This window comes from Citrobacter sp. FP75, assembly GCF_018342065.1.
GTDB lineage: Bacteria > Pseudomonadota > Gammaproteobacteria > Enterobacterales > Enterobacteriaceae > Citrobacter.
The window spans coordinates 115,343-173,013 of the sequence record NZ_JAFDOE010000005.1 but is presented as its reverse complement, the minus strand read 5'-3'; the positions used below and the strand labels follow the sequence as shown (position 1 = coordinate 173,013).

48 protein-coding genes, 1 pseudogene and 1 riboswitch (2 of these 50 running past the window's edge) are annotated in these 57,671 nt (G+C 53.5%); of the genes and pseudogenes, 29 read left to right on the top strand and 20 right to left on the bottom strand.

The genetic code is table 11. The annotated features are described in order from the left end of the window. The 3 genes in view from pdxA to lptD are tightly spaced (at most 54 nt apart) and all read right to left on the bottom strand, a layout consistent with a single transcriptional unit that may run on beyond the window. A protein-coding gene (pdxA, locus tag JQ822_RS17620; protein ID WP_213134541.1) for a 4-hydroxythreonine-4-phosphate dehydrogenase PdxA crosses the window boundary here: on the bottom strand, positions 1 to 209 show its 5' end (the start). The gene continues 784 nt to the left of window position 1, outside the view; the window shows 209 of its 993 coding nt (coding positions 1-209); its start codon is at positions 207 to 209; the stop codon falls past the left edge of the window. Next, on the bottom strand, positions 209 to 1,495 hold the full coding sequence (gene surA / locus JQ822_RS17615) for a peptidylprolyl isomerase SurA (RefSeq protein ID WP_213134540.1): 1,287 nt from the start codon (positions 1,493 to 1,495) through the stop codon (positions 209 to 211). The genes pdxA and surA overlap by 1 nt, the downstream gene beginning before the upstream one ends. Before the next feature lie 54 nt (positions 1,496 to 1,549). Then, positions 1,550 to 3,907 carry an LPS assembly protein LptD gene (lptD, locus tag JQ822_RS17610; protein ID WP_213134539.1) on the bottom strand — a complete coding sequence of 786 codons (2,358 nt, stop codon included), beginning with the start codon at positions 3,905 to 3,907 and terminating at the stop codon, positions 1,550 to 1,552. A 254-nt stretch (positions 3,908 to 4,161) separates the two neighbouring features. On the opposite strand from lptD, the gene djlA reads away from it, so the two are divergent. After that, positions 4,162 to 4,974, top strand: coding sequence for a co-chaperone DjlA (djlA, locus tag JQ822_RS17605; protein WP_096758333.1), 813 nt, complete (start codon positions 4,162 to 4,164; stop codon positions 4,972 to 4,974). 172 nt (positions 4,975 to 5,146) lie between these two features. Here djlA and rluA read toward each other — a convergent pair whose 3' ends face one another. The 4 genes and pseudogenes from rluA to JQ822_RS24420 all read right to left on the bottom strand — a co-directional run. After that, positions 5,147 to 5,806 carry a bifunctional tRNA pseudouridine(32) synthase/23S rRNA pseudouridine(746) synthase RluA gene (rluA, locus tag JQ822_RS17600; RefSeq protein ID WP_213134538.1) on the bottom strand — a complete coding sequence of 220 codons (660 nt, stop codon included), beginning with the start codon at positions 5,804 to 5,806 and terminating at the stop codon, positions 5,147 to 5,149. An 11-nt stretch (positions 5,807 to 5,817) separates the two neighbouring features. Then, on the bottom strand, positions 5,818 to 8,724 hold the full coding sequence (rapA, locus tag JQ822_RS17595) for an RNA polymerase-associated protein RapA (protein WP_213134537.1): 2,907 nt from the start codon (positions 8,722 to 8,724) through the stop codon (positions 5,818 to 5,820). A 175-nt stretch (positions 8,725 to 8,899) separates the two neighbouring features. Beyond that, positions 8,900 to 11,251, bottom strand: a complete 2,352-nt coding sequence (gene polB, locus JQ822_RS17590) for a DNA polymerase II (RefSeq protein WP_213134536.1) — start codon at positions 11,249 to 11,251, stop codon at positions 8,900 to 8,902. A 42-nt stretch (positions 11,252 to 11,293) separates the two neighbouring features. After that, positions 11,294 to 11,389: pseudogene (locus JQ822_RS24420) on the bottom strand (YdcF family protein); the annotation flags it as partial. Between the two features lie 459 nt (positions 11,390 to 11,848). Between JQ822_RS24420 and JQ822_RS17585 the strand changes: the two are divergent. Next, complete coding sequence (locus JQ822_RS17585; protein ID WP_213134535.1) at positions 11,849 to 12,232, top strand: DUF4751 family protein; 384 nt, start codon at positions 11,849 to 11,851, stop codon at positions 12,230 to 12,232. Between the two features lie 43 nt (positions 12,233 to 12,275). On the opposite strand, the gene araD is transcribed toward JQ822_RS17585, so the two are convergent. The 3 genes from araD to araB all read right to left on the bottom strand — a co-directional run bounded on the left by araD (position 12,276) and on the right by araB (position 16,288). Next, on the bottom strand, positions 12,276 to 12,971 hold the full coding sequence (araD, locus tag JQ822_RS17580; protein WP_213134534.1) for an L-ribulose-5-phosphate 4-epimerase: 696 nt from the start codon (positions 12,969 to 12,971) through the stop codon (positions 12,276 to 12,278). A gap of 94 nt (positions 12,972 to 13,065) precedes the next feature. Next, complete coding sequence (gene araA, locus JQ822_RS17575) at positions 13,066 to 14,568, bottom strand: L-arabinose isomerase (RefSeq protein WP_213134533.1); 1,503 nt, start codon at positions 14,566 to 14,568, stop codon at positions 13,066 to 13,068. A 10-nt stretch (positions 14,569 to 14,578) separates the two neighbouring features. Further along, positions 14,579 to 16,288 carry a ribulokinase gene (araB, locus tag JQ822_RS17570; protein ID WP_213134532.1) on the bottom strand — a complete coding sequence of 570 codons (1,710 nt, stop codon included), beginning with the start codon at positions 16,286 to 16,288 and terminating at the stop codon, positions 14,579 to 14,581. Positions 16,289 to 16,627: 339 nt separating this feature from the next. Here araB and araC point away from each other — a divergent pair, with 339 nt between their 5' ends. Both araC and JQ822_RS17560 read left to right on the top strand, forming a co-directional pair. Further along, positions 16,628 to 17,473: an arabinose operon transcriptional regulator AraC gene (gene araC, locus JQ822_RS17565; protein WP_213134531.1), complete on the top strand. Its 846-nt coding sequence runs from the start codon at positions 16,628 to 16,630 to the stop codon at positions 17,471 to 17,473. Positions 17,474 to 17,592: 119 nt separating this feature from the next. Next, entirely contained in the window at positions 17,593 to 18,360 is a 768-nt protein-coding gene (locus JQ822_RS17560) for a DedA family protein (RefSeq protein ID WP_213134530.1), read from the top strand. Between the two features lie 46 nt (positions 18,361 to 18,406). Here the strand turns inward: JQ822_RS17560 and thiQ are convergent, their stop codons facing one another. The 4 genes from thiQ to sgrR form a co-directional block, all read right to left on the bottom strand. Further along, positions 18,407 to 19,108, bottom strand: a complete 702-nt coding sequence (gene thiQ / locus JQ822_RS17555; protein ID WP_213134529.1) for a thiamine ABC transporter ATP-binding protein ThiQ — start codon at positions 19,106 to 19,108, stop codon at positions 18,407 to 18,409. After that, complete coding sequence (gene thiP / locus JQ822_RS17550) at positions 19,092 to 20,702, bottom strand: thiamine/thiamine pyrophosphate ABC transporter permease ThiP (RefSeq protein ID WP_213134528.1); 1,611 nt, start codon at positions 20,700 to 20,702, stop codon at positions 19,092 to 19,094. Before thiP ends, thiQ begins: the two co-directional genes overlap by 17 nt. After that, entirely contained in the window at positions 20,678 to 21,661 is a 984-nt protein-coding gene (thiB, locus tag JQ822_RS17545) for a thiamine ABC transporter substrate binding subunit (RefSeq protein ID WP_213134527.1), read from the bottom strand. The genes thiP and thiB overlap by 25 nt, the downstream gene beginning before the upstream one ends. Before the next feature lie 32 nt (positions 21,662 to 21,693). Beyond that, positions 21,694 to 21,814: riboswitch (TPP riboswitch) on the bottom strand. A gap of 47 nt (positions 21,815 to 21,861) precedes the next feature. Next, on the bottom strand, positions 21,862 to 23,517 hold the full coding sequence (sgrR, locus tag JQ822_RS17540) for an HTH-type transcriptional regulator SgrR (protein WP_213134526.1): 1,656 nt from the start codon (positions 23,515 to 23,517) through the stop codon (positions 21,862 to 21,864). A gap of 99 nt (positions 23,518 to 23,616) precedes the next feature. Between sgrR and sgrT the strand changes: the two genes are divergently transcribed. Continuing rightward, the gene (gene sgrT, locus JQ822_RS17535) at positions 23,617 to 23,739 is read left to right on the top strand and encodes a glucose uptake inhibitor SgrT (RefSeq protein ID WP_213134525.1); all 123 of its coding nucleotides are present in this window, start codon (positions 23,617 to 23,619) and stop codon (positions 23,737 to 23,739) included. A gap of 115 nt (positions 23,740 to 23,854) precedes the next feature. Continuing rightward, the gene (locus tag JQ822_RS17530) at positions 23,855 to 25,033 is read left to right on the top strand and encodes a sugar efflux transporter (protein ID WP_213134524.1); all 1,179 of its coding nucleotides are present in this window, start codon (positions 23,855 to 23,857) and stop codon (positions 25,031 to 25,033) included. A gap of 42 nt (positions 25,034 to 25,075) precedes the next feature. Here the strand turns inward: JQ822_RS17530 and leuD are convergent, their stop codons facing one another. The 5 genes from leuD to leuL form a co-directional block, all read right to left on the bottom strand. After that, on the bottom strand, positions 25,076 to 25,681 hold the full coding sequence (leuD, locus tag JQ822_RS17525) for a 3-isopropylmalate dehydratase small subunit (RefSeq protein WP_213134523.1): 606 nt from the start codon (positions 25,679 to 25,681) through the stop codon (positions 25,076 to 25,078). 10 nt (positions 25,682 to 25,691) lie between these two features. After that, entirely contained in the window at positions 25,692 to 27,092 is a 1,401-nt protein-coding gene (gene leuC / locus JQ822_RS17520; protein WP_213134522.1) for a 3-isopropylmalate dehydratase large subunit, read from the bottom strand. Positions 27,093 to 27,094: 2 nt separating this feature from the next. Beyond that, positions 27,095 to 28,186, bottom strand: coding sequence for a 3-isopropylmalate dehydrogenase (gene leuB, locus JQ822_RS17515; protein ID WP_213134521.1), 1,092 nt, complete (start codon positions 28,184 to 28,186; stop codon positions 27,095 to 27,097). Next, positions 28,186 to 29,757 carry a 2-isopropylmalate synthase gene (gene leuA / locus JQ822_RS17510; RefSeq protein WP_213134520.1) on the bottom strand — a complete coding sequence of 524 codons (1,572 nt, stop codon included), beginning with the start codon at positions 29,755 to 29,757 and terminating at the stop codon, positions 28,186 to 28,188. Before leuA ends, leuB begins: the two co-directional genes overlap by 1 nt. Before the next feature lie 98 nt (positions 29,758 to 29,855). Beyond that, positions 29,856 to 29,936, bottom strand: coding sequence for a leu operon leader peptide (gene leuL / locus JQ822_RS17505; RefSeq protein WP_135324939.1), 81 nt, complete (start codon positions 29,934 to 29,936; stop codon positions 29,856 to 29,858). 654 nt (positions 29,937 to 30,590) lie between these two features. Here leuL and leuO point away from each other — a divergent pair. Further along, positions 30,591 to 31,538, top strand: coding sequence for a transcriptional regulator LeuO (leuO, locus tag JQ822_RS17500; protein WP_213134519.1), 948 nt, complete (start codon positions 30,591 to 30,593; stop codon positions 31,536 to 31,538). 34 nt (positions 31,539 to 31,572) lie between these two features. On the opposite strand, the gene JQ822_RS17495 is transcribed toward leuO, so the two are convergent. Further along, a complete protein-coding gene (locus JQ822_RS17495; protein ID WP_213134518.1) occupies positions 31,573 to 31,737 on the bottom strand; it encodes a hypothetical protein in 165 nt (54 codons plus the stop codon). A 120-nt stretch (positions 31,738 to 31,857) separates the two neighbouring features. On the opposite strand from JQ822_RS17495, the gene ilvI reads away from it, so the two are divergent. The 22 genes from ilvI to mutT form a co-directional block, all read left to right on the top strand. Continuing rightward, positions 31,858 to 33,582: an acetolactate synthase 3 large subunit gene (gene ilvI, locus JQ822_RS17490; RefSeq protein WP_213134517.1), complete on the top strand. Its 1,725-nt coding sequence runs from the start codon at positions 31,858 to 31,860 to the stop codon at positions 33,580 to 33,582. A gap of 2 nt (positions 33,583 to 33,584) precedes the next feature. Then, positions 33,585 to 34,076, top strand: coding sequence for an acetolactate synthase small subunit (gene ilvN / locus JQ822_RS17485; protein ID WP_096758312.1), 492 nt, complete (start codon positions 33,585 to 33,587; stop codon positions 34,074 to 34,076). A gap of 180 nt (positions 34,077 to 34,256) precedes the next feature. After that, positions 34,257 to 35,261 carry a catabolite repressor/activator gene (cra, locus tag JQ822_RS17480; protein ID WP_135323166.1) on the top strand — a complete coding sequence of 335 codons (1,005 nt, stop codon included), beginning with the start codon at positions 34,257 to 34,259 and terminating at the stop codon, positions 35,259 to 35,261. A 614-nt stretch (positions 35,262 to 35,875) separates the two neighbouring features. Next, positions 35,876 to 36,334: a division/cell wall cluster transcriptional repressor MraZ gene (gene mraZ / locus JQ822_RS17475; RefSeq protein WP_135323165.1), complete on the top strand. Its 459-nt coding sequence runs from the start codon at positions 35,876 to 35,878 to the stop codon at positions 36,332 to 36,334. A 1-nt stretch (position 36,335) separates the two neighbouring features. Continuing rightward, entirely contained in the window at positions 36,336 to 37,277 is a 942-nt protein-coding gene (rsmH, locus tag JQ822_RS17470) for a 16S rRNA (cytosine(1402)-N(4))-methyltransferase RsmH (RefSeq protein ID WP_213134516.1), read from the top strand. Beyond that, complete coding sequence (ftsL, locus tag JQ822_RS17465) at positions 37,274 to 37,639, top strand: cell division protein FtsL (protein ID WP_213134515.1); 366 nt, start codon at positions 37,274 to 37,276, stop codon at positions 37,637 to 37,639. The genes rsmH and ftsL overlap by 4 nt, the downstream gene beginning before the upstream one ends. A 15-nt stretch (positions 37,640 to 37,654) precedes the next feature. Continuing rightward, positions 37,655 to 39,421 (top strand): peptidoglycan glycosyltransferase FtsI, encoded by a 1,767-nt coding sequence (gene ftsI / locus JQ822_RS17460; protein WP_135323163.1) that lies wholly within the window; start codon positions 37,655 to 37,657, stop codon positions 39,419 to 39,421. Next, a complete protein-coding gene (gene murE / locus JQ822_RS17455) occupies positions 39,408 to 40,895 on the top strand; it encodes a UDP-N-acetylmuramoyl-L-alanyl-D-glutamate--2,6-diaminopimelate ligase (protein ID WP_213134514.1) in 1,488 nt (495 codons plus the stop codon). The genes ftsI and murE overlap by 14 nt, the downstream gene beginning before the upstream one ends. After that, on the top strand, positions 40,892 to 42,250 hold the full coding sequence (gene murF, locus JQ822_RS17450) for a UDP-N-acetylmuramoyl-tripeptide--D-alanyl-D-alanine ligase (protein WP_213134513.1): 1,359 nt from the start codon (positions 40,892 to 40,894) through the stop codon (positions 42,248 to 42,250). Before murE ends, murF begins: the two co-directional genes overlap by 4 nt. Beyond that, positions 42,244 to 43,326, top strand: coding sequence for a phospho-N-acetylmuramoyl-pentapeptide-transferase (mraY, locus tag JQ822_RS17445; RefSeq protein ID WP_213134512.1), 1,083 nt, complete (start codon positions 42,244 to 42,246; stop codon positions 43,324 to 43,326). Before murF ends, mraY begins: the two co-directional genes overlap by 7 nt. Positions 43,327 to 43,328: 2 nt before the next feature. Continuing rightward, the gene (gene murD / locus JQ822_RS17440; protein ID WP_213134511.1) at positions 43,329 to 44,645 is read left to right on the top strand and encodes a UDP-N-acetylmuramoyl-L-alanine--D-glutamate ligase; all 1,317 of its coding nucleotides are present in this window, start codon (positions 43,329 to 43,331) and stop codon (positions 44,643 to 44,645) included. Beyond that, complete coding sequence (gene ftsW, locus JQ822_RS17435) at positions 44,645 to 45,889, top strand: cell division protein FtsW (RefSeq protein WP_135323158.1); 1,245 nt, start codon at positions 44,645 to 44,647, stop codon at positions 45,887 to 45,889. The genes murD and ftsW overlap by 1 nt, the downstream gene beginning before the upstream one ends. Then, positions 45,886 to 46,953, top strand: coding sequence for an undecaprenyldiphospho-muramoylpentapeptide beta-N-acetylglucosaminyltransferase (murG, locus tag JQ822_RS17430; RefSeq protein WP_213134510.1), 1,068 nt, complete (start codon positions 45,886 to 45,888; stop codon positions 46,951 to 46,953). Before ftsW ends, murG begins: the two co-directional genes overlap by 4 nt. A gap of 51 nt (positions 46,954 to 47,004) precedes the next feature. After that, positions 47,005 to 48,480 (top strand): UDP-N-acetylmuramate--L-alanine ligase, encoded by a 1,476-nt coding sequence (murC, locus tag JQ822_RS17425; protein WP_213134509.1) that lies wholly within the window; start codon positions 47,005 to 47,007, stop codon positions 48,478 to 48,480. After that, positions 48,473 to 49,393: a D-alanine--D-alanine ligase gene (locus tag JQ822_RS17420; RefSeq protein WP_213134508.1), complete on the top strand. Its 921-nt coding sequence runs from the start codon at positions 48,473 to 48,475 to the stop codon at positions 49,391 to 49,393. The genes murC and JQ822_RS17420 overlap by 8 nt, the downstream gene beginning before the upstream one ends. Position 49,394: 1 nt before the next feature. Next, the gene (ftsQ, locus tag JQ822_RS17415; RefSeq protein WP_213134507.1) at positions 49,395 to 50,231 is read left to right on the top strand and encodes a cell division protein FtsQ; all 837 of its coding nucleotides are present in this window, start codon (positions 49,395 to 49,397) and stop codon (positions 50,229 to 50,231) included. Beyond that, a complete protein-coding gene (gene ftsA, locus JQ822_RS17410; protein ID WP_003018755.1) occupies positions 50,228 to 51,490 on the top strand; it encodes a cell division protein FtsA in 1,263 nt (420 codons plus the stop codon). The genes ftsQ and ftsA overlap by 4 nt, the downstream gene beginning before the upstream one ends. A 60-nt stretch (positions 51,491 to 51,550) precedes the next feature. Further along, positions 51,551 to 52,702, top strand: a complete 1,152-nt coding sequence (ftsZ, locus tag JQ822_RS17405) for a cell division protein FtsZ (protein WP_003018753.1) — start codon at positions 51,551 to 51,553, stop codon at positions 52,700 to 52,702. A 100-nt stretch (positions 52,703 to 52,802) separates the two neighbouring features. Next, a complete protein-coding gene (lpxC, locus tag JQ822_RS17400; protein WP_135323153.1) occupies positions 52,803 to 53,720 on the top strand; it encodes a UDP-3-O-acyl-N-acetylglucosamine deacetylase in 918 nt (305 codons plus the stop codon). Positions 53,721 to 54,003: 283 nt separating this feature from the next. Beyond that, on the top strand, positions 54,004 to 54,510 hold the full coding sequence (secM, locus tag JQ822_RS17395; RefSeq protein ID WP_213134506.1) for a secA translation cis-regulator SecM: 507 nt from the start codon (positions 54,004 to 54,006) through the stop codon (positions 54,508 to 54,510). A 60-nt stretch (positions 54,511 to 54,570) separates the two neighbouring features. Further along, positions 54,571 to 57,276 carry a preprotein translocase subunit SecA gene (secA, locus tag JQ822_RS17390; protein WP_213134505.1) on the top strand — a complete coding sequence of 902 codons (2,706 nt, stop codon included), beginning with the start codon at positions 54,571 to 54,573 and terminating at the stop codon, positions 57,274 to 57,276. Between the two features lie 55 nt (positions 57,277 to 57,331). Next, positions 57,332 to 57,671, top strand: the 5' portion of a protein-coding gene (gene mutT / locus JQ822_RS17385; RefSeq protein WP_213134504.1) for an 8-oxo-dGTP diphosphatase MutT. The gene runs 50 nt beyond the window's last position; 340 of the gene's 390 nt are visible here — the first part of the coding sequence; the start codon lies at positions 57,332 to 57,334; the stop codon falls past the right edge of the window.

Below are 57,671 nucleotides of genomic sequence, written 5' to 3'. Positions count from 1 at the left end.
GCTGATTGCGGTCGGGCTGGGGTATCTGGAGTGTAAGGGAGAAGTGAAAGCGGTAAACCGAGCATCGCTGCCCGGTCACTGAGGAGTGCGGCATCTGCACAGACGACGAGTTCTACAGGCCACTCACGCTGCGCAAGCTGGACTACAAGATCCGGACCAATCCCGGCGGGTTCGCCGGGAGTGATGACGACGCGTTGAGTACGGGCCATTAGTTGCTCAGAACTTTAACGTATGCGCTGGCGCGCTGTTCCTGCATCCAGGTCGCTGCTTCTTCCGAGAACTTACGGTTCATCAGCATACGGTAAGCCCTGTCTTTCTGCGCAGCGTCAGTTTTATCAACGTTACGCGTGTCCAGCAGTTCAATCAGGTGCCAGCCAAAAGAGGAATGCACCGGGGTGCTCATCTGTCCTTTGTTGAGTTTGGTCAGCGCATCGCGGAAGGCCGGATCGAAAATATCCGCTGCCGCCCAGCCCAGATCGCCGCCCTGGTTTGCTGAACCAGGATCCTGAGAGAACTCTTTAGCCGCTGCGGCGAAGGTCGTTTTACCGCTCTTAATATCAGCCGCGATTTGTTCGAGCTTCAGACGCGCCTGCTGATCGGTCATGATCGGCGACGGTTTCAGCAGGATATGACGGGCGTGAACTTCAGTCACGGAGATGCTCTGGCTTTGACCACGCATATCGTTGACTTTCAGGATGTGGAAGCCGACGCCTGAACGAATCGGGCCGATGATATCGCCTTTTTTCGCGGTGCTTAACGCCTGAGCAAAGATGCCCGGCAGCTCCTGAATACGTCCCCAGCCCATCTGGCCGCCTTTCAGCGCCTGCTGGTCTGCGGAATAGGTGATAGCCAGTTTACCAAAATCACTACCATTACGCGCTTCATCGACAACAGAACGCGCCTGGCTTTCAGCTTCGTTTACCTGGTCTGAAGATGGGTTTTCCGGTAACGGAATCAGAATGTGGCTCAGGTTCAGTTCAGTGCTGGCATCATTTTGGTTGCCAACCTGCTGTGCCAGAGCATCCACTTCCTGAGGCAGAATGGTGACGCGACGGCGAACTTCGTTGTTGCGCACTTCAGAGATAGTCATCTCTTTGCGGATCTGGTTACGATAGGTCGAATAGCTTAGGCCATCGTGTGCCAGGCGACTGCGCATCTGGTCCAGCGTCATATTGTTCTGCTTAGCGATGTTGGCGATGGCCTGATCCAACTGCTCATCAGAGATTTTCACCCCCATCTTCTGACCCATCTGCAGGATGATTTGATCCATGATCAAACGTTCCAGAATCTGATGGCGCAGCGTGGCGTCGTCCGGTAACTGTTGACCCGCCTGACCCGCATTAAGTTTTACTGACTGCATTAAGCCATCAACGTCGCTTTCCAGAACGACGCCGTTATTGACGACGGCTGCGACTTTATCGACTACCTGTGGGGCAGCGAAACTGGTATTCGCGATCATGGCGATACCGAGAAGCAGCGTTTTCCAGTTCTTCATACTTTTTCCATTATTAATTAACCGCAATGCGGATTACGTTTTAAATCAATCAGATCATAAAGAGCTTTGATACGGCAAAATGTTCGAACGCAGCATTTGGTTGGTGCCGAGACCATAGTTAGAGCTCAGGCCGCGTAGTTCGATATTAAAGCCAATCGTGTTGTCATAAATCGCGTGCTGCTGAGTATTATCCCAACCGTTCAGCTTACGTTCGTAGCCAAAGCGAATGGCGTAACAGCAGGAGTTGTACTGCAGCCCCAGCATAGAATCCGCTTCCTTGTTCACGTTGGTATCGAAGTAGTAAGCACCAACAATCGACCAGCGTTCGGCGATTGGGAAGCTTGCCACCGCGCCTACCTGCGAAATCCCGTTTTTATACTGATCTGCCGTAGAGTAGTATGAAGGCAGGGTTGCCTGGATATACTCCGAGCTGGCATAACGGTAGTTCAACTGCAGCATGCGGTTTTCATCGCGACGGTATTCGATGCTGCTGCTGCTGGTTGCGACGCTGTCCAGACGCGTGTCGTACTGGATCCCGCTGCGTAAACCCCAGCGATCGGAGATACGCCAGTAGGTATCGCCTGCCCATACCAGCGAGCCGGTTTTGTCGTCATTCTCCCATTTAATGTTGTCATCGCCGGTGCGAGACTCGGTGAAATAGTAGATTTGACCCACAGAAATATTAAAACGTTCAACCGCCGCATCATCATATACGCGAGATGTGACCCCGGTCGTTACCTGGTTGGCGGAAGCAATACGGTCCAGACCGCCGTAGGTACGGTCACGGAACAGGCCGTTGTAGTCAGACTGCAGCAGGGAAGAGTCATAGTTATAGATATGGCTTTGGTCACGATACGGGACGTACAGATACTGCGCGCGCGGCTCCAGCGTCTGGGTATAACCCGGCGCCAGCATTTGCATGTCACGCTCGAATACCATCTTGCCGTCAACTTTAAACTGCGGCATCACGCGGTTGGCGGAATCATCCAGCTTGGTGTTCTGCGGATTACTGTTATACCAGTCCAGATTGGTCTGCTGATAATGGGTCGCCAGCAGTTTCGCTTCGGTATTGATACTCCCCCAATCATTCGACAGCGGTAGATTGATCGTCGGCTCAAGGTGAACACGCGTCGCTTCCGGCATGTTGTCATTGGTATTAACGAAATGTACCGCCTGACCATAAATACGGGTATCGAACGGACCGACATCATTCTGGTAGTAGTTGACGTCTAATTGCGGCTGCGCTGAGTAACTGTTGCTGTTGGCAGCATCGAAGACCTGGAACTGTTTGGTCGATACCGTGGCGTCAAAGTTCTGTACCGCGTAGCCGACGCTAAATTTCTGCGTGGCGTAGCCGTCGGTACTGGAACCGTACTTGTTATCAAAATCATTAAAGTAGCTGGTGTCGCTGACCTTGGTGTAGTCGACGTTGAAGCGCCACACCTGATCCATCACGCCAGAGTGTTGCCAGTAGAAAAGCCAGCGGCGTGAGTTGTCATCCTTCGGATGTTCGTCGTCGTAAACTTTATCGGAGTTCAGGTAGTCGAACTCCATCAAACCGGTGCCTGCCTGGCTGAGATAGCGGAATTCGTTCTCCCACATAACGCCACCACGACGGTGCATATAGTGCGGCGTGATGGTGGCGTCCATATTGGGCGCGATGTTCCAGTAATACGGCAGGTAGAACTCAAAATAGTTATTGGTGGAGTATTTTGCGTTCGGGATCAAGAAACCGGAGCGGCGTTTGTCGCCGACCGGCAGCTGCATATACGGGCTGTAAAAGACCGGAACCGGACCCAGTTTAAAGCGGGCGTTCCAGATTTCCGCGACCTGTTCTTCACGGTCGTGGATCACTTCGCTACCGACGACGCTCCAGGTATCGGAACCTGGCAGGCAGGAGGTAAAGGTCCCGTTTTCCAGGATGGTATAGCGGTTTTCCCCACGCTGTTTCATCAGGTCCGCTTTCCCGCGCCCCTGACGACCCACCATCTGGTAGTCACCCTCCCAGATGTTGGTATCTTTGGTATTCAGATTCGACCAACCCTTCGGCCCCTTCAGAATGACCTGGTTGTCATCATAATGGACGTTGCCCAGCGCATCGACGGTACGAACCGGCTCCGGTTGACCCTCGGCCTGTTTCTGGTGCAGTTGCACTTCGTCGGCTTGCAGGCGGCTATTACCCTGTGCGATATCCACGTTGCCAGTAAACACGGCGTCATCCGGGTAATTCCCTTTTGCGTGATCGGCATTGATGGTGACGGGTAACTCATTGGTCTCGCCCTGCACCAGAGGACGGTTATAGCTTGGCACGCCCAACATGCACTGTGAGGCGAGATCGGCTGCCAGACCCTGTTGACTATAAAGGGCGGCGGCAATCATGGTGGCCAGAAGAGTGGGAATACGTTTTTTCATACGTTGTATTTATTGTTCCATCATCAGTAGCGTCGCGCGTGACAAACGGTCACAGCCTAACTTATCTCATCTTCACTGCGCTAGTGTTAATCCTGCCGATTAAGGCTCCGTGGTGTTAGGCACGGCATTGAATGACAGGTATGATAATGCAAATTATAGGCGATGTCCCACAATTGACCGCTGCCGTAAAACGGTAAAAGCACCTTATATTGTGGGACATAGCCCGGCTGGCAGCGTAAAGATTTGGGGAGTCTATGCAGTATTGGGGAAAGATTATTGGTGTAGCCGTGGCATTAATGATGGGCGGCGGCTTCTGGGGCGTGGTTTTAGGCCTGCTCGTGGGTCATATGTTCGACAAAGCCCGCATGCGCAAAATGGCGTGGTTTGCGAACCAACGTGAACGTCAGGCGCTGTTTTTTGCCACCACTTTTGAAGTGATGGGACATCTGACCAAATCAAAAGGACGCGTCACGGAAGCCGATATTCATATCGCCAGCCAACTGATGGACCGGATGAATTTACACGGTGACTCACGTACCGCAGCGCAGCATGCCTTTCGGGTGGGAAAATCAGACAATTACCCATTACGTGAAAAGATGCGCCAGTTCCGCAGCGTCTGTTTTGGTCGCTTCGATCTGATCCGTATGTTTCTGGAGATCCAGATCCAGGCGGCGTTTGCGGATGGTTCACTGCATCCTAACGAACGCGAAGTGCTGTACGTGATTGCTGAAGAGCTGGGGATCTCGCGCGCGCAATTTGATCAGTACCTGCGCATGATGCAGGGCGGGGCGCAGTTCGGCGGTGGATATCAGCAACAGTCTGGCGGCGGCTGGCAGCAGGCACAACGCGGCCCGACGCTGGAAGATGCGTGTAACGTGCTGGGCGTTAAAGCCACCGACGATGCAACCACCATTAAGCGCGCTTATCGCAAACTGATGAGCGAGCACCATCCCGACAAACTGGTCGCGAAGGGGTTGCCGCCAGAAATGATGGAAATGGCGAAGCAGAAAGCGCAGGAAATTCAAAAAGCATACGAGCTAATTAAAGAACAGAAAGGCTTCAAGTAAATATACACGGCATCCTTCAGGCTGCCTCTTTGTTGGCTGCACTGTGAAACCCCAGTCACATAGTTATCTATGCTCCTGGGGATTTCTTCGTTTGCCGCCTCGATGCATCTCGTATGATTTGTGTCTATAACCCGAGACACAAAGTAAAAACGAAATGTGTCCCAGCAACGTTTTAAAAATCCGCCGGGACTTTAAAGGTCATACTGTTGCCGTATTCAGGATGAGTAATGGTTAACATCTCTGCGTGCAGCAACAGACGCGGCGACATCGCCAGTGCTTCCGGTGGGGCATAGAAGCGATCGCCCAGAATCGGATGCCCTAATGCCAGCATATGCACACGCAGCTGATGAGAGCGTCCGGTAATGGGTTTTAGCACCACCCGGGCGGTGTTATCCGCCGCGAACTCCACGACTTCATACTCGGTCTGCGCGGCTTTGCCCGTCTCATAACACACTTTCTGTTTTGGTCGGTTTGGCCAGTCGCAAATCAGCGGTAAATCCACCAGTCCTTCAGTGGGGGACGGATGTCCCCACACGCGTGCGACATACTGCTTCTTCGGTTCACGTTCGCGAAACTGACGTTTTAGCTCACGCTCTGCCGCTTTAGTCAGCGCTACTACAATCACGCCGCTGGTGGCCATGTCCAGACGATGCACGGATTCAGCCTGTGGGTAGTCGCGTTGAATACGCGCCATCACACTGTCTTTGTGCTCATCCAGACGACCCGGTACGGACAACAAGCCGCTCGGTTTGTTGACCACCATAATGTGTTCATCCTGATACAGGATAACCAGCCAGGGCTCCTGCGGCGGATTGTAGTTTTCCATCCCCATGTATGGCTCCGTTACTGATGCGTCACGACGATCAGGCGTAAGGCATCCAGACGCCAGCCAGCCTGATCCAGGCTTTCCATCACTTGTTGACGGTTGCTTTCAATCGCGGCAAGTTCGTCATCACGGATGTTCGGGTTAACGGCGCGCAGTGCTTCCAGACGCGACAGCTCCGCAGACAGCTTCTCGTCCGCCTCTTTACGCGCGGCGTCGATCAGCGCTCGGGCAGATTGCTCGACCTGCGCTTCACCCAGTTGCAGAATCGCATGGACATCTTGCTGTACGGCGTTGACCAGCTTGCTACCGGTATGGCGGTTAACGGCGCTGAGTTGGCGGTTAAAGGTTTCAAACTCCACCTGGGCGGCGAGGTTATTACCGTTTTTATCCAGCAGCATGCGCACCGGCGTCGGCGGCAGGAAACGGTTTAACTGCAGCTGTTTCGGTGCCTGGGCTTCAACCACATACACCAGTTCAACCAGCAGGGTTCCAACCGGTAATGCTTTGTTTTTCAACAGAGAAATCGTGCTGCTGCCGGTATCACCAGAGAGGATAAGATCCAGACCATTACGGATCAGCGGATGCTCCCAGGTGATAAACTGCGCATCTTCACGCGACAGTGCAATATCACGCTCAAAGGTGATCGTGCAGCCATCTTCCGGCAGCCCCGGGAAATCAGGAACCAGCATATGATCGGACGGTGTCAGCACGATGAGATTGTCACCGCGATCGTCCTGATTAATACCGACGATATCAAACAGGTTCATAGCAAAGGCGATCAGGCTGGTATCGTCATCCTGCTCTTCAATGCTCTCAGCCAACGCCAGCGCTTTTTCGCCACCGTTGGAATGAATTTCCAGCAGACGATCACGCCCTTGTTCAAGCTGTACTTTCAGGGCGTCATGCTGTTCGCGGCAGGTTTTGATCAGGTCATCAAATCCTTCGGTGTTTTCCGGCTCTGCCAGATAGCCAATCAGATTGTTATAGACGGTGTCATAAATAGTACGCCCGGTCGGGCAGGTGTGCTCAAACGCATCCAGACCTTCGTGGTACCAGCGCACCAGCACGGACTGTGCGGTTTTTTCCAGATACGGGACGTGGATCTGAATATCATGCGCCTGACCAATACGGTCCAGGCGACCAATACGCTGTTCCAGCAGGTCAGGGTTGAACGGCAGGTCAAACATCACCAGGTTGCTGGCGAACTGGAAGTTACGGCCTTCAGAACCGATTTCCGAGCACAGCATGACCTGCGCGCCGCTATCTTCTTCGCTAAACCAGGCGGCGGCACGGTCACGTTCAATGATCGACATACCCTCATGGAATACGGCGGCACGAATGCCTTCACGCTCGCGCAGAACCTGCTCCAGCTGCAACGCGGTGGTCGCTTTTGCACAGATAACCAGGACCTTTTGTGAACGATGGCTGGTCAGGTAGCCCATCAACCATTCCACGCGAGGATCAAAGTTCCACCAGGTGCCGGTATCGCCTTCGAATTCCTGATAAATCTGCTCCGGGTAGAGCATGTCGCGTGCGCGCTCTTCTGCGCTCTTACGTGCGCCCATAATGCCGGAGACTTTGATCGCCGTCTGATATTGGGTCGGCAGCGGCAGCTTGATGGTATGCAGTTCGCGTTTCGGGAAGCCTTTCACGCCATTACGGGTGTTGCGGAACAGTACGCGGCTGGTGCCATGACGGTCCATCAGCATGGAAACCAGTTCCTGACGTGCGCTCTGAGCATCTTCGCGATCGCTGTTCGCGGCCTGTAGCAGCGGCTCAATGTCCTGCTCGCCAATCAGATCGCCGAGCATATTCAGCTCATTGTTACTCAACTTATTGCCTGCCAGCAGCATGGCGACGGCATCGGCAACCGGACGGTAATTTTTTTGCTCTTCAACAAACTGCTCGAAATCGTGGAAACGGCTTGGGTCCAGCAACCGCAAACGCGCAAAGTGGCTTTCCATGCCCAACTGTTCCGGCGTTGCGGTCAGCAGCAGGATGCCCGGTACGCGCTCGGCCAGTTGTTCAATCGCCATATACTCGCGGCTTGGCGCATCCTCGCTCCACACCAGGTGATGAGCTTCATCGACAACCAGCAGATCCCATTCTGCGTCACACAAATGTTCCAGGCGCTGTTTGCTACGGCGGGCAAAATCCAGCGAGCAGATGATCAACTGCTCGGTTTCAAACGGGTTGTAGGCGTCATGCTGCGCTTCGGCATAGCGTTCATCATCAAACAGCGCAAAGCGCAGGTTGAAACGGCGCAGCATTTCGACCAGCCATTGGTGTTGTAACGTCTCGGGGACGATGATCAGCACGCGTTCGGCGGCGCCGGACAGTAGTTGCTGATGCAGGATCATCCCGGCTTCAATGGTTTTCCCTAAGCCGACTTCATCTGCCAGCAGAACGCGCGGGGCATGGCGACGACCAACATCATGGGCAATGTTGAGCTGGTGGGGGATCAGGCTGGTACGTTGACCACGCAGACCACTCCACGGCATACGATACTGCTCGCTCTGAAATTTACGCGCACGGTAGCGCAGCGCAAAGCGGTCCATACGATCGATTTGGCCAGCAAACAGACGGTCCTGTGGTTTGCTGAACACCAGTTTGCTGTCGAGGAGTACTTCACGCAGCACTATACCGGTTTCTTCGGTATCAAGGCGGGTTCCGATATAGGCAAGCAGTCCATTTTCTTCTTTTACTTCATCGACATGCAATTGCCAGCCTTCATGGCTTGTTATCGTATCGCCAGGATTGAACATCACGCGGGTCACGGGGCAGTCACTGCGCGCATACAGACGGTTTTCACCCGTCGAGGAGAAAAGTAGGGTGACGGTTCGCGCATCCATGGCGACAACGGTACCAAGTCCCAATTCGCTTTCTGTATCGCTGATCCAGCGTTGACCAAGTGTAAAAGGCATATATGTTCGGCTCTATATCTTTAATTGCAGGCAATACTCGTCATTTCTCGGGTAGTCCGAGTTTTCAGAGCATACGACCCCGCTACCAGGCTAATGAATCAGTGGTAGTGGTGTAAAATGGGTCCAGGAATGGAAAGGGCGCTATGGTACTGGATGGCGACGGTTTCGTCACGCGTCAAAATAACCCCAGTTGCCCTGTGAGTAGTGTAGCAAAGTTATCATCAACAAAGGGAAGAATTCCCTCGGCGACCGGTTGTATCTGGCGCGTGAGATAATGCTCATAATCCAGCGCAGAGAGCTGATAATCCACAGGTTCCGGACCATTTACCGTCCAGACATATTTAATGGTGCCACGATTTTGATACTGTGGCTGACGGCCCAGTTTTACGTTCTGTTCATCGGCAAGCCGCGCGGCGCGAACGTGTGGCGGAACATTACGTTGGTATTCGCTTAACGGGCGGCGCAGGCGTTTGCGGTAAACCAGCTGATCGTCGAGTTTACCGGCCATCAGGCTGTCGATGGTTTCCCTGACAAAATCCTGATACGGCTCCTGACGAAAGACCCGCCAATAGAGTTCCTGCTGGAATCGTTGCGCCAGCGGCGTCCAGTCGGTGCGCACCGTTTCCAGCCCTTTGAAGACCATGCGCTGCTGGTCCCCGTCCTGAATGAGTCCGGCGTAGCGTTTCTTGCTACCCGTATCCGCGCCGCGGATGGTCGGCATCAAAAAGCGGCTGAAATGGGTTTCAAACTCCAGCTCCAGTGCGCTGGTCAGATTTTGTTGTTGCAGCGACTGCGCCCACCAGGTGTTGACATGGTGTACCAGTTCCCGACCAATCCTGGTTGCATCTTCTTGTGAATGCGCGCCTTTGAGCCAGACAAAAGTGGAGTCGGTATCGCCATAGATAACGTCGTAGCCCTGCGCCTCAATCAGTGCTTTGGTCTGGCGCATGATGGCATGACCGCGCATGGTGATTGACGAGGCCAGTCTGGGGTCGAAAAATCGACAGGCCGTGGTGCCGAGTACGCCGTAAAACGCGTTCATGATGATTTTTAGCGCCTGCGAGAGTGGCTTATTCCCGTTGCGTTTTGCCTCGTCGCGCCCCTGCCAGATCCGGGTCACGATTTCCGGCAGGCAGTGTTTTTCGCGTGAGAACCAGGCATCGAGAAACCCTTCGGTGCTGTGTTCAGGGTCCGGCTGCGCCATGCCTTCAATGAGCCCCACCGGGTCGATCAAAAAAGTGCGGATGATCGACGGGTACAGACTTTTGTAATCCAGCACTAACACCGAGTCGTACAAACCCGGACGCGAGTCCATCACATAGCCGCCGGGGCTGGCGTGCGGCGGGACTTCACCCAGATTCGGTGCAACGTAACCGGCACGGTGCATGCGTGGAAGATAGAGATGACCAAAGGCGGCAACCGAGCCACCGTGCCTGTCGACCGGCAGGCCGTTGACCGTTGAGCGCTCCAGCAGAAACGGCATGATCTCGGTTTTATGAAAGATTCGCGTGACCAGTTCACAGTCTTTGAGATTATAGGTGGCAAGCGCGGGCTTATCCTGAGCGAACCGACGATCAATTTCGTCCATGCGATCCCATGGGTTATCAATCGACTTCCCTTCACCCAGCAGTTCTTGCGACACCGCTTCCAGCGAAAACGAGGAAAAGTTCCAGAATGCGGATTTGAGCGCCTCAATGCCGTCAATAATCAGACGACCTTTGGCTTGGGCGAAAAAAACACCGTTTTTGAAGCCGTGTTCGCGCCACTCCAGTTCACTGTTGTCACGGCCAAAACGCAGGGGAATACGGTAACGTTCAGCATGATTTTGCAGGACGCGTAAATCGAACTGCACCACGTTCCAGCCGATGATGACATCAGGATCGTGGCGGGCGATCCACGCGTTGAGTTTTTCCAGCAGTTGTGGGCGGCTCGCTACATATTCAAGTTCAAAATCAAGCTGCGAGGCATCGCCATTGGCCGGGCCGAGCATATAGACAATACGCTGTCCGCAGCCTTCGAGACCGATGCAATAAAGCTCGCCGTGTCGCGTGGTTTCGATATCCAGCGATAGCCATTTTAATGGCGGGCGATAGTCTGGATTTGGCTTCAGCCGCGCATTAATTAGCGTGTTGTCATGTCTGTCGCCTTCAACCCAGACAGGAGAAGTGATAAAACGCTCCATCAGATAGCGTTCCGGTGGGCGCACGTCGGCCTCATACACCGTGACGCCGTTTTCGCGCAGTAGCTTCTCAAGGCGCATCAATTGGCGGTGCGAGCGGCAGTAGAGGCCAGAAACGGGCTGGCGATGGAAATCTTGCAGGTTAAGCGACGCCAGGCGACAGCCGTTTTCTGTGCGTAATAATGTGGTGACGCGGGGAGTCTGGCTGGTGGGGATAAAGGCGACCGACTCCTGCGGCGCAAGCGTGACCTGCAATGGCCCGTTGTCCGTTGCCAGCCAGAATGAAACCTCTGTCCCCTGCGGGGTATCCCGCCAGTGCCGGGTTAAAATAAAACCTGCCTGCGCCACGCTGCGTATCCATCAAAAAGCCAGACATTATTATAGCCTGGTTTACTCGGGTGTACTGTTTTTTTGTACAGGCATTAGGCGTAAGACGCGGTATCCGCTGTAGTAAAAAGCTTCTCTGAGTAAAAACCGTGCTTGCGCCAGCCTGGTTATCTTCGCATTTAAAATATGAATACGGAGACCAAGACGAGTTGCAGAAAAGTATTTTATTTGTGTGACTGCTCTCTTAAATCTCTACTACCTGTCTGATTTATGTATTGAATTAGTATTTTCAAGTGCATTATCGGATGTTTTCTGCTTTTTCAGATTTGTGATCATTTAATTTTGCTACATCTTTCTCGGATCCAAGAAAAGTTTGTTTTTTTTAATTGTGCTTGTTAATGGTTGATGTAAAAATTTCATTCGAAGCATCCTGATATGAGTCTGAAATATAATATGTTTTAACGGTGTTTATTGCCGAATAGAAACGGATTTTCAGTTCGAATTCGTCGGGAATCTCTCTGTAAAATTTTGTTTTTATCTCGGATATAATTTTATTATCAACTTATTGTTCGGATGCTTCTTAATAAATACCCGGAAAGTGCATGGAATGGAGTTTTTATGAATATCTATACTCAGGCGATCTTGCCAGGATACCAAAATTATCTTTTTGTTAATACTCAACTTTCAAACCCATCAATCAAAGCCGTGAGCAAATATATTGAGTATAAAACATGGACCGGACAAATTTGGCGGGCTGAAATCATTGAAGGTGGAAACGCTTTTTTTCACTGGCAGGGGCATGACAGAAGAAATGGTCATCGGGACACAGTGATTAACTATTTATTGCGTGGGCAGAAATGGCAGTCCACAATCACAGACTATATTTTCTTTCATTCGCTGGAAGGGGAGGAAACACATGGAAATTACGATAATGTGATTGAGTATGTTTGTTCTAATAACTGTGTTTATCAAAGTGCTTTTGCTGAATACATAGCAGAATAAAAATAAAGCGCGCTACTACCAAAACGCGCTTATAAAAAGAGGGTTACTGTCCGTAGTAGGCTTTAGCACCGTGCTTACGCAGGTAATGTTTGTCTAGTAGCGTTTGCTGCATATCGGGCAATTGTGGCGCGAGCTGGCGGCAGAAGATCCCCATATAGGCCACTTCCTCCAGCACGATGGCGTTATGCACCGCATCTTCGGCATTTTTTCCCCACGCAAACGGGCCGTGAGAGTGCACTAACACGCCAGGCATCTGCGCTGCGTCAATACCTTGTTTCTCAAAGGTTTCAACGATCACACTGCCGGTTTCCCATTCATATTCGCCGTTAATCTCGCTATCGGTCATTTTACGCGTGCAGGGAATTGAACCGTAGAAATAGTCTGCGTGGGTGGTTCCCGTGGCTGGAATCGACTGACCTGCCTGCGCCCAGATGGTTGCGTGACGCGAATGGGTATGAACAATGCCGCCAATGCTCGGGAATGCCTGATACAGCAGACGATGCGTTGGTGTGTCGGAGGATGGTTTTTTTTGCCCCTCCACCACGTCACCCGTGGCGATACTGACCACCACCATGTCGTCAGCGGTCATTACACTGTAATCAACCCCGGAAGGTTTAATCACCAACACGCCGCGTTCGCGGTCGACGGCGCTGACGTTCCCCCAGGTGAGCGTTACCAGGTTGTGCTTTGGCAGCGCCAGGTTTGCTTCCAGTACCTGACGTTTGAGATCTTCTAGCATTAGCTGTCTCCATGCCGGATGGCGCTTTGCTTATCCGGCCTACAGGACCGTAGGCCCGGTAAACGCAGTGCCACCGGGCATTCAGATTTCACTCTTAACGTTTAAAACCGTAATACACGTCGTTCCAGCGCAGCGCGTCCTTAAAGGCCGGCAGGCGGGTATCGTTGTCGATCACGGCGATCTCGATGTCGTGCATTTCAGCGAACTGACGCATGTCATTCAGATCCAGCGCGTGGCTGAATACGGTGTGGTGCGCGCCACCGGCAAGGATCCATGCTTCAGAAGCGGTTGGCAGATCCGGCTGGGCTTTCCACAATGCGTTCGCTACCGGCAGTTTCGGCAGGTCGTGTGGTGTTTTAACTGTGTCGATGCAGTTAACCAACAGGCGATAGCGATCGCCGAGATCGATCAGGCTGGCAACCACAGCCGGACCGGTTTTGGTGTTGAAGATCAGGCGAGCGGGATCGTCTTTACCGCCAATACCGAGGTGCTGTACGTCGAGGATCGGTTTCTCTTCCACTGCGATAGACGGACACACTTCCAGCATGTGTGAGCCGAGCACCAGATCGTTGCCCTTCTCGAAGTGGTAGGTGTAATCCTCCATAAATGAGGTGCCGCCCTGCAGACCGGTTGACATCACCTTCATGATGCGAAGCAGAGCGGCGGTTTTCCAGTCGCCTTCGCCCGCAAAGCCGTAGCCCTGCTGCATCAGACGCTGTACGGCCAGACCCGGGAGTTGTTTCAGGCCGTGTAAATCTTCAAATGTAGTGGTGAAAGCGTGGAATCCACCCTGCTCGAGGAAACGCTTCATCCCCAGTTCAATACGGGCCGCCTCCAGGACGTTCTGACGTTTTTCACCGTGGATTTGCGTGGCCGCCGTCATGGTGTAAGTGCTTTCGTACTCGTCGATCAGCGCGTTGATTTCACCGTCGCTAATGGCGTTCACCACCTGTACCAGATCGCCCACGGCCCAGGTGTTCACCGAGAAGCCGAATTTGATCTGCGCGGCCACTTTATCGCCGTCAGTGACTGCTACTTCACGCATGTTGTCGCCAAAACGGCACACCTTCAGATGGCGGGTATCCTGTTTGGACACGGCCTGACGCATCCAGGAGCCGATACGTTCGTGTGCTTGTTTATCCTGCCAGTGACCGGTGACTACGGCGTGCTGCTGGCGCATACGTGCGCCGATGAAGCCGAACTCACGGCCGCCGTGTGCGGTCTGGTTCAGGTTCATAAAGTCCATATCAATGCTGTCCCACGGCAGGGCGGCGTTGAACTGGGTATGGAACTGCATCAGCGGTTTGTTGAGAATAGTCAGGCCGTTGATCCACATTTTGGCCGGGGAGAAAGTGTGCAGCCAGACCACCAGACCTGCACAGCGATCGTCGTAGTTAGCGTCACGACAAATAGCGGTAATTTCGTCAGGTGAAGTACCCAGCGGTTTTAACACCAGTTTGCAAGGCAGTTTTGCTTCAGTATTCAGTGCGTTAACGACGTGCTCGGCATGTTGGGTTACCTGACGCAGGGTTTCAGGGCCATACAGATGCTGGCTACCAATCACAAACCACACTTCATAGTTATCAAAAATCGTCATTGTCGTGTCCTTAATGTGTCAGGGTTGCCTGGTCTACCGGAGCTTTGTGCGCCGGTGCGGCAGTCGGAAGGTATTGTTGTTCGGCGCTTACCGCCCACTGCTGGTAGCGGCGATACAGCTGTTCAAAGCGTTGAGCTTGTTCAGGACGAGGTTGCAGCGTGTTTTCCACGGCACTCGCCATTTTGTGCTGAGCGGCGGGGATATCGGCGTGTACTTTCGCGGCAACGGCAGCGAAGATAGCGGCACCGAGCGCGCAGCACTGGTCTGACGCGACAATCTGTAGCGGACGGTTTAGCACGTCGCAGCAGGCCTGCATGATGACCGGGTTTTTACGCGCGATGCCGCCGAGCGCCATCACGTTGTTAACCGCAATACCTTGTTCGGTGAAGCATTCCATGATGGCGCGCGCGCCAAACGCTGTTGCAGCAATCAGGCCGCCAAACAGCGCCGGTGCGTCAGTTGCCAGATTCAGATCGGTAATCACCCCTTTCAGGCGCTGGTTGGCATTTGGCGTGCGGCGACCGTTGAACCAGTCAAGTACCACCGGCAGATGATCCAGTGATGGATTTTTTGCCCATGCTTCGGTTAGCGCAGGTAGCAGCTGCTTTTGGCTGGCTTTAATCTCGGTTTTCAGTTCCGGGTGCTGCACGGCAAGCTGCTCCAGCGGCCAGCTCAGCACGCGGCTAAACCAGGCATAGATATCGCCGAAGGCAGACTGACCTGCTTCCAGACCAATAAAGTGCGGCACCACGCTGCCGTCGACCTGACCGCATATGCCTTTCACGGCGCGCTCGCCCACGCTTTGCTTGTCGGCAATCAGGATGTCGCAGGTGGAAGTGCCAATGACTTTCACTAATGTATTTGGCTGCGCGCCTGCGCCGACCGCACCCATATGGCAGTCAAAAGCGCCGCCAGCAATCACTACGCTTTCCGGTAGATCCAGACGCTGCGCCCATTCTGCGCTCAGCGTACCCACCGGCAGATCGGCGGTGAAGGTGTCGGTAAACATCGGGTATTGCAGATGTTGGTTGATGAGCGGATCGAGTTCGTCAAAGAAGCTTGCCGGAGGCAGGCCGCCCCAGTTTTCATGCCACAGAGATTTATGCCCGGCGCTGCAGCGCCCGCGACGAATATCCTGCGGACGCGTGGTGTCAGAGAGCAGGGCAGGGATCCAGTCACACAGCTCAATCCAGGACACGGCAGCCTGCGCGACCGCGTTGTCCTGGCGGGTTACGTGCAGGATTTTTGCCCAGAACCATTCGCTGGAATAAATGCCGCCGATATAGCGGGAATAGTCGGCCTTGCCCGGCGTATGGCACAGGCGGGTAATTTCTTCGGCTTCTTCGACGGAAGTGTGATCTTTCCACAGGACGAACATCGCGTTCGGGTTTTCGGCGAATTCAGGGCGCAGCGCCAGGACGTTGCCGTCGGCATCGATAGGTGCCGGGGTTGAGCCGGTGCTGTCCACACCAATCCCGACCACTGCCGCACGTTGTTCAGCGCTTAGCTCGGCGAGGACGGTTTTCAGCGCTGATTCCATGGATTCAATGTAGTCACGCGGGTGATGGCGAAACTGGTTGTTTGGGCCATCGCAATATTGCCCTTCCTGCCAACGCGGGTACCACTCTACGCTGGTGGCGATCTCCTCGCCGGTGGCACATTCCACCGCCAGAGCGCGAACTGAATCACTACCAAAATCGAGGCCAATTGCAATCGCCATCGTCTTACTCCATCCAAAAATACGGGTATGGATAAACAGTAGATAATGGGGGTAAAAACCGTCAGGCAGGATCCGCTAATCTTATGGACTAAAACGCTGTCACATCACAAAGTGTGACGCCGTGCAAATATTCAATGTGGACATTTCTGCCGTAGTTATAGACACTTTTGTTAGCCATTTTTATCGTTGGCACAGGACATGTTTTTTGCAAAGTGCTTTTCGCAAGCGGGGTTGATGGTCCATCACTGAAACCACAGTGGTCTACAGGGGCGACGGTGACGATGTCTTGCATAATATGGACGATTTGTTTCTTATCAGAACACCGGGAGTATTGAAATTATGGCTGAACCGCAAAACGATCCCCTGTTGCCGGGCTACTCATTTAACGCACATTTAGTGGCGGGATTAACCCCTATCGAGGCGAACGGATACCTGGATTTTTTTATCGACAGACCACTGGGGATGAAGGGTTACATCCTGAATCTGACTATTCGTGGGGAAGGGGTCATCAACAATCAGGGTAAGCAGTTTGTCTGCCGGCCGGGTGATATTTTGCTGTTTCCACCGGGTGAAGTTCACCATTACGGCCGCCATCCCGAAGCCAGCGAGTGGTATCACCAGTGGGTCTACTTCCGTCCGCGCGCCTACTGGCAGGAGTGGCTGGCCTGGCCGGCAATCTTTGCCCAGACCGGCTTCTTTCGCCCGGATGAAGTGCATCAGCCGCACTTCAACGAACTGTTCGGTCAGATAATCAGTGCCGGGCAACGGGAGGGGCGTTACTCCGAACTGCTGGCGATTAATTTACTTGAGCAACTGCTGCTCAGACGCATGGAAGCGATTAACGAATCGCTGCATCCGCCAATGGATAACCGCGTGCGCGATGCCTGCCAGTACATCAGCGATCACCTGGCGGACAGCAATTTTGATATTGCCAGCGTCGCGCAGCATGTTTGCCTGTCGCCTTCTCGTTTGTCGCACCTGTTCCGCCAGCAGCTAGGAATTAGCGTACTCAGCTGGCGTGAGGATCAGCGCATCAGCCAGGCAAAGCTCCTGTTAAGCACCACACGCATGCCCATTGCCACCGTCGGGCGCAACGTCGGGTTTGACGATCAGCTCTATTTCTCCCGCGTTTTTAAAAAATGTACCGGTGCCAGCCCGAGCGAGTTTCGCGCTGGATGTGAATAAAAAGTGAATGATGTGTCCTGAAAGTTGTCATAACTGGCAATCTATTCAGACAATTGATGGCTTGACGAAGTTGAGAAGGGTTATCAAAATCCCTGCTTCGTAAATCTGACGGACACATTATGCAAGCATTGCTGGAACATTTTATTCTCCAGTCCGCCGTATACTCTTTGATAGCCGTACTGCTGGTGGCTTTTCTGGAGTCGCTGGCGCTGGTTGGCTTAATTTTACCTGGTACCGTGTTGATGGCCGGACTGGGGGCGCTGATTGGCAGCGGTGAACTGAACTTCTGGCATGCCTGGCTTGCGGGTATCGTCGGTTGCCTGATGGGTGACTGGATCTCCTTCTGGTTAGGTTGGCGTTTTAAAAAGCCGCTGCACCGCTGGTCTTTTATGAAAAAGAACAAGGCGCTACTGGATAAAACCGAGCATGCGCTCCATCAGCACAGCATGTTTACCATTCTGGTTGGACGTTTTGTTGGCCCGACGCGGCCGCTGGTGCCGATGGTGGCGGGGATGCTGGATCTGCCTGTCGCGAAATTTATTGTGCCCAATATCATCGGCTGCGTATTGTGGCCGCCGTTCTATTTTCTGCCGGGTATCCTGGCGGGTGCGGCAATTGATATTCCCTCCGATGTGCAAAGTGGCGATTTCAAATGGCTGCTGTTGGCGACCGCGCTGCTGCTGTGGGTCGGGGGCTGGCTGTGCTGGCGACTGTGGCGTAGCGGTAAAGCGGCGGTCGATCGCTTAACCGCCTGGTTGCCGCGAGGCCGACTGCTGTATCTGGCGCCGCTTATTCTCGGTATCGGTGTTGTGGCGCTGATCGCGCTGATTCGCCACCCGCTGATGCCGGTGTATATCGATATTCTGCGTAAAGTCGTGGGTTATTGACGAATCATTTGCCGGACAGGACGCTTATGCGTCGCCATCCGGCATTTCACTGATGCTTGATGCCCAGCAGCGCCGAAGCGCTGGCATGACCGCTTAATAACTCATCCGTTTTACCTTGCCACGCAATGCGTCCGTCGGCGACAACGATTGAGCGTGGCGCAATACGCGCGGCGTCTTCTACGCTGTGTGACACCATCAGCAGAGTCAGTTGCTTCTCACGACAAACGTCGGCCACCAACGTGAGCATCTCCTGACGCAGGGCGGGATCGAGTGCCGAGAACGGTTCATCGAGCAGCAAAACGGGTTGTTCCCGCACCAGGCAGCGCGCCAGTGCCGCTCGCTGGCGTTGTCCGCCGGAAAGCTCACCGGGAAGCCTTTCCAGCAGCGTGTCGAGCCCCATCTGCCGGGCAATGTGGTGCATTTTATCCCGCTGTTGCGCGTTCAGTTTCAACCCCGGATTGAGACCGAGAGCGATGTTCTGTTGCACGCTCAGGTGGCTGAACAGATTGTTTTCCTGAAAAAGCATCGAGACAGGCCGACGAGCAGGCGGCGTGATCGTGTGATCTTCACCCTCAATCAACATTGTGCCGCTGGCTGGAGCCAGAAAACCGGCAATCAGGTTCAAAAGCGTGCTTTTTCCGGCACCGCTGGGTCCGAGCACGGCTACCTGTTCACCGCGCGCAACCGACAGCGAAAAGCGCATGGGCAAATGGTGATACAGCCATGTGATATCAATCAGTTTTAACATTTCGACCCGGTAATTTCTCAATAATGGTAAACAGCGTAAAGCACAGGATCAGCAGCAATAACGCAGTGACCGCACCATCCTGGCTGCGATAGGAGCCAATCTGCTGATACAGATAAAACGGTAGCGTGCGGAAATCCTCGTTGCCAAACAGTGCTACCACGCCAAAATCACCAATCGACAGTACGCAGGCAAAAGCCATCGCCTGCGCCAGCGGGCGTTTCAACGCACGTAACTCAACCACTTTCAGGCGTGACCATCCTTCAATTCCCAATGACTGGCACAACATACTGTAGCGTGCCGTCACGTCGCGCATCGGGTTTTCCAATACCTTCAGCGCGTAAGGGATGGCCATCAGCGCATTGGTAAAAATGACAATGCCGTCGGCAGATTCGGGGAGTCCAATGCTGTTGTTGAGCAACAGGAAGAATCCGGTAGCCAGCACAATACCCGGCATGGCGAGGATCAGCATGCCGCTAAGTTCCAGCGCCTGGCCTGCCAGTACCTGCTGCCGGGCACGCAATTCGCGACTGCTCCATAGCAGCATCATGGTGAGTATCACGCACAACACGCCTGCCGCCAGCGCGATACGCAGCGAGGTCCACAGGGCTTGCCACAATATGGGCTGCGCAAGCACATCCAGTATATGGCGGTTGAAACCATCGATAATCACTGCCAGCAGTGGCGGCAGTAACAGCAACAGCGCCAGAATAATCAGCAGTGAGTCGGTCAGGCGACTGTGCAGGCGGTCGTCGGGATCGCGCCAGCCTTGTACCAGCGTCGTGCCGGGGGCGATCGCACGACTCATGCGTTGGCTGAGCAGCACCAGCGCTAAGCAGCAAATCATTTGGATCAGCGCCAGCATAGCGGCGCGCGCGGGATCGTAGTCGAAGCTCAGCGCCTGATAGATAGCCAGCTCAATGGTGGTCGCCTGCGGTCCGCCACCGAGCGACAGCACGGTAGCAAAACTGGCGAAGCACAGCATAAAGATGAGCGCTGCCACGGGGGGGATCTGGCGGCGCAGCCACGGCCATTCGACAAAGCGGAAGAAATGCCAGCCGCGCATGCCCAATTGTGCGGCGAGCTGCCGCTGTTCGCCGGGAATATTCTCCAGCGACTGCAGCAGTAAACGGCTGGCCATCGGCAGGTTGAAAAAGACGTGCGCCAGCAGAATGCCCTGCAGACCGTACGGTGAAAACGTCCATTCCAGGCCGAGTGCCTGCCAGAGTGAGGCCAGCCAACCCTGGCGACCGTAGACGCTAAGGATGCCAAAGACAGCGACCAGCACTGGCAGGATCAGCGTCATGGCGCACAGGCGCAGCAGCGCCATACGCCCGGGGAAACGGCGACGATAGAGCGCCCTGGCGAGGAAGATCGCCGGGATCACGGACAGCGCGGCGGATAAAAATGCCTGCCAGAAGGAAAAACGCACCACGTGCCACAGGTAGCTGTCCTGCCACAGCGTAAGCCAGTCCCCCTGGGGAGCGTTAAGCCACAGCGCCAGAAATGCCGCCAGGGCGACAGCCACTATCAGCGTAGCGGCCGAAAGCCCAGGGATCAGCCAGCCGGGAATTAACGGCTGACAGCGCGTTGCCATTCGCTAATCCATGCCTGGCGTTGAGCCGCAACCTGCTGCGGGGTGAATTCCAGCGCGGTAGACGGTTTTTCCAGTTGCTCAATTCCTGGAGGGAGAGTGACCTGGGTTACCGGATACATCCAGTTGCCGGTCGGAATCGCATTCTGGAACGCCGGAGAAACCATAAACGTCAGGAATTTTTCCGCCAGTTCCGGCTGCTTGCTGGCTGCGGTGCGCGCGGCGACCTCAACCTGCAAATAGTGTCCTTCGCTAAAATTGGCGGCGGCATAGTTGTCTTTCTTCTCTTCGATGATGTGATACGCCGGAGAGGTGGTATAGCTCAGTACCAGATCGCTTTCACCTTTCAGGAACAGGCCGTAAGCTTCACTCCAGCCCTTCGTGACGGTAACGGTTTTCGCCGCCAGTTTATGCCAGGCCTCAGGAGCTTTATCGCCGTACACTTTCTGCATCCACAGCAGCAGGCCCAGACCCGGCGTGCTGGTGCGAGGGTCCTGATAAATCACGCGCCATTTCTGGTCGCTCTCGACCAGTTCTTTCAGGCTCTTCGGCGGATTTTTCAGTTTGTTTTTGTCGTAAATGAAGGCGAAGTAGCCGTAATCAAACGGAACGAAGGTATCGTTCTTCCAGCCGCCGGGCACGTTAACGGCGTCACTTGCTACACCACTTTTGGCGAACAGTTTGGTTTGTGTGGCGGCTTCCAGGAGGTTGTTATCCAGACCGAGCACCACGTCGGCTTTACTGTTTTTTCCTTCCATGCGTAGGCGGTTAAGCAGCGAGACGCCATCTTCCAGCGCCACCAACTTCAGTTCACAGTTGCAGTCAGCTTCAAAGGCTTTTTTGATGGTCGGGCCAGGGCCCCAGTCAGCGGCGAACGAGTCGTAGGTATAGACAGTTAGTACAGGTTTGGCGAAGGCAGGCGCTGCGCACAGCAGTAAAAGCGGAAGACATTTTTTTAACACTTTGCACCTCAAAAAGTAGGGTGGCAAAGGACTTGAGAAAATACCTCAAATCCCTTCGCCGGCATTATCCGGATCAGGTTCGACGGGTATCTCTCAGCTCATACACAGATCGAAGGATTTTGCGTATGTTTTTTAGCACCCCGTTGAGTTCGCCGTTAGTGTAGTGATTTTGTTGCCGGGCAGCAATTAAGAGCAAGGCTCTATGGATCCGGTGGTGCAAACCACGCCGATTTAAAATCAAACCAGCCGAGGGTATTCATACGTAGCCCGCGCATACTGCGCTGCCCCTGAATGATCAGCCAGTGATGGATCAGCGGTACAATAGCTTTACTGGCAAGCAGTTGCTGGCACCACGTTGCGAGGCTCATCTCGCCGGTGCGCCAGCGGGCGGCGTCGCTTTCCCAGTCCAGAGAAATACAGTTTTGCAGCAACGGGACTTCGCATAAATGGGCGAACAGTGAGAAGTCCAGCGGCAAGGTAAAGTTGGCGCTGTTGAGCCAGATATCGCTGACGGTCTCGCCTGCGTGCCATTGAGCGTAGTCGATCTCCTGAATATTCAGCTGTACCTGATGCTCCGCCAGCAACGTTTTCATGATCTGCGCGATAATCCGGTGTTCGATGTGATCGCGATAGTAAGTGATCGTCAGCGTTTCCAGCCCGGCTGGTTTTTCACCATGACCGGGTTTGGCATGATGCCAGCGAGGCAGCAATCCATAGGCGGGAAACCACAGTCGCTGGTACTGTTCGTCGGCGTGGCAGATTAAATTCGTCGGTGAGAGAATGCGGCTTACCCATTCGCGCACCTCCTGATTTGCCCCGCGATGGGATCGGGAATCAAACAGCATGTAATAGCAACCTTCCTCCAGTCGGCTTTCGATTGCCTTTTCATCTTCCGTCGGCCCTTTGATCGTTAATCCACCGCCAGGCTCCTCGGCGATGTCGGGTAATACCCACACGTTCACTTCGTCGATCAGCGCCCGGTAGCCAAAATAATCATCAAAGGCGTGAATTTTTAGCTGGTTACTCGTATTGCGGATGACCGCATACGGGCCGGTGCCGATCGGGTGACTGGAAAAATGATTCAGCGTTTCCCATTCGCGCGGCAGGATCATGGCGGGTACCTGTCCCAGTAGCCACGGCAACCAGCGATCCGGTTGCGTAAGATGAATATCCAGTGTCCAGGCTGTGGGGGAGGCAATCTGCGTAATATGCGAGTACAGCGGCAGGCTGTTGATGCGCATCAGTGAGGCGATCACATCCTCCATCTCCAGCTCGCGCCCATGATGAAAATGGATCCCCGGGCGCAGGAAGAACCGCCAGTGTAACGGCGAGATTTGTTGCCAGTGGTGGGCAATGTCGGCCTCCAGTTCCCCATTTTCCTCATTTACCCGAAGTAACGCGCTGAAGATTTGCCGGGCGATATGGGTTTCGGAACGGCGCAGTGCCGTTCCGGGGAGCAGATTGTGCATCGGGCGATAGTAAAGGACACGCATGATGTGTCGCCCCTGGCGAAAGCTACGCCCCAGGTGGGAAATCAGCATTTGTCGCACGGCTGTTTTATCGCCGACCAGCTGCACCAGTTGATCAATGCGATCCTGTTCCAGCAGGTCTTCCGCCCGCTGCTGCTGGAGCGCCAGCCCGGTGTAGAGAAAGGTCAGGCGTGAGCGTTTGCCACGACCGACCTCGGCTTCCCACGTTAGCCAGCCGCGTTCCTGCATGGTATTGAGCAGGGTGCGCATGTGGCGGCGGGAGCAACTGAGCAACTCCGCCAGTTCGTTCAGCGTGGTGTCTTGCGTTTTGCCGTCGCAGCATTGCCACAGGCGGATGAACTGTTGTTGCAAACGACCAGAAGACATAAAAGGGGAACTCCTGAACAAAACTCAGCAATTTTATTATCCCCATATTAAGCCAATAATGAATTCCGATGAAGCGATGAGACAACGAAGGGGTCATCTATGCGTCAGTTCTATTTAAAGTACTTTACCGCGACAGAGCGTTTGTCCTGGTTGGCTTGCCTGAGCGCGCCGCAGCGCTTAAAGATGCTCAATGAACTGATGCAGTGGGAGCTGAAGGACTGACTTCTGAATTGAGAATTGCAGATATCATGTGTGACTGAGTATTGGTGTAAAATCACCCGCCAGCAGATTATTTCTGCTGGCTTTTTTCGTTTCCGCCGCGCTTATAGGGATAAATATGCTCTGGATTATGACCATGGGACGGCGCCTCAACGGCGTGTATGCGGCATTTATGCTGGTTGCTTTCATGATGGGCGTGGCGGGCGCGTTACAGGCTCCCACGCTGAGCCTGTTTCTCAGTCGTGAGGTTGGGGCGCAGCCGTTTTGGGTCGGGCTGTTTTACACCGTCAATGCGATTGCCGGGATCGCGGTCAGCCTGGGTCTGGCAAAACGATCCGACAGCCGGGGCGATCGGCGTAAGCTGATCATGTTCTGCTGCCTGATGGCAATTGGCAACGCGCTGCTGTTTGCCTTTAACCGTCACTATTTAACGCTGATTACCTGCGGTGTGCTGCTGGCTTCGCTGGCAAATACCGCCATGCCGCAGCTGTTTGCGCTGGCGCGGGAGTATGCCGATAACTCGGCGCGTGAAGTAGTGATGTTCAGCTCAGTGATGCGCGCGCAGCTTTCACTGGCGTGGGTGATTGGGCCACCGCTGGCCTTTATGCTGGCGTTAAATTACGGCTTCACGATGATGTTTTCTATTGCTGCCGGGATTTTTGCCATTAGCCTGGTGCTGATCGCGCTGATACTGCCGTCGGTGGCGCGGGTCGAACAGCCTGTCGATGTTCCGCTGGAACAGACCGGCGGCTGGCAGGACAAAAACGTACGCATGTTGTTTATTGCCTCCACGCTGATGTGGACCTGCAACACCATGTATATTATCGATATGCCGCTGTGGATCAGCCTTGAGCTGGGGCTGCCGGACAAACTCGCCGGGATCCTGATGGGCACCGCTGCCGGGTTGGAAATTCCGGCGATGATTCTGGCGGGCTACTACGTGAAGCGCTTTGGTAAACGGCGGATGATGATCGTTGCCGTGGCGGCAGGCGTGCTGTTTTACCTTGGGCTGATCTTCTTCCATAGCCGCACGGCGCTGCTGGTTCTGCAACTGTTTAACGCGGTATTTATCGGGATTGTTGCCGGAATAGGGATGCTGTGGTTTCAGGATTTAATGCCGGGCAGGGCGGGTTCAGCCACCACATTATTTACCAACAGTATTTCAACGGGGGTCATTCTGGCGGGGGTGGTTCAGGGGGCGGTGGCGCAAAGCTACGGGCATTTTGCCGTTTACTGGGTGATTGCGGGGATTTCTGTCGTCACACTGGTGATGACCGGGCGGGTGAAGGACGTTTAAGGACGTTGCCGGATGCAATATGCGCATCCGGCATAACAAGGACTAGCGCATAAACGCCGGCTGCTTGTCTTCGTACTCGGTGATGGCCGCTTCATGCTGCAGCGTCAGCCCGATGCTGTCGAGACCATTCAGCATGCAGTGACGGCGGAAGTCGTCGATTTTAAAGCTGTAGGACTTATCACCCGCTTTCACTTCCTGCGCTTCCAGATCCACTTCAAATTTAATCCCCGGATTGGCTTTCACCAGAGCAAACAGTTCATCCACCTGCGCATCGCTCAGGGTGACCGGCAGCAGTTGGTTATTGAAGCTGTTACCGTAGAAGATGTCGGCGAAGCTTGGCGCGATCACCACTTTAAAGCCGTAATCGGTCAGCGCCCAGGGCGCATGTTCGCGAGAAGAGCCGCAGCCAAAGTTTTCTCGCGCTAGCAGAATAGACGCCCCTTTATATTCCGGGAAATTCAGCACGAATTCTGGGTTAGGCTGTTGACCCTTTTCGTCCAGGAAACGCCAGTCGTTAAACAGGTGTGCACCAAAACCAGTGCGCGTCACCTTCTGCAAAAACTGTTTGGGAATAATTGCATCAGTATCGACGTTGGCGGCATCCAGTGGGACAACCAGGCCGGTATGTTGGGTAAATTTCTCTGCCATGGTAGTTTCCTTATTTGATGCTGCGAATGTCGGCAAAATGACCAGTAACGGCAGCGGCGGCAGCCATGGCCGGGCTGACTAAATGCGTGCGACCACCGCGGCCCTGACGGCCTTCAAAGTTACGGTTGCTGGTAGAAGCACAGCGCTCGCCCGGATTCAGGCGATCGTTGTTCATCGCCAGACACATGGAACAGCCTGGTAAACGCCATTCAAAACCGGCTTCAATGAAAATCTTATCCAGACCTTCTGCTTCCGCCTGCGCTTTGACCGGGCCAGAACCTGGTACTACCAACGCCTGCACGCCCGGAGCAACCTTGCGCCCTTTGGCGATTTCGGCGGCGGCGCGTAAATCTTCAATACGCGAGTTGGTGCAGGAGCCGATAAACACTTTATCGATCGCCACTTCCGTCAACGGAATGCCCGGCTTCAGCCCCATATAGGCCAGCGCTTTTTCCGCCGACGCGCGCTCTACCGGATCGGCAAAAGAGGCCGGATCGGGAATGTTATCATTCACGGAGATTACCTGGCCGGGGTTAGTTCCCCAGGTGACCTGCGGTGCGATCTCTTCTGCCTGCAGGGTGACGACGGTATCAAACGTCGCGTCGTCGTCGGTTTTCAGTGTTTTCCAGTACTCAACTGCGTGGGTAAAATTCTCGCCCTTCGGAGCGTGTAAACGCCCCTGCACATAGTCAAAAGTAGTTTCATCCGGTGCAACCAGGCCCGCTTTGGCCCCCATTTCGATCGCCATATTGCACAGGGTCATACGGCCTTCCATGCTCAGCGCACGGATGGCGTCGCCACAAAACTCAACCACGTGACCGGTACCGCCTGCGCTACCGGTTTTACCGATAATCGCCAGTACGATATCTTTGGCGGTAATCCCCGGCGCGGCAGTGCCATTGACTTCGATCTTCATGGTTTTTGCGCGCCCCTGTTTCAGGGTTTGCGTGGCCAGTACGTGTTCGACTTCGGACGTCCCGATACCAAACGCCAGCGCGCCGAATGCGCCGTGCGTGGCGGTGTGGGAGTCACCGCAGACGATGGTCATACCCGGTAAGGTCACGCCTTGTTCGGGTCCCATCACGTGGACGATGCCCTGAAAAGGGTGGTTCAGATCGTACAACTCGACGCCGAACTCATTGCAGTTTTTGATAAGCTCCTGCATCTGGATACGCGCCATTTCGCCAGACGCGTTAATGTCTTTGGTTTGCGTCGAGACGTTATGATCCATGGTGGCGAAGGTCTTACCCGGCTGGCGTACCGGACGCTTGTGTGCCCGCAGGCCATCAAATGCTTGCGGCGAGGTCACTTCATGTACCAGATGACGGTCGATATACAGCAGCGGCGTTTCGTTCTGCGCTTCAAACACCACGTGCGCATCGAACAATTTTTCATATAACGTTTTAGCCATGATTACACCCCTTCTGCGACGTAACGAGCAATGATATCGCCCATCTCATCGGTACTGACTGCGGCGGCACCACGGGCTAAATCACCGGTGCGAATACCTTCTGCTAATGCGCGGTTGACGGCGCTTTCAATGGCGGTGGCCGCATTGTTAGCGTCCAGGCTGTAGCGCAGCAACAGCGCCAGCGACAAAATTTGGGCTATCGGGTTGGCAATGTTTTTCCCGGCGATATCCGGTGCCGAACCGCCGGCTGGCTCGTACAGGCCAAAGTCCTGCTCATTCAGGCTGGCAGACGGCAGCATGCCCATGGAACCGGTGATCATCGCGCATTCATCAGACAGGATGTCGCCAAACAGGTTGGAGCACAGCAGTACGTCAAACTGAGACGGATCTTTGATCAACTGCATGGTCGCGTTGTCGATATACATATGCGTCAGGACAACGTCCGGGTATTCATTGGCAATTTCATTGACGATTTCGCGCCACAGAATAGAGGTTTGCAGCACGTTGGCTTTATCAATCGATGTGACTTTACAGCGGCGTTGGCGCGCTGACTCAAACGCAATGCGCGCAATACGTTCGATCTCGAAACGATGATACACCTCGGTATCGAAGGCTTTTTCATGCTGGCCTTTGCCTTCGCGGCCCTTTGGCTGACCGAAGTAGATCCCGCCCGTCAGTTCGCGTACGCACAGGATGTCGAAACCGCTGGCGGCAATGTCGGCGCGCAGTGGGCAAAAGGATTCCAGTCCCGGGTACAGCTTAGCTGGACGCAGGTTGCTGAATAATTTGAAGTGCTTACGCAACGGCAGCAAGGCACCACGCTCCGGCTGTTGGTTTGGCGGCAGGTTTTCCCATTTCGGACCGCCCACAGAGCCAAACAGAATCGCATCGGCCTGCTCACAACCTTCAACCGTTGCGGGTGGCAGCGGTTGTCCGTGGTTGTCGATGGCGACTCCGCCCACGTCATAGTGGCTGGTGGTAATGCGCATAGTAAAACGGGTACGAATTGCGTCCAGTACTTTCAGGGCCTGCGCCATCACTTCCGGGCCAATACCGTCACCCGGCAAAACAGCAATATGATAATTCTTCGACATCACACGGTTTCCTTATTGTTCTCGTTGTTTTGAGCTTTGCGTTGCAATTCTTTTTCGACTTCTTCGGCACGCCAGATATTGTTCAACACATGCACCATGGCTTTGGCGGAGGATTCGACGATATCCGTTGCCAGACCGACGCCGTGGAAGCGACGGCCGTTAAAATTAGCGACGATATCCACCTGTCCCAGCGCATCTTTACCGTGGCCTTTTGCGGTCAGACTGTATTTCACCAGTTCGACGTTGTAGTCAGTAATACGGTTGATGGCCTGGTAAATAGCATCGACCGGACCGTTACCGTTGGCGGCTTCGGCTTTGGTTTCTTCGCCACAGACCAGCTTGACGGAGGCGGTGGCAATGTCATTTGAACCAGACTGCACGCTGAAGTAATCCAGACGGAAATGTTCGGGTTCTTCTTGCTGTTTATTAATGAAGGCCAGCGCCTCCAGGTCGTAATCAAATACCTGGCCTTTCTTATCCGCCAGCTTCAGGAAAGCGTCGTACAGGCTGTCCAGGCTGTACTCACTCTCTTTATAGCCCATCTCATCCATACGGTGTTTGACCGCGGCACGCCCGGAACGGGAAGTCAGGTTCAACTGTACCTGGTTCAAGCCGATGGACTCCGGGGTCATGATTTCGTAGTTTTCACGGTTTTTCAGCACGCCGTCCTGATGAATGCCGGAAGAGTGCGCAAAGGCACCGCTACCAACAATCGCTTTGTTGGCTGGGATCGGCATATTGCAGATTTGGCTGACTAACTGGCTGGTACGCCAGATCTCCTGGTGATTGATATGGGTCTGTACATTCAGGATGTCTTTGCGCACCTTGATCGCCATGATCACTTCTTCCAGTGAACAGTTACCGGCGCGTTCACCGATCCCGTTCATTGCGCCTTCGACCTGACGCGCACCGGCATGAACCGCCGCCAGCGCGTTGCCGACGCCCAGACCTAAATCGTCGTGGGTGTGTACTGAAATGATCGCTTTGTCGATATTCGGGACGCGTTCATACAGGCCGGAAATGATTGCGCCAAATTCGAAGGGCATGGTGTACCCGACGGTATCGGGAATATTGATGGTTTTGGCGCCGGCATTAATCGCCGCTTCTACCACACGAGCCAGGTCTGCAATAGGGGTGCGTCCAGCATCTTCGCATGAGAATTCCACGTCATCCGTGTAATTACGCGCACGCTTAACCATATAGACAGCACGCTCGATAACCTCATCCAGCGTACTGCGCAATTTGGTGGCGATATGCATCGGCGAGGTGGCGATGAACGTATGAATGCGGAAAGCTTCAGCCACCTTCAGGGACTCAGCCGCTACGTCGATATCTTTTTCTACGCAGCGGGCCAGGGCGCAAACGCGGCTGTTTTTGACCTGCCGGGCGATGGTTTGTACGGACTCAAAATCACCAGGGGAAGAAACGGGGAAACCGACTTCCATGACGTCAACGCCCATACGCTCGAGAGCCAGAGCAATCTGCAGTTTTTCTTTCACACTCAGGCTTGCCTGTAACGCCTGTTCACCGTCGCGTAAGGTGGTATCGAAAATAATGACTTGCTGGCTCATGGTTTAGGTCCTTTGTCTTTTTTTGGCGCCTTGCTTCGAGCATAAAAAAACCCGCGCAGCGGCGCGGGTTTTTTGTTTTAACTGGAGCTGACTTAATACTAAATGTCGTTCACCAGTCTACCGCGCAACGAAGATGCGTTTAGTAGTAGTAGACCGTTAAAACGAGCGATGTAAGTCATCAATCTGGCTCCAGGCGAATGCGATATGCTTTTAGTGGTACTGGATATGAAAGCTGATGTCAACCCCGCCCCCGGTAAACAACCGCGTTCAGAAGAAAATACCCTTCGTAATCTAAGCGAATTGTGCTGAATTTTTAGGGGGGTATAAAATAAATCATTGCACGGCCGTACATACTTTTCATGTTTTGACATACTTGAGCATATTTGTTTGCAACTATTGTGACGGCATGCTGAGAAAACGGGGCTGAGATGCGTTTTTTATCTTTATGATTTATCTGTTTTTATAGCAATCATGAATGGGTTTGGGGATTGAGCTGACCTATGATTGATAAATTAATGTTAACTTTTAATGTATTAATAATATAAACATTTAATTAAATCTTAAATACATATTCAGTGGGTGTATGATTGTGTATTCGCCATGCTTATGGTTATATTGTTCGTGAAATTTAAACTTATGAATCACCGTGCAGTGACATCCGCCACACTGCGCTCACATTGGGTTTTTGTTCATTTAGGTTTGTACCTTTATGTTTTCCTAATTTTAATGTTTTTCCTTTTTCTTATTTTATATGCATGGTAAATCATATTAACGGAGGTTATTTCTTCACTCCGTCCAGGAAAAGGGAGTTTAGAGTGACAGTGGAGTTAAATATGCCAGAAGTTAAAATAATAGATAAGTCTATCTCTATAGATATGGGGAAGCCGCAGCTTCGTATGGTTGATCTTAATTTGTTAACCGTTTTTGACGCGGTGATGCAGGAACAAAATATTACACGTGCTGCGCATACTCTGGGGATGTCACAACCCGCAGTCAGTAATGCCGTGGCTCGCCTGAAAATCATGTTCAATGATGAACTCTTTGTTCGTTATGGTCGCGGGATCCAGCCGACAGCAAGGGCTTTCCAGCTTTTTGGCTCCGTTCGCCAGGCATTGCAGCTGGTACAGAATGAACTGCCTGGTTCGGGGTTTGAACCAGCCAGCAGCGAGCGCGTATTCAATCTTTGCGTATGTAGCCCATTGGATAATATCCTGACATCCTTGATTTATAATCGAGTTGAGCAGGTTGCGCCAAATATTCATGTCGTATTTAAATCTTCACTCAATCAAAATACCGAGCATCAATTACGCTATCAGGAAACTGAGTTCGTTATTAGCTATGAAGAGTTCCGCCGCCCTGAATTCACCAGTATTCCCTTGTTTAATGACGAGATGGTGCTAGTAGCGAGTAGAAATCATCCACGTATTAGCGGTCCATTGCTGGAAAATGATGTCTATAATGAACAGCATGCGGTGGTCTCTCTCGATCGCTTTGCATCATTCAGTCAACCCTGGTATGACACGGCGGATAAACAATCCTGTGTCGCTTATCAAGGAATGGCATTAATCAGCGTATTGAATGTTGTTTCTCAAACGCATCTGGTGTCTATCGCGCCACGTTGGTTAGCGGAAGAATTCTCTGAACAGTTAGATCTCCAGATATTACCTTTACCTTTAAAATTGAATAGCCGCACATGCTATCTTTCCTGGCATGAAGCTGCGGGCAGAGATAAAGGTCATCAGTGGATGGAAGAATTGTTAGTCTCCGTGTGTAAGCATTAGCATTTGGCAGAATAAACTGGGCAATACGTCTGGTTTATTCTGCTTTTATCTTTTTATGTGAAATTTTATGCTGAACTTGTCTTTTTACGTCTATCCATGATTGTAAAAAAATAGAGTAATCGCTGTAAGCCCCCCTTTTTAAGCGATTATTTATCATTTCATTTGCTGAAGCTGGTTTAAATCTCCATTTATTCGTCACTTTCCTCCTTTTTATTCTTTTTCACGCGAATACCGTCCCTTCGGTGTCAATTGCCATGCGTCATCCTCAGCGGTTAATGTGTTGTTAAACCGTTATTCATTATAAGAGTGGGGGCAAGCCATGGAGATGTTGTCTGGAGCCGAGATGGTCGTGCGATCGCTCATCGATCAGGGTGTGAAGCAGGTATTTGGTTATCCTGGGGGCGCTGTCCTCGATATTTATGATGCGCTGCATACGGTCGGGGGTATTGATCATGTGTTGGTCCGTCATGAACAAGCTGCAGTACATATGGCTGATGGTCTGGCGCGCGCTACGGGTGATGTCGGCGTTGTGCTGGTGACCTCCGGGCCGGGCGCAACCAATGCGATCACCGGGATTGCCACGGCGTATATGGATTCCATTCCATTAGTGATCCTCTCTGGGCAGGTCGCGACGTCGCTGATTGGCTATGATGCCTTTCAGGAGTGCGACATGGTCGGTATATCCCGTCCGGTGGTGAAGCACAGCTTCCTCGTTAAGCAAACGGAAGATATTCCTCAGGTACTGAAAAAAGCGTTCTGGCTGGCGGCAAGCGGCCGTCCTGGCCCTGTGGTGGTGGATTTGCCGAAGGATATACTGAATCCGGCGAAGAAACTGCCCTATAGCTGGCCGGACTCAGTGAGCATGCGATCCTATAATCCGACGACGACCGGGCATAAAGGTCAGATAAAACGAGCACTGCAAACGCTGGTCGCCGCTAAAAAACCGGTGGTGTATGTTGGCGGTGGTGCGGTAAATGCGGCCTGTCATGAGCAACTGGGGCAGATTGCGGAAGCCCTTAACCTGCCGGTTGTGTCATCGTTGATGGGATTGGGCGCGTTTCCTGCCACACATCGTCAGGCATTGGGCATGTTGGGAATGCATGGCACCTATGAAGCCAATATGACCATGCATCATTCCGATGTGATTTTTGCCGTTGGCGTTCGCTTTGACGATCGCACAACCAATAACCTGGCAAAATATTGCCCAAATGCGACCGTATTGCATATCGATATCGATCCGACGTCAATTTCAAAAACCGTCACGGCGGATATCCCGATTGTTGGCGATGCCCGCCTGGTGCTTGATCAGATGCTGGAACTGCTACCGCAGGAGAGATCGCAGCAGCCGCTCGATGATAACCGTGACTGGTGGCAACAGATTGAGCAATGGCGTGCCCGCCAGTGTCTGAAATATGACACGCAAAGTGAGAGCATTAAACCGCAGGCCGTCATTGAAACGATCTGGCGCTTGACGAAAGGGGATGCGTATGTGACCTCGGACGTTGGTCAGCATCAGATGTTTGCCGCGCTGTACTACCCGTTTGATAAGCCGCGCCGTTGGATTAACTCCGGTGGCCTCGGCACTATGGGATTTGGCTTACCTGCGGCGTTAGGCGTGAAGATGGCGCTACCGGATGAAACGGTGGTGTGCGTCACCGGGGATGGCAGTATTCAGATGAATATCCAGGAGCTGTCAACGGCGCTGCAATACGAGCTGCCAGTGCTGGTGCTCAATCTTAACAACCGTTACCTCGGTATGGTTAAACAGTGGCAGGACATGATTTACTCCGGGCGCCACTCGCAGTCTTACATGCAGTCGCTGCCCGACTTTGTTCGTCTTGCCGAGGCTTATGGTCATATCGGGATCCAGATAAACCATCCGGATGAACTCGAAAGTAAACTGGGTGAAGCGCTGGAGCACGTGCGTAACCATCGCCTGGTGTTTGTCGATGTCACCGTTGATGGCAGTGAACATGTCTACCCGATGCAGATTCGCGGGGGTGGTATGGATGAAATGTGGTTAAGCAAAACGGAGAGGACCTGATTATGCGCCGGATATTATCAGTATTGCTGGAAAACGAGTCGGGCGCATTGTCACGTGTGATTGGTCTCTTCGCTCAGCGCGGTTACAACATTGAAAGTCTGACCGTAGCGCCAACGGACGATCCAACCTTATCGCGAATGACGATCCAGACCGTGGGGGATGAAAAGGTCCTTGAGCAGATCGAAAAGCAACTGCACAAACTGGTGGATGTCCTGCGCGTAAGCGAGTTGGGGCAGGGGGCCCACGTTGAGCGAGAAATTATGCTGGTGAAAATTCAGGCCAGCGGTTATGGCCGTGAAGAAGTGGTACGTAATACGGAAATTTTCCGTGGGCAAATCATCGATGTTACGCCGTCCATCTATACCGTACAGCTGGCGGGTACCAGCGATAAGCTGGATGCTTTCCTGGCAACATTGCGTGAAGTTGCCAAAATCGTCGAGGTTGCACGATCCGGCGTGGTGGGACTCTCCCGCGGCGATAAAATCATGCGCTAACCATAGCCCTGTTATCAATTCGCGAGCCCAATGCTATCCGTTGGGCCTTTTTTTGCGAAATCAGCAGTAACCAGAGACAAAAGCGGTTGCCGCAGTCATTATTCTGCGCTTAGATGTTAATAAATTTAACCCATGCCATCTCAAAGGTTATGGTTTGTACATTTTACGCAAGGGGCAATTGTGAAACTGGATGAAATCGCTCGGTTGGCCGGCGTTTCGCGAACGACTGCAAGCTACGTTATTAATGGCAAAGCAAAGCAATATCGCGTAAGCGACAAAACGGTTGAAAAAGTCATGGCGGTGGTGCGCGAGCATAATTACCACCCAAATGCTGTGGCAGCCGGGCTACGTGCTGGACGCACACGTTCTATCGGGCTGGTGATCCCGGACCTTGAGAACACAAGTTATACCCGGATAGCCAACTACCTGGAACGCCAGGCGCGTCAGCGTGGCTATCAGCTGCTGATTGCCTGCTCTGAAGATCAGCCAGATAACGAAATGCGCTGTATTGAGCATCTTTTACAACGCCAGGTTGATGCCATCATTGTGTCGACCTCTTTACCACCGGAGCATCCGTTCTATCAGCGTTGGGCCAACAGTTCATTCCCGATTGTGGCGTTAGACCGCGCGCTGGATCGTGAACATTTCACCAGCGTTGTCGGGGCCGATCAGGACGATGCAGAAATGCTGGCGGAAGAATTACGTAAGTTCCCGGCGGAAACCGTGCTTTATCTTGGCGCGCTGCCGGAATTATCCGTCAGTTTCCTGCGTGAACAGGGTTTTCGTACCGCGTGGAAGGACGATCCGCGTGAAGTGAATTTCCTGTATGCCAACAGCTATGAGCGAGAAGCCGCTGCACAGCTGTTTGATAAATGGCTGGAAACGCACCCGATGCCGCAGGCATTGTTTACCACTTCATTTGCTCTGCTACAGGGTGTGATGGATGTGACATTACGTCGTGATGGGCAGTTACCGTCCGATCTCGCCATTGCAACTTTTGGTGATCATGAACTGCTCGACTTCCTGCAGTGTCCGGTGCTGGCGGTGGCACAGCGTCATCGTGATGTAGCAGAACGCGTACTGGAAATTGTGTTGGCAAGCCTGGATGAGCCGCGTAAGCCAAAACCAGGGTTAACGCGCATCCGACGTAATCTGTATCATCGTGGTATTCTCAGCCGCAGCTAAATCGCTCTGCTGTGCGCGCCGGGAGGAGATAACCTTCTGGCGCAGTCATTTATTCAATTTTCAGAAATAACCTCATTATATTTAAGAATATTCTTTAGAATTGTCTGAAATTGAATTTTTAAATATCGTGATTTAAAACGCGACCCACCTTTTCTGCGTTATTGATACGTAACGGCGCGTTACGGTTGTATTATTTTGTTACACGCTTGTGTGGAATTGCCGAATTAACAAACACTTTGCTTCTGTATTGCAGATTTTTCTCGCCTGCCTTGGTCGTACAAGGCGTACAGACCGATTAACTGGTACTGTTATCTCACTGCATATTGTCCTAAAATGCCGCTCGCGTCGCAAACTGACACTTTATATTTTCTTGAGATGATATTGAGTTGTTTTAAACAATGATGAGTTGTTGGATTTTTTTCTTACAAATATTCATGACGTTAATTTGCTTCGCTTGCTGTACGGAATTTGTTCAACGCTGATATTAGCCGTAAACATTGGGTTTTTTGCTCCGCTAAGCGCCGTGACTTGCTTGACAAGGTTTTCCTCCGCTCCGTAAACTCCTTATTAGTGGGATTTTGTGGGGCAAAGTGGTAATCGGGGGTGAGACTGGCATGTTCCGGGGAGCGACGTTAGTTAATCTCGACAGTAAAGGGCGCTTATCTGTGCCTACCCGTTATCGGGATCAACTGCTCGAGAGTGCTACCGGTCAAATGGTTTGCACCATTGACATCCATCACCCGTGCCTGCTGCTTTACCCCCTTCCTGAATGGGAAATTATCGAGCAGAAGCTATCTCGTCTGTCCAGCATGAATCCGGTTGAGCGCCGCGTACAGCGCTTGTTGTTAGGGCATGCCAGCGAATGTCAGATGGATAGCGCGGGTCGATTACTGATAGCACCTGTTCTGCGGCAACATGCAGGTTTAACGAAAGAAGTGATGCTGGTTGGGCAGTTCAACAAATTTGAGCTGTGGGATGAAACGACCTGGTATCAACGGGTCAAGGAAGATATCGACGCTGAGCAGTCTGTTACCGGCGCGCTGTCGGAACGATTGCAGGATTTGTCTCTATAAGATGATGGAAAATTTTAAACATACAACGGTGTTGCTGGATGAGGCCGTAAACGGACTGAATATTCGTCCGGACGGCATATACATTGACGGCACATTTGGTCGCGGTGGTCATTCACGTCTGATTCTCTCGCAGCTTGGCGAAGAGGGGCGTTTGTTGGCTATCGATCGCGATCCGCAGGCTATTGCCGTTGCCAGGACGATTAACGATCCTCGCTTCTCGATTATTCATGGACCTTTCTCTGCGCTGGCTGAGTACGTGAGCGAGCGTGGACTTACCGGCAAGATTGATGGGATTCTCCTCGATCTTGGCGTGTCTTCTCCGCAGCTTGATGATGCGGAACGTGGATTTTCGTTCATGCGTGATGGTCCGCTGGACATGCGCATGGACCCGACGCGCGGTCAGTCAGCCGCCGAGTGGCTGCAAACTGCAGATGAAGCGGATATTGCCTGGGTGATTAAAACCTTTGGCGAAGAACGCTTTGGCAAACGCATTGCCCGCGCCATTGTCGAGCGTAACCGCGTTGAACCAATGACCCGCACCAAAGAACTGGCGGAAGTCATTGCGGCGGCTATGCCGGTAAAAGACAAATTCAAACATCCCGCGACCCGTACCTTCCAGGCGGTGCGCATTTGGGTAAACAGTGAACTGGAGGAGATAGAGCAGGCGCTAAAAAGCTCACTCAGCGTGCTGGCCCCGGGCGGTCGCCTTTCTGTCATCAGTTTCCACTCGCTTGAAGATCGTATTGTGAAGCGCTTTATGCGCGAACAAAGTCGCGGTCCTCAGGTACCAGCGGGGATCCCGATGACTGAAGCGCAGATCAAAAAACTGGGCGGCCGTGAGTTGAGAGCATTAGGCAAGTTGATGCCGGGCGAAGAAGAGGTAGCAGAAAATCCTCGTGCCCGTAGTTCAGTTCTGCGTATTGCAGAGAGGACGAACGCATGATCAGCAGAGTGACAGAAGCCCTCAGCAAAGTTACAGGATCGATAGGAAGCAACGAGCGCCATGCCTTGCCTGGCGTGATCGGTGACGATCTTTTGCGATTCGGGAAGCTGCCACTCTGCCTGTTCATTTGCATTATTTTGACGGCGGTCACCGTTGTGACAACCGCGCACCATACGCGGTTACTGACCGCACAGCGCGAACAGTTAGTTCTGGAACGTGATGCGCTGGATATTGAATGGCGCAACCTGATCCTTGAAGAGAACGCTCTCGGCGACCATAGCCGAGTTGAACGGATCGCAACGGAAAAGCTGCAAATGCAGCATGTGGATCCCTCACAAGAAAATATCGTAGTACAAAAATAAGGATAAACGCGACGCATGAAAGCAGCGGCAAAGACGCACAAACCAAAACGCCAGGAAGAACAAGCCAACTTTATCAGTTGGCGTTTTGCGTTACTGTGCGGCTGTATTTTGCTGGCGCTGTGCTTCCTGCTGGGACGCGTTGCCTGGCTGCAAATTATCGCGCCTGACATGCTGGTGCGTCAGGGCGACATGCGTTCCCTGCGCGTCCAGGAAGTCTCCACGTCGCGCGGCATGATTACCGACCGTTCAGGTCGTCCGCTGGCGGTGAGCGTGCCGGTGAAGGCCATTTGGGCGGATCCGAAAGAAGTGCATGATGCGGGTGGCGTGAGCGTCGGCGAACGCTGGAGGGCGCTGTCGACCGCGTTGAATCTCCCGCTCGACCAACTGGCTTCCCGAATCAATGCCAACCCGAAAGGGCGTTTTATCTACCTGGCACGTCAGGTTAACCCTGACATGGCCGACTACATCAAAAAACTGAAGCTACCGGGGATTCATCTGCGTGAAGAATCCCGCCGTTACTATCCTTCCGGGGAAGTGACCGCTCACCTCATCGGTTTTACCAACGTCGACAGCCAGGGCATTGAAGGTGTAGAGAAGAGTTTCGATAAGTGGCTTACCGGTCAGCCTGGCGAGCGCGTGGTGCGTAAAGACCGCTATGGCCGCGTCATTGAGGATATCTCGTCAACGGACAGTCAGGCGGCGCACAACCTTGCGCTGAGTATTGATGAGCGTTTGCAGGCGCTGGTCTACCGCGAGCTGAACAATGCTGTCGCGTTTAACAAAGCGGAATCAGGCAGCGCCGTGCTGGTGGACGTGAACACCGGCGAAGTGCTGGCGATGGCCAACAGCCCGTCCTACAACCCAAACAATCTCTCCGGTACGCAAAAAGATGTCATGCGTAACCGTACCATCACCGACGTGTTTGAACCGGGATCTACGGTCAAACCGATGGTGGTAATGACGGCACTGCAGCGCGGCGTGGTGCGTGAAAACACCGTGCTGAACACCATTCCCTATCGAATTAATGGTCACGAAATCAAAGACGTGGCGCGTTATAGCGAATTGACCCTGACCGGGGTACTACAGAAGTCGAGTAACGTCGGTGTTTCCAAGCTGGCGTTAGCGATGCCGTCCTCAGCGTTAGTAGACACTTACTCACGTTTTGGGCTGGGAAAAGCGACCAATTTGGGGTTGGTCGGAGAACGCAGTGGCTTATATCCTCAAAAACAACGGTGGTCTGACATAGAGAGGGCCACCTTCTCTTTCGGCTATGGGCTAATGGTAACCCCGTTACAGTTAGCGCGAGTCTACGCAACGATCGGCAGCTATGGCGTTTATCGCCCGCTGTCGATTACCAAAGTTGATCCTCCTGTTCCGGGCGAGCGAATCTTCCCGGAATCTACCGTACGCACTGTGGTGCACATGATGGAAAGCGTGGCGCTGCCTGGTGGTGGCGGCGTGAAGGCGGCGATTAAAGGCTATCGCATCGCCATTAAAACCGGTACGGCGAAAAAAGTAGGACCAGATGGTCGCTACATCAACAAATACATTGCTTATACCGCAGGTGTTGCGCCTGCGAGTCAGCCGCGCTTCGCGCTGGTGGTTGTTATCAACGACCCGCAGGCGGGTAAATACTACGGTGGCGCCGTTTCCGCGCCGGTCTTCGGTGCCATCATGGGCGGCGTACTGCGCACCATGAACATCGAGCCGGATGCGCTGGCAACGGGCGATAAAAGTGAATTTGTGAATAATCAAGGCGAGGCGACAGGTGGCAGATCGTAATTTGCGCGACCTTCTTGCTCCATGGGTGCCGGGTGCACCGGAGCGAGCACTGCGGGAGATGACGCTCGACAGCCGTGTGGCTGCATCGGGCGATCTCTTTGTGGCAGTGGTAGGTCATCAGGCGGACGGGCGTCGATATATCCCGCAGGCGATAGCGCAAGGTGTAGCCGCCATTATTGCAGAGGCAAAAGATGAGGCAACCGACGGTGAAATCCGTGAAATGCACGGCGTACCGGTTATCTATCTGAGCCAGCTTAACGAACGTTTATCTGCACTGGCGGGCCGTTTTTACCACGAGCCCTCTGAAAATATGCGTCTGGTAGGCGTTACCGGCACCAACGGGAAAACCACCACCACCCAACTGCTGGCGCAGTGGGGCCAACTGCTTGGCGAAACCAGCGCCGTGATGGGGACCGTAGGCAATGGCCTGCTGGGCAAAGTGATCCCGACCGAAAATACGACCGGTTCAGCCGTTGACGTTCAGCATGTGCTGGCGGGACTGGTCGAGCAGGGCGCCACGTTAGGCGCGATGGAAGTTTCATCTCACGGTCTGGTTCAACATCGCGTGGCGGCATTGAAGTTTGCTGCGTCGGTATTTACTAACTTAAGCCGTGATCATCTCGACTATCACGGTGATATGGAACATTACGAAGCCGCGAAGTGGCTGCTGTACTCCACGCACCATTGCGGTCAGGCCATCGTCAATGCGGATGATGAAGTCGGTCGCCGCTGGCTGGCAAAATTGCCGGATGCGGTCGCCGTTTCGATGGAAGACCATATCAATCCGAACTGCCACGGTCGTTGGCTGAAAGCGGTTGATGTTAACTATCACGACAGTGGTGCGACGATCCGCTTTACCTCGTCCTGGGGCAACGGTGAAATTGAAAGCCGCCTGATGGGCGCATTCAACGTCAGTAATCTGCTGCTGGCGCTGGCAACGCTGTTAGCGTTGGGGTATCCGTTAGCGGATTTACTGAAAACGGCGGCACGTCTGCAGCCGGTTTGCGGGCGTATGGAAGTGTTCAGCGCACCGGGAAAAACGACGGTGGTGGTGGATTATGCCCACACGCCGGATGCGCTGGAAAAAGCGCTGCAGGCGGCACGTCTGCACTGCACCGGTAAGCTGTGGTGCGTCTTTGGCTGCGGCGGCGATCGCGACAAAGGCAAGCGTCCGCTGATGGGCGCCATCGCCGAAGAGTTCGCCGATATTGTGGTGGTCACTGACGACAACCCACGCACCGAAGAGCCGCGCGCCATTATTAACGACATTCTGGCGGGTATGCTGGATGCCGGGCACGCGAAGGTGATGGAAGGTCGCGCAGAAGCGGTCACCAACGCCATTATGCAGGCGAAAGAAAATGACGTCGTGCTGGTGGCCGGTAAAGGCCACGAAGATTACCAGATCGTCGGCGCGCATCGCCTCGACTATTCTGACCGCGTGACGGCCGCTCGCCTGCTGGGGGTGATCGCATGATTAGCGTAACGCTCAGCCAACTGGCGGAGATCCTCGGTGGTGAACTGAAAGGGGGCGATCTCACTCTCGATGCGGTCACCACCGATACGCGTAAAGTCACGCCGGGCTGCCTGTTTGTGGCGCTGAAAGGTGAACGCTTCGATGCCCACGACTTTGCTGATAAGGCGAAAGAGAGCGGGGCTGGCGCGCTGCTGGTCAGCCGTCCGTTGAATACCGACCTGCCGCAACTGATTGTCAAAGATACGCGTCTGGCGTTTGGTGAGCTGGCGGCGTGGGTTCGCGCCCAGGTTCCGGCCCGCGTGGTGGCGCTGACTGGTTCATCCGGTAAAACGTCCGTTAAAGAGATGACCGCTGCGATCCTCAGCCAGTGCGGGAACACCTTATATACCGCGGGCAATCTGAACAACGACATTGGCGTACCGATGACGCTGCTGCGACTGAATAACGAGTATGACTATGCGGTGATTGAGCTTGGCGCCAATCATCAGGGCGAGATTGCCTGGACCGTCGGGTTGACGCGTCCGGAAGCGGCGCTGGTGAATAACCTTGCGGCCGCTCACCTGGAAGGCTTCGGCTCTCTGGCGGGCGTTGCGAAGGCGAAAGGCGAAATTTTTACCGGCCTGGCGGAAAACGGTATCGCCATTCTGAATGCCGATAACAACGACTGGCTGAACTGGCAGAGCATTATTGGCGATCGCAAAGTCTGGCGCTTCTCGCCAAATGCGGCCAACAGCGACTTTTCTGCCACCAATATTCATGTCACTTCGCACGGCACTGAATTTACGCTGCAAACGCCTACGGGCAGCATCGATGTTCTGCTGCCATTACCGGGTCGTCACAATATTGCCAATGCTCTGGCTGCAACCGCGCTCTCTATGGCGGTTGGTGCGACGCATGAGGCGATTAAAACCGGGCTGAAAGATTTGCAAGCGGTGCCGGGGCGTCTGTTCCCGATCCAGCTTGCAGAAAATCAACTGCTGCTGGATGACTCCTATAACGCCAACGTCGGTTCGATGACCGCTGCGGTACAGGTACTGTCTGAAATGCCGGGCTACCGCGTGCTGGTGGTTGGCGATATGGCAGAACTTGGCGCGGAAAGCGAAGCCTGTCACGTACAGGTGGGTGTTGCTGCGAAGGCGGCGGGTATTGACCGCGTATTGAGTACAGGGAAACTGAGCCAGGCAATAAGTGATGCCAGCGGTGTTGGCGAACATTTTGCGGATAAACCCGCGCTGGTCGCGCATCTTAAGGCACTGATTGCAGAGCATCAGGTTATGACGATTTTAGTGAAGGGTTCACGTAGTGCCGCCATGGAAGAGGTAGTACGCGCATTACAGGAGAATGGGACATGTTAGTTTGGCTGGCCGAACATTTGGTCAAATATTATTCAGGCTTTAACGTCTTTTCCTATCTGACGTTTCGCGCCATCGTCAGCCTGCTGACCGCGCTGTTCATCTCGTTGTGGATGGGCCCGCGTATGATTGCCCGCTTGCAAAAAATGTCATTTGGCCAGGTCGTGCGTAACGACGGTCCGGAATCACACTTCAGTAAACGCGGTACGCCGACCATGGGTGGGATTATGATCCTCACCGCGATTGTCATTTCCGTTCTGCTGTGGGCTTATCCTTCTAACCCGTACGTCTGGTGCGTGCTGGTGGTACTGGTGGGCTACGGTATTATCGGTTTTGTCGATGACTACCGCAAAGTCGTGCGCAAAGACACCAAAGGACTGATCGCCCGCTGGAAATACTTCTGGATGTCGGTGATTGCGTTAGGCGTGGCGTTCGCGCTGTATCTGGTGGGCAAAGATACGCCCGCCACGCAGCTGGTGGTGCCGTTCTTTAAAGACGTCATGCCGCAGTTGGGTCTGTTCTATATTCTGCTGGCCTATTTTGTGATTGTTGGTACCGGCAATGCGGTCAACCTGACCGATGGCCTTGATGGTCTGGCGATTATGCCGACCGTATTCGTTGCTGCTGGCTTTGCGCTGGTGGCGTGGGCGACCGGTAACATGAACTTTGCCAACTATTTGCATATTCCGTATTTACGCCATGCGGGGGAGTTGGTGATCGTCTGTACGGCGATTGTCGGTGCGGGATTAGGTTTCCTGTGGTTTAACACCTATCCGGCGCAGGTCTTTATGGGCGACGTCGGATCGCTGGCGTTGGGCGGCGCGCTGGGCATTATTGCCGTGCTGCTGCGTCAGGAGTTCCTGCTGGTGATCATGGGCGGCGTATTTGTCGTAGAAACGCTGTCGGTCATTCTGCAGGTCGGTTCCTTTAAGCTGCGCGGACAGCGCATCTTCCGTATGGCGCCGATTCACCACCACTATGAACTTAAAGGCTGGCCGGAACCGCGCGTGATCGTGCGCTTCTGGATTATTTCGCTGATGCTGGTGCTGATTGGCCTGGCAACGCTGAAGGTACGTTAATCATGGCTGATTACCAGGGTAAAAAAGTCGTCATTATCGGTCTGGGGTTGACCGGGCTGTCCTGTGTGGATTTCTTTCTCGCGCGTGGCGTGACGCCGCGCGTGATGGACACTCGCGCAACGCCGCCGGGCCTGGATAAATTACCGGAAGCGGTTGAACATCATGTTGGCAGCCTCAATGATGACTGGCTGCTGGCTGCCGATCTCATCGTCGCCAGCCCTGGTATTGCTCTGGCCCATCCTTCGCTGAGCGCCGCCGCCGATGCCGGTATTGAAATTGTTGGCGACATCGAGCTGTTCTGCCGCGAAGCACAGGCACCGATTGTGGCGATTACCGGTTCTAACGGTAAAAGCACAGTCACTACGCTGGTCGGTGAAATGGCAAAAGCGGCCGGGGTGAACGTGGGTGTCGGCGGGAACATTGGTTTGCCTGCGCTGATGCTGCTGGATGCAGAACGTGAGCTGTACGTTCTGGAGCTCTCCAGCTTCCAGTTGGAGACCACGTCAAGCTTACAGGCCGTGGCGGCCACCATTTTGAATGTCACCGAAGACCATATGGACAGGTATCCGTTTGGCTTGCAGCAGTACCGTGCGGCGAAACTGCGCGTCTACGAGAACGCGAAAGTGTGCGTCGTCAACGCTGATGATGCGCTGACGATGCCGATTCGCGGGGCTGATGAACGCTGCGTGAGCTTTGGTATCAATATGGGTGACTATCACCTGAACCGCCAGCAGGGCGAAACCTGGTTGCGGGTGAAAGGTGAAAAAGTGCTCAACGTGAAAGAGATGACGCTTTCCGGTCAGCATAACTATACCAACGCCCTGGCGGCGCTGGCGCTGGCAGATGCCGCGGGTCTGCCGCGGGCGTCAAGCCTGAAAGCGCTAACCACCTTTACCGGCCTGGCACATCGCTTCCAGGTGGTGCTGGACCATAACGGCATTCGTTGGATCAACGATTCAAAAGCGACCAACGTCGGCAGCACCGAAGCGGCGCTGAACGGTCTGCACGTTGATGGCACGCTGCACCTGCTGCTGGGCGGTGACGGGAAATCTGCTGATTTTTCTCCGCTCAGTCGTTATCTGGTCGGCGATCGTATTCGTCTGTACTGCTTTGGTCGCGATGGCGCACAGTTGGCTGCTCTGCGACCAGAGGTTGCTGAGCAAACTGAAACCATGGAGCAGGCAATGCGCCTGCTCGCGCCGCGCGTCAAACCGGGCGATATGGTGCTGCTGTCGCCAGCCTGTGCGAGTCTCGATCAGTTCAAAAACTTTGAGCAGCGTGGCGATGTATTTACCCGCCTGGCGAAGGAGTTGGGTTGATGCGTTTATCTCTCCCTCGTCTGAGACTGCCGCGCTTACCGGGACTGGGTGTCCTGGCGTGGATCTTCGCGGCACTTAAAGGCTGGGTGATGGCGTCGCGCGATAAAGACGCAGACAGCCTGATCATGTACGACCGTATGCTGCTGTGGCTGACGTTTGGTCTGGCGGCTATTGGTTTTGTGATGGTGACATCGGCATCAATGCCCGTTGGGCAGCGTCTGGCAGGCGATCCGTTCCTGTTTGCCAAACGTGATGCGCTGTATATCTTCCTGGCGTTCTGTCTGGCGATGGTCACGCTGCGTCTGCCGATGGAGTTCTGGCAAAAGTACAGCACCACGATGCTGATCGCCTCAATCATCATGTTGCTGATTGTACTGGTGGTCGGTAGTTCGGTTAACGGGGCATCGCGCTGGATTGCGCTAGGACCGCTGCGTATTCAGCCTGCGGAGTTTACCAAGTTGTCGCTGTTCTGCTATCTCGCCAACTACCTGGTACGTAAGGTTGATGAGGTGCGTAATAACCTGCGCGGCTTCTTAAAACCGATGGGCGTGATCCTGGTGCTGGCGGTACTACTGCTGGCGCAGCCTGACCTCGGAACGGTGGTGGTGCTGTTTGTTACCACGCTGGCGATGCTGTTTCTCGCCGGGGCGAAATTATGGCAGTTCATCGCCATCATCGGTATGGGGATCTCAGCAGTGGTGCTGCTGATCCTCGCCGAACCGTATCGTATTCGCCGCGTAACCTCTTTCTGGAATCCCTGGGAAGATCCGTTTGGCAGCGGTTACCAGCTGACACAATCCCTGATGGCCTTCGGTCGCGGTGAGGTTTGGGGTCAGGGCTTAGGTAATTCAGTCCAAAAACTGGAGTATTTGCCGGAAGCACACACCGACTTTATCTTCGCCATTATTGGGGAGGAACTGGGTTATATCGGTGTGGTATTGGCACTTTTAATGGTATTCTTCGTCGCTTTTCGCGCGATGTCGATTGGCCGTAAAGCGCTGGAAATTGACCACCGTTTTTCAGGATTTTTAGCCTGCTCGATCGGGATTTGGTTTAGTTTTCAGGCGTTGGTTAACGTCGGCGCGGCGGCAGGTATGCTGCCAACGAAAGGTCTGACGCTACCGCTGATCAGTTATGGTGGTTCGAGCTTGTTGATCATGTCGACGGCCATCATGTTTTTGTTACGTATTGATTATGAAACGCGTCTGGAAAAAGCCCAGGCGTTTACACGAGGTGCACGATGAGTGGTCAACCGAAGCGGTTAATGGTGATGGCAGGCGGTACCGGCGGACATGTGTTTCCGGGACTGGCAGTTGCGCACCATTTAATGGCCCAGGGCTGGCAGGTTCGTTGGCTGGGCACCGCCGATCGTATGGAAGCGGACTTAGTACCGAAGCATGGCATTGATATTGACTTTATTCGTATCTCCGGTCTGCGTGGCAAAGGCGTTAATGCGCTGCTTGCCGCGCCCGTGCGTATTTTTAATGCCTGGCGTCAGGCCCGCGCCATCATGAAGCAGTTTAAACCTGATGTGGTACTGGGGATGGGCGGCTATGTCTCGGGTCCCGGTGGTCTGGCTGCCTGGTCGTTAGGCATTCCGGTCGTGCTGCACGAGCAGAATGGTATCGCGGGCTTAACCAACAAATGGCTGGCAAAGATTGCCACGACGGTGATGCAGGCCTTTCCTGGTGCTTTCCCGGATGCGGAAGTGGTGGGTAACCCGGTACGTACCGATGTGTTGGCGCTGCCGCTACCTGAAGAGCGCCTGGCTGGACGCGAAGGTCCGATTCGCATGCTGGTGGTCGGGGGATCTCAGGGCGCGCGCGTGCTGAACCAAACGCTGCCGCAGGTTGCCGCAAAGCTTGGTGACGCGGTGACTATCTGGCATCAGAGCGGTAAAGGCGCGCAGCAGACCGTAGAGCAGGCTTACGTTGAGGCTGGACAACCGCAGCATAAGGTCACCGAATTTATCGATGATATGGCCGCAGCCTACGCGTGGGCGGATGTCGTCGTTTGTCGATCTGGCGCGCTAACGGTGAGCGAGATCGCCGCAGCAGGCCTGCCAGCGATTTTCGTGCCGTTCCAGCACAAAGACAGACAGCAGTACTGGAATGCGCTACCGCTGGAAAAAGCGGGCGCCGCCAAAATTTTCGAGCAGCCGCAGTTTACTGTGGATGCCGTCGCCAGCACCCTTTCCGGGTGGTCGCGAGAAACCTTATTAACCATGGCAGAACGTGCTCGCGCTGCATCCATACCGGATTCCACAGAGTGGGTTGCAAATGCAGTGAGCCGGGCTGTCCGGGCGTAATTGTGGCGATGCCTTTTGCATCGCATGAACTGAGAAGTTAATGGCTAAAGAATGAATACACAACAATTGGCAAAACTGCGTTCCATCGTGCCCGAAATGCGTCGCGTTCGGCACATTCACTTTGTCGGCATCGGTGGTGCTGGTATGGGCGGTATTGCCGAAGTTTTGGCCAATGAAGGTTATCAGATCAGCGGTTCTGACTTAGCGCCGAATCCGGTCACGCAGCAGTTGACCAACCTGGGCGCGACAATTTTCTTCAACCATCGCCCGGAAAACGTGCGTGATGCGAGCGTGGTTGTCGTGTCCAGCGCCATTTCTGCGGATAACCCGGAAATTGTTGCGGCGCATGAAGCGCGTATCCCGGTGATCCGCCGTGCAGAGATGCTGGCTGAGTTAATGCGTTTTCGTCACGGTATCGCCATTGCCGGGACGCACGGTAAAACCACAACCACTGCGATGGTCTCCAGCATTTACGCGGAAGCGGGACTGGATCCGACTTTTGTCAACGGCGGACTGGTGAAGGCCGCGGGCGTACATGCGCGCTTAGGCCATAGCCGTTATTTAATTGCGGAAGCGGATGAGAGCGATGCGTCGTTCCTGCATTTGCAGCCGATGGTGGCGATTGTCACCAATATCGAAGCTGACCATATGGATACCTACCAGGGTGACTTCGAAAATTTAAAGCAGACGTTTATTAATTTCCTGCATAACTTGCCGTTTTATGGTCGTGCGGTGATGTGCGTTGACGATCCGGTGATCCGCGAACTTTTACCGCGAGTTGGCCGTCAGACGACAACCTACGGTTTTAGCGATGACGCCGACGTACGTGTTGAAGATTATCAGCAGATTGGCCCGCAGGGGCACTTTACGCTGCTGCGCCAGGGGATGGCCGCTCTGCGTGTGACGTTGAACGCACCGGGCCGTCACAATGCGCTGAACGCGGCGGCGGCGGTAGCGGTAGCGACCGAAGAGGGAATTGAAGACGACGCTATCCTGCGCGCGCTCGAAAGCTTCCAGGGCACCGGGCGCCGTTTTGACTTCCTCGGTGAATTCCCTCTTGAGCCGGTAAACGGTAAAGCAGGTAGCGCCATGCTGGTGGATGACTACGGTCATCACCCTACGGAAGTGGATGCGACCATCAAAGCCGCACGCGCGGGCTGGCCGGACAAAAATTTGGTGATGCTGTTCCAGCCGCATCGCTTCACCCGTACCCGCGATCTGTACGATGACTTTGCTAACGTGCTGACTCAGGTTGACACGCTGCTGATGCTGGATGTGTACGCCGCAGGCGAAGCGCCGATCCCAGGTGCTGACAGTCGCTCGCTGTGCCGTACCATTCGTGGTCGCGGCAAGATTGACCCGATCCTGGTGTCCGATCCAGCCCAGGTGGCAGAAATGTTGGCACCGGTCTTAACCGGCAACGATCTGATTTTGGTGCAGGGTGCTGGAAATATCGGCAAAATCGCGCGTTCCTTAGCTGAAATCAAACTGAAGCCGCAAAACCCGGAGGAAGAACAACATGGCTGATAAAATCGCAGTCCTGTTGGGGGGAACCTCCGCAGAACGAGAAGTGTCGCTGAATTCAGGCGCAGCGGTGCTGGCCGGTTTACGTGAAGGCGGTGTGGATGCGCACCCGGTTGATCCAAAAGAGGTCGATGTCACTCTTCTGAAATCAATGGGGTTTCAGAAGGCGTTTATTGCGCTGCACGGCCGTGGCGGTGAAGATGGTACCTTGCAGGGCATGCTGGAGCAGATTGGCCTGCCCTATACCGGCAGTGGTGTGATGGCTTCCGCTATCTCAATGGACAAACTGCGCAGTAAGTTGCTGTGGCAGGGTGCAGGTTTACCGGTTGCGCCATGGGTGGCGTTGACTCGCGCTGAGTTCGATAAAGGGCTTAGTGATGAAGCGGTTATGCAGATTTCTGCGTTAGGTTTACCGTTGATCGTGAAGCCAAGCCGCGAAGGCTCCAGCGTCGGAATGTCAAAAGTTGAAGAAGAAAATGCTTTGCAGGGTGCATTAGCATTGGCTTTTCAGCATGATGAAGAAGTACTGATTGAGAAATGGCTGAGTGGCCCGGAATTTACCGTTGCGATACTTGGCGAAGAAATTTTACCGTCAATACGTATCCAACCGGCCGGAACCTTCTATGATTATGAGGCGAAGTATCTGTCTGATGAGACACAATATTTCTGTCCTGCTGGTCTGGAAGTTGAACAAGAGGTCGCTTTACAGGCGTTAGTCCTGAAAGCATGGACCGCGCTGGGCTGTAAGGGTTGGGGTCGCATCGACGTCATGCTGGACAGCGATGACCAGTTTTATCTGCTGGAAGCCAATACCTCTCCGGGTATGACCAGCCACAGTCTGGTGCCGATGGCGGCACGTCAGGCGGGCCTGAGCTTCTCGCAGTTGGTGGTACGAATTCTGGAGTTGGCGGACTGATATGTCGCAGGCTGCGCTGAACACGCGAAACGGTGATGATGAAGAAGAACTTCTCTCTTCACGCCGCAACAATGGAACGCGTCTTGCAGGGATCATCTTCCTGCTGACAGTGCTGTGCACCGTGTTTGTGAGCGGCTGGGTAGTGTTGGGATGGATGGAAGATGCGCAGCGCTTGCCGTTGTCAAAACTGGTTTTGACCGGCGAGCGTCACTACACGCGCAACGATGATATTCGTCAGTCCATCCTGGCGCTGGGCGCACCGGGAACCTTTATGACTCAGGATGTCAACATCATCCAGAGCCAGATTGAACGCCTCCCCTGGATTAAACAGGCGAGCGTCAGAAAACAATGGCCTGATGAATTGAAGATTCATCTGGTTGAATATGTGCCCATAGCGCGTTGGAATGATCAACATATGGTAGATGCCGACGGAAATACGTTCAGCATACCGACGGGTCGATCCAATAAGCAGGTATTACCGATGTTGTATGGCCCGGAAGGCAGTGCAAATGAAGTACTGCAAGGGTTCCGCGATATGGGGCAGGTGCTGGCTAAGGATAGATTCACCCTGAAGGAAGCGGCGATGACCGCTCGTCGTTCCTGGCAGTTGACGCTGAATAACGATATTAAGCTGAATCTGGGCAGGGGCGATACGATAAAACGTTTGGCTCGCTTTGTGGAACTCTACCCGGTTTTACAGCAGCAGGCGCAAACCGATGGCAAACGGATTAGCTACGTTGATTTGCGTTATGACTCAGGAGCGGCAGTAGGCTGGGTTCCCTTGCCTCCTGAGGAATCTAATCAGCAACAGAATCAGGCACAGGCAGAACAACAATGATCAAGGCGACGGACAGAAAACTGGTAGTTGGACTGGAGATTGGCACCGCGAAGGTAGCCGCTTTAGTAGGGGAAGTTCTGCCCGACGGTATGGTCAATATCATTGGCGTGGGCAGTTGCCCATCGCGAGGTATGGATAAAGGCGGGGTGAATGATCTTGAGTCAGTGGTGAAGTGCGTACAGCGCGCCATTGACCAGGCTGAACTGATGGCAGATTGCCAGATTTCCTCGGTGTATTTGGCGCTTTCTGGTAAACATATTAGCTGTCAGAATGAAATTGGTATGGTGCCCATTTCCGAAGAGGAAGTGACGCAGGAAGATGTGGAAAACGTGGTACATACGGCGAAATCCGTACGCGTGCGCGATGAACACCGTGTTCTGCATGTCATTCCACAGGAATACGCCATCGACTACCAGGAAGGCATTAAAAATCCGGTAGGGCTTTCCGGCGTACGCATGCAGGCCAAAGTACATCTGATCACCTGCCACAACGACATGGCGAAGAATATTGTTAAAGCCGTTGAACGTTGTGGTCTGAAAGTTGACCAACTCATATTTGCCGGGTTGGCAGCCAGTTATTCTGTGTTGACGGAAGACGAGCGTGAGCTGGGCGTCTGCGTGGTCGATATTGGTGGTGGTACAATGGATATCGCCGTTTATACTGGCGGGGCGTTGCGCCATACCAAAGTGATCCCTTACGCGGGGAATGTGGTAACCAGTGATATTGCGTATGCCTTTGGTACGCCGCCGAGCGATGCCGAAGCCATCAAAGTTCGTCATGGTTGTGCGCTGGGATCTATCGTCGGTAAAGATGAAAGCGTTGAGGTGCCAAGCGTGGGCGGTCGTCCGCCGCGTAGTCTGCAGCGTCAGACCCTGGCAGAGGTAATCGAGCCGCGTTATACCGAACTGCTCAACCTGGTCAACGAAGAGATTTTGCAATTACAGGAACAGCTTCGCCAGCAAGGTGTGAAACATCATCTGGCGGCGGGGATTGTATTAACCGGTGGCGCTGCACAAATTGAAGGCCTTGCGGCCTGCGCTCAGCGCGTGTTCCATACGCAAGTGCGTATTGGCGCACCGCTGAACATTACCGGTCTGACAGATTATGCCCAAGAGCCGTATTATTCAACGGCGGTGGGGTTGCTTCACTACGGGAAAGAATCCCATTTGAGTGGTGAGGCTGAAGTTGAAAAACGTGTAACAGCATCGGTTGGCTCGTGGATCAAACGACTCAACAGCTGGCTGCGAAAAGAGTTTTAATTTTTATGAGACCGGCGACAATTACGGTCTCAGGCGACAGGCACAACGGAGAGAGAAACTATGTTTGAACCTATGGAACTGACCAACGACGCGGTGATTAAAGTCATCGGCGTCGGTGGCGGCGGCGGTAATGCCGTTGAACACATGGTGCGCGAGCGCATCGAAGGTGTTGAATTCTTCGCGGTGAATACCGACGCTCAGGCGTTGCGTAAAACGGCGGTTGGACAGACCATTCAGATTGGTAGCGGCATTACCAAAGGTCTGGGCGCGGGTGCAAACCCGGAAGTCGGTCGCAATGCGGCTGATGAAGATCGTGAAGCTCTGCGTGCAGCGCTTGACGGCGCAGACATGGTGTTCATCGCAGCAGGCATGGGCGGCGGTACCGGTACAGGTGCGGCGCCTGTTGTGGCTGAAGTAGCAAAAGATTTAGGTATTCTGACCGTTGCTGTCGTGACTAAGCCTTTCAACTTTGAAGGCAAGAAGCGTATGGCATTCGCGGAGCAGGGTATCACCGAGCTGTCCAAACATGTGGACTCTCTGATCACTATCCCGAACGACAAACTGCTGAAAGTCCTGGGCCGCGGTATTTCCCTGCTGGACGCGTTTGGCGCAGCGAACGACGTGCTGAAAGGCGCGGTTCAGGGTATCGCAGAGCTTATCACTCGTCCGGGTCTGATGAACGTCGACTTTGCAGACGTGCGCACCGTGATGTCCGAAATGGGCTATGCGATGATGGGCTCTGGCGTGGCGAGCGGTGAAGACCGTGCAGAAGAAGCGGCTGAAATGGCTATATCTTCTCCGCTGCTGGAAGACATCGATCTGTCTGGCGCACGCGGCGTGCTGGTCAACATCACTGCGGGCTTCGACCTGCGTCTGGATGAGTTCGAAACTGTGGGTAACACTATTCGTGCATTTGCATCGGATAACGCGACCGTGGTTATCGGTACCTCTCTGGACCCGGATATGAACGACGAACTGCGCGTCACCGTAGTTGCCACCGGAATTGGTATGGACAAGCGTCCGGAAATCACTCTGGTGACCAACAAGCAGGTACAGCAGCCGGTAATGGATCGTTACCAGCAGCACGGTATGGCGCCGTTGACGCAAGAGCAGAAACCGGTAGCAAAAGTGGTAAACGACAATACGCCGCAGACCACCAAAGAGCCGGATTATCTGGACATCCCTGCATTCCTGCGTAAGCAAGCTGATTAAGAATTAGCTGGAATTTGGGAATTGTGCCTCTTTGTGCTAAACTGGCCCACCGAATGTATAGTACACTTCGGTTGGATAGGTAATTTGGCGAGATTATACGATGATCAAACAAAGGACTCTTAAACGTATCGTTCAGGCGACTGGCGTCGGTTTGCATACCGGCAAAAAAGTCACCCTGACATTACGCCCTGCGCCGGCCAACACCGGGGTCATCTATCGTCGCACCGACTTGAATCCTCCGGTAGATTTCCCGGCCGATGCCAAATCTGTGCGTGATACCATGCTCTGTACGTGTCTGGTCAATGAGCATGATGTACGGATTTCAACCGTTGAGCACCTTAATGCTGCTCTGGCGGGCTTAGGCATCGATAACATCGTTATTGAGGTTAATGCCCCGGAAATCCCGATCATGGATGGCAGTGCTGCTCCGTTCGTTTACCTGCTGCTTGATGCAGGTATTGAAGAACTGAACAGCGCCAAAAAATTTGTACGCATCAAAGAGACCGTTCGTGTCGAAGATGGCGACAAGTGGGCTGAATTCAAACCGTTCAATGGTTTTTCGTTGGATTTCACCATCGACTTTAACCATCCAGCGATTGATGCCAGCACCCAGCGCTATGCGATGAACTTCTCTGCGGATGCGTTTATGCGCCAGATTAGCCGTGCGCGTACTTTCGGCTTCATGCGTGATATCGAATATCTGCAGTCCCGTGGCCTGGCCCTGGGCGGTAGCTTCGATTGTGCCATCGTTGTTGACGATTATCGCGTACTGAACGAAGACGGCTTGCGTTTTGAAGATGAATTCGTTCGTCACAAAATGCTCGACGCGATTGGTGACTTGTTCATGTGTGGTCACAATATTATTGGTGCATTCACCGCGTATAAATCCGGTCATGCATTGAATAATAAATTGTTGCAGGCTGTCCTGGCAAAACAGGAAGCTTGGGAATTTGTGACCTTCCAGGACGATGCAGAACTGCCGTTGGCGTTCAAAGCACCTTCGACCGTACTGGCGTAACGACACTCGCTGTCGAATAAATTCGACTGGTAAATCTGGCACTCTCTCCGGCCAGGTGAGCCAGTCGTTTTTTTTATGCACGGATTAAAACAGCTTCTCTCAACGCAAAATTTTCTCTACTGCTAGATTAAAATAGTGTGCGATCGCTGCTTTCTTAAGCATATTTGCCCATGGCGGGTTGTCATTACTGCTGTGGTGCGGCTGCTTTAATGATAAGATTTGTGCGCAAAAAATGGTTTTGCATTCGTAAACCCAAAAGTAGGGTATATCAGGTGGCAAAAACGTGAGTGGAATACTGACGCGCTGGCGACAGTTAGGCAGACGGTACTTCTGGCCGCATCTCTTATTGGGGATGGTTGCGGCGAGTTTTGGCCTGCCCGCAATCGGTAATGCCGCTGAACCGAATACCCCCGCGAAAGCGACCGCCAGCAGCCACGATCAATCAGCTAAGGTAAACTTTAGCCAACTGGCATTGCTGGAGGCGACCAATCGTCGCCCGAATTTTACCGTCGATTACTGGCATCAGCATGCTATTCGTACGGTAATCCGTCATCTTTCCTTTGCTATGGCTCCCCAGGCGCTACCCGTTGCCGAAGAGCCGTTGCCGATTCAGGCGCATCATCTTGCTTTACTGAATACGCTCAACGCGATGCTGACGCAGGAAGGCAGACCGCCTGCGACCGTCAGTCGTGTGACGTATGCACATTTTACCTCTCAAGCCGCGTTTAGCGTTCCTGTCTGGATAAGCCAGCTGCAGGGGATCCGCGCCGGTCCTCAACGCCTCAGCTAAAAAAAGAACCTTCCAACTATAATTTTTGACTCCGCACTGCGGGGCGTTTGAGATTTTATTATGCTAATCAAATTATTAACGAAAGTATTCGGTAGCCGTAACGAACGTACGCTGCGTCGTATGCGCAAAGTGGTCAATGTCATCAATGCTATGGAACCGGAGATGGAAAAACTCTCCGATGACGAACTGAAGGCGAAGACCGCTGAGTTCCGTGCGCGTCTGGAAAAAGGCGCGACCGTTGAGAGCCTGATCCCTGAAGCGTTCGCGGTGGTACGTGAAGCGAGTAAACGTGTTTTTGGCATGCGCCACTTCGACGTGCAGCTGCTGGGCGGTATGGTACTCAACGAGCGTTGCATCGCAGAAATGCGTACCGGTGAAGGTAAAACCCTGACCGCAACGCTGCCTGCGTACCTGAACGCATTAAGCGGCAAAGGCGTACACGTGGTCACCGTCAACGACTATCTGGCACAGCGTGACGCCGAAAATAACCGCCCGCTGTTCGAATTCCTCGGTATGACCGTGGGTATCAACATGTCTGGCTTGCCGGCACCTGCTAAGCGTGAAGCCTATGCCGCCGATATCACCTACGGTACCAACAACGAATACGGTTTTGACTACCTGCGTGACAACATGGCGTTTAGTCCGGAAGAGCGCGTCCAGCGTAAACTGCACTACGCGCTGGTCGATGAAGTCGACTCCATCCTGATCGATGAAGCGCGTACGCCGCTGATTATTTCCGGCCCGGCTGAAGACAGCTCGGAAATGTATAAGAAAGTGAACAAAATCATCCCGCACCTGGTGCGTCAGGAAAAAGAAGATTCTGACTCCTTCCAGGGCGAAGGCCACTTCTCCGTTGATGAAAAAGCGCGTCAGGTGAACCTGACCGAACGTGGCCTGGTGCTGATTGAAGAACTGCTAGTAAACGAAGGCATTATGGATGAAGGTGAGTCGCTGTACTCTCCGGGCAACATTATGCTGATGCATCACGTGACCGCCGCACTGCGCGCGCACGTGCTGTTCACCCGTGATGTCGATTACATTGTGAAAGACGGCGAAGTTATTATCGTCGACGAACACACCGGACGTACCATGCAGGGGCGTCGCTGGTCCGATGGTCTGCACCAGGCCGTTGAAGCAAAAGAAGGCGTGGATATCCAGAACGAAAACCAAACGCTGGCATCTATCACCTTCCAGAACTACTTCCGTTTGTACGAAAAACTGGCCGGTATGACCGGTACAGCAGATACCGAAGCGTTTGAGTTCAGCTCTATCTACAAACTGGATACCGTAGTCGTCCCGACCAACCGTCCGATGATCCGTAAGGATTTGCCGGATCTGGTGTACATGACCGAAGCGGAAAAAATTCAGGCGATCATCGAAGATATTAAAGAGCGTACCGCTAACGGTCAGCCGGTGCTGGTGGGGACTATCTCCATTGAAAAATCTGAAGTGGTCTCTAACGAACTGACCAAAGCAGGTATTAAGCACAACGTTCTGAACGCCAAATTCCACGCTAACGAAGCGGCGATCGTCGCGCAGGCGGGCTATCCGTCAGCCGTGACCATCGCAACTAACATGGCAGGTCGTGGTACGGATATCGTGCTGGGGGGGAGCTGGCAGGCAGAAGTTGCCGAGTTGGAAAACCCGACAGAAGAACAAATCGCGCAGATTAAAGCCGACTGGCAGGTGCGTCACGACGCGGTATTAGCCTCCGGTGGTTTACACATCATTGGTACCGAACGTCACGAATCTCGTCGTATCGATAACCAGCTGCGTGGTCGTTCCGGTCGTCAGGGTGATGCGGGTTCTTCTCGTTTCTATCTGTCGATGGAAGATGCGTTGATGCGTATTTTTGCCTCTGACCGTGTGTCGGGCATGATGCGTAAACTGGGTATGAAGCCGGGCGAAGCGATCGAACATCCGTGGGTGACTAAAGCGATTGCCAACGCGCAGCGTAAAGTAGAAAGCCGTAACTTCGATATTCGTAAACAGTTGCTGGAATACGATGATGTTGCCAACGATCAGCGTCGCGCAATCTACAGTCAGCGTAACGAACTGCTGGACGTCTCTGATGTCAGCGAAACCATCAACAGCATCCGCGAGGATGTCTTCAAAGCGACTATTGATGCCTACATTCCGCCTCAGTCGCTGGAAGAAATGTGGGATATTCCGGGCCTGCAGGAACGTTTGAAAAACGACTTCGATCTCGAAATGCCGATTTCAGAGTGGCTGGACAAAGAACCTGAGCTGCATGAAGAGACGCTGCGTGAGCGTATTCTGGCGAACGCCATTGAAGTGTACCAGCGTAAAGAAGAAGTTGTGGGTGCAGAAATGATGCGCCACTTTGAAAAAGGCGTGATGCTGCAAACTCTCGACTCCCTGTGGAAAGAGCATCTGGCGGCGATGGATTACCTGCGTCAGGGTATTCACCTGCGTGGTTATGCGCAGAAAGATCCGAAGCAGGAATACAAACGCGAGTCCTTCTCTATGTTTGCTTCGATGCTGGAATCACTGAAATATGAAGTGATCAGCACCCTGAGCAAAGTTCAGGTGCGTATGCCTGAAGAAGTCGAAGCAATGGAGCAGCAGCGTCGCGAAGAAGCTGAGCGTTTAGCGCAGATGCAGCAATTGAGCCATAAAGATGACGAATCTGCCGTGGCAGAAGAGTTGGCCGCACAGACCGGCGATCGTAAAGTGGGTCGTAACGATCCGTGCCCTTGCGGTTCCGGTAAAAAATACAAACAGTGTCATGGCCGTCTGAGCTAAAAAATAACTTACTGAAAAGGCGCAGAATTCTGCGCCTTTTTTATGGACTATAAAAATGAAAATACTGCAAATCGCCGTTGGGATTATTCGTAACCAGCAGAACGAGATTTTTATTACTCAGCGCGCTGCGGATGCCCATATGGCGAATAAACTGGAATTCCCCGGAGGCAAAATTGAAGCAGGCGAAACCCCTGAGCAGGCGCTGGTTCGGGAGTTACAGGAAGAGGTGGGGATTACGCCAATTCACAGTACTCTGTTCGAAAAGCTGGAATATCAGTTTCCGGACCGACACATCACACTGTGGTTCTGGCTGGTTGAAAGCTGGGAAGGTGAACCATGGGGAAAAGAGGGGCAACCCGCACACTGGATTGCACAGAGCGCGCTAAATGTTGACG

Bases quoted from the DNA above. Each gene is read 5' to 3' on its own strand.
- surA (WP_213134540.1), bottom strand. From the start codon at position 1,495: ATGAAGAACTGGAAAACGCTGCTTCTCGGTATCGCCATGATCGCGAAT.
- lptD (WP_213134539.1), bottom strand. From the start codon at position 3,907: ATGAAAAAACGTATTCCCACTCTTCTGGCCACCATGATTGCCGCCGCC.
- djlA (WP_096758333.1), top strand. From the start codon at position 4,162: ATGCAGTATTGGGGAAAGATTATTGGTGTAGCCGTGGCATTAATGATG.
- rluA (WP_213134538.1), bottom strand. From the start codon at position 5,806: ATGGGGATGGAAAACTACAATCCGCCGCAGGAGCCCTGGCTGGTTATC.
- rapA (WP_213134537.1), bottom strand. From the start codon at position 8,724: ATGCCTTTTACACTTGGTCAACGCTGGATCAGCGATACAGAAAGCGAA.
- JQ822_RS17585 (WP_213134535.1), top strand. From the start codon at position 11,849: ATGAATATCTATACTCAGGCGATCTTGCCAGGATACCAAAATTATCTT.
- araD (WP_213134534.1), bottom strand. From the start codon at position 12,971: ATGCTAGAAGATCTCAAACGTCAGGTACTGGAAGCAAACCTGGCGCTG.
- araA (WP_213134533.1), bottom strand. From the start codon at position 14,568: ATGACGATTTTTGATAACTATGAAGTGTGGTTTGTGATTGGTAGCCAG.
- araB (WP_213134532.1), bottom strand. From the start codon at position 16,288: ATGGCGATTGCAATTGGCCTCGATTTTGGTAGTGATTCAGTTCGCGCT.
- araC (WP_213134531.1), top strand. From the start codon at position 16,628: ATGGCTGAACCGCAAAACGATCCCCTGTTGCCGGGCTACTCATTTAAC.
- JQ822_RS17560 (WP_213134530.1), top strand. From the start codon at position 17,593: ATGCAAGCATTGCTGGAACATTTTATTCTCCAGTCCGCCGTATACTCT.
- thiQ (WP_213134529.1), bottom strand. From the start codon at position 19,108: ATGTTAAAACTGATTGATATCACATGGCTGTATCACCATTTGCCCATG.
- thiP (WP_213134528.1), bottom strand. From the start codon at position 20,702: ATGGCAACGCGCTGTCAGCCGTTAATTCCCGGCTGGCTGATCCCTGGG.
- sgrR (WP_213134526.1), bottom strand. From the start codon at position 23,517: ATGTCTTCTGGTCGTTTGCAACAACAGTTCATCCGCCTGTGGCAATGC.
- sgrT (WP_213134525.1), top strand. From the start codon at position 23,617: ATGCGTCAGTTCTATTTAAAGTACTTTACCGCGACAGAGCGTTTGTCC.
- JQ822_RS17530 (WP_213134524.1), top strand. From the start codon at position 23,855: ATGCTCTGGATTATGACCATGGGACGGCGCCTCAACGGCGTGTATGCG.
- leuD (WP_213134523.1), bottom strand. From the start codon at position 25,681: ATGGCAGAGAAATTTACCCAACATACCGGCCTGGTTGTCCCACTGGAT.
- leuC (WP_213134522.1), bottom strand. From the start codon at position 27,092: ATGGCTAAAACGTTATATGAAAAATTGTTCGATGCGCACGTGGTGTTT.
- leuB (WP_213134521.1), bottom strand. From the start codon at position 28,186: ATGTCGAAGAATTATCATATTGCTGTTTTGCCGGGTGACGGTATTGGC.
- leuA (WP_213134520.1), bottom strand. From the start codon at position 29,757: ATGAGCCAGCAAGTCATTATTTTCGATACCACCTTACGCGACGGTGAA.
- leuL (WP_135324939.1), bottom strand. From the start codon at position 29,936: ATGACTTACATCGCTCGTTTTAACGGTCTACTACTACTAAACGCATCT.
- leuO (WP_213134519.1), top strand. From the start codon at position 30,591: ATGCCAGAAGTTAAAATAATAGATAAGTCTATCTCTATAGATATGGGG.
- ilvI (WP_213134517.1), top strand. From the start codon at position 31,858: ATGGAGATGTTGTCTGGAGCCGAGATGGTCGTGCGATCGCTCATCGAT.
- ilvN (WP_096758312.1), top strand. From the start codon at position 33,585: ATGCGCCGGATATTATCAGTATTGCTGGAAAACGAGTCGGGCGCATTG.
- mraZ (WP_135323165.1), top strand. From the start codon at position 35,876: ATGTTCCGGGGAGCGACGTTAGTTAATCTCGACAGTAAAGGGCGCTTA.
- rsmH (WP_213134516.1), top strand. From the start codon at position 36,336: ATGATGGAAAATTTTAAACATACAACGGTGTTGCTGGATGAGGCCGTA.
- ftsL (WP_213134515.1), top strand. From the start codon at position 37,274: ATGATCAGCAGAGTGACAGAAGCCCTCAGCAAAGTTACAGGATCGATA.
- ftsI (WP_135323163.1), top strand. From the start codon at position 37,655: ATGAAAGCAGCGGCAAAGACGCACAAACCAAAACGCCAGGAAGAACAA.
- murF (WP_213134513.1), top strand. From the start codon at position 40,892: ATGATTAGCGTAACGCTCAGCCAACTGGCGGAGATCCTCGGTGGTGAA.
- mraY (WP_213134512.1), top strand. From the start codon at position 42,244: ATGTTAGTTTGGCTGGCCGAACATTTGGTCAAATATTATTCAGGCTTT.
- murD (WP_213134511.1), top strand. From the start codon at position 43,329: ATGGCTGATTACCAGGGTAAAAAAGTCGTCATTATCGGTCTGGGGTTG.
- ftsW (WP_135323158.1), top strand. From the start codon at position 44,645: ATGCGTTTATCTCTCCCTCGTCTGAGACTGCCGCGCTTACCGGGACTG.
- murG (WP_213134510.1), top strand. From the start codon at position 45,886: ATGAGTGGTCAACCGAAGCGGTTAATGGTGATGGCAGGCGGTACCGGC.
- murC (WP_213134509.1), top strand. From the start codon at position 47,005: ATGAATACACAACAATTGGCAAAACTGCGTTCCATCGTGCCCGAAATG.
- JQ822_RS17420 (WP_213134508.1), top strand. From the start codon at position 48,473: ATGGCTGATAAAATCGCAGTCCTGTTGGGGGGAACCTCCGCAGAACGA.
- ftsQ (WP_213134507.1), top strand. From the start codon at position 49,395: ATGTCGCAGGCTGCGCTGAACACGCGAAACGGTGATGATGAAGAAGAA.
- ftsA (WP_003018755.1), top strand. From the start codon at position 50,228: ATGATCAAGGCGACGGACAGAAAACTGGTAGTTGGACTGGAGATTGGC.
- ftsZ (WP_003018753.1), top strand. From the start codon at position 51,551: ATGTTTGAACCTATGGAACTGACCAACGACGCGGTGATTAAAGTCATC.
- lpxC (WP_135323153.1), top strand. From the start codon at position 52,803: ATGATCAAACAAAGGACTCTTAAACGTATCGTTCAGGCGACTGGCGTC.
- secA (WP_213134505.1), top strand. From the start codon at position 54,571: ATGCTAATCAAATTATTAACGAAAGTATTCGGTAGCCGTAACGAACGT.